The sequence below is a fragment of the Gluconobacter cerinus genome (genome assembly GCF_025961355.1).
GTDB lineage: Bacteria > Pseudomonadota > Alphaproteobacteria > Acetobacterales > Acetobacteraceae > Gluconobacter > Gluconobacter cerinus.
Window position 1 is genome coordinate 690,719 of the sequence record NZ_JAOQNM010000001.1, and the last position, 57,671, is coordinate 748,389.

Sequence of the window (57,671 nt, forward strand, 5' to 3'; positions counted from 1 at the left end):
TCCCAATGCGCCCCACCATCTGCGAACCGGCCTTGATGTCACGGTATCAGACGGGAAAAGCCATCTCCGTATTCTGGTTGTGCATCTGAAAACCGGCTGCTGGGATCAGCCTCTCACTCAGCGTAAACATTCTTGCCCGACCCTGTATCAACAGTTCCAGATCCTGGAAGACTGGATTGCAGAGCGTCAGGACGAAGGAGAACCCTATGCTGTTCTCGGTGACTTCAACCGCCTCCTGACCATGCACGACCCACTCATGCAGCAGATCGAGCATGATGCGCCCGTTCTTCTCACCACAGCAGGCAAAGCCAGTCCCTGCTGGAATGGAGAGTACTTCATCGACCACATCCTCCTTGGTAACGAAGCCCGCAGTTGGCTCGTCCCGGAGAGTCTACGGGTTATGACCTATCAAAACGATAGTGCGCCGGAAGGATTGTCTGACCACTGCCCCGTTTCGGTGCGCCTGCATCTGCCTTGACCGAAGCGACATCGGGGAAAGTGTTTTCCAGAACGGAATTATGCCTCATGAAGGCATGCGCTTCCCGCCTATTGTTCAAGGTTCCAACATGCCGCAGTCTCTATCCTGGCCCATCACGCCACTTCAGCCAGATGTTCAGGTGTTGGCTGACCGCCCCCTCCCTGCCCTGACGACTGAGCAGGAAGAGACCGTCTCGCGCATCTGGGCCAAGGCACTTGCGGCCTATCCCAGCCTCTACAATGGCCGTGTCTTCTGTGCCGATGAAATCACCCCAGCTCGAATTCACGGCCACTGGTCCGAATACCGTCGCGTTCTTGCACAGATGAAAGAGCCAGACGTTTATGGAGCGCACATCCTGCGACCACTAGCCGTTGTGGGGTTGATGTTTACGCCAGACGGCATCGTCATTGGCAGACGCGCTGAGACTTCGATCTATCTTCCTGGATACTGGCAGGGCGCTCCAGCGGGGAATGTTGAAAGCCGCGCGCAGGAGAGCACCATAGATCTCGCCGCGCAGCTTCTGGCGGAATGTGAAGAAGAACTTGGGCTCGTCACAGCGGAATGCAGGGTTGGACCGTCCCTTTTGGCCTGCGAGCATCCTTCATCCCATATCGTGGATATCGGGATGCGCATTGACGTCTCCCTGACTTTTGAGGACCTTCAGACGCGATGCTGCGAACAGGGCAACGCCGAATATGGCGCACTGCACCTGATCCGACCAGACCACACACCTGAAGGCCCAATGGTCCCGACCTTGGCCGCTCTGCTGGAACTGTCCTGATGCCGTATTTCACTCTCGATACTTCCAGCCTTCGACACTGGCTGACAGAGCATGCCGATCTTGCATCCCGCCTTGGTGGAAACCCAGCAGACTGGACGATCCGCGAAGTCAGCGACGGTAATCTGAACACGGTTTTTATTGTGGCCGGTCCGGATGGGCAGCTTTGCTGCAAGCAGGCTCTGCCTCATGTTCGCGTGGCACCAGAATGGCCTATGCCTCTGCAACGTGCGCTGTATGAAGCCCGTTATATGCGCGCAACGGCAGACGCTGTTCGCCCAGCCGCGCCAGAGCTGTATTTCTACGATGATGAGATGTTCCTGCTCGTCATGGAATGCCTGACGCCACATGAGGTCCTGCGCTCTGCCCTGATTCGCGATGATGCGCAGCCGGGCTTTTCGGCCAGTATCGGCAAGTATGTCGCTCGTAGCGTACACGCGACGAGCTGGATCAGCCGCCCCTTTGAAGTCGGCTCGAAACTTCTTGAGGAGTTCTCGGGCAACACGGCCCTCACCCGTATTACCGTCGACCTGATACTCACCGATCCATTCCGTCCCTGCTCCCGCAACCCGGAACCGGAGGCGGCTCTTCTGTCGGATGTGACGGCCCTGCAGGACAACAAGCCTCTTCACCGCGCAGTCGGGGTACTTCAGGATCGTTTCCTGACGGCGCGACAGGCCCTTCTACATGGAGACCTTCACACAGGCTCCATCATGCTGCATCGCAATGATGTTCGTGTAATTGACGGCGAGTTTGCCACAATGGGGCCAATCGGCTTCGATTGTGGACTTTATTTGGGCAATCTGGCCCTTCACGCCTGCGCAGCGCCCCACAAGCAGGGTTTCATTAAAACCGAGATCATTGCCTTCTGGCGCAGCTTTACAAACGAACTCCGCACCCTGCTGAAAACGGGCGGAGGAGACGTGTGGGCGCTGTCAGACGAAACACAGCGTGAAGAGCTGCTCGAAAATTTCTTGACGAGCATCCTTCAAGACACGGCAGGTTTCTGTGGTCTCGAAATGATCCGTCGAACTATCGGTTTTGCCCAGGTTGCAGATTATACACTCTGCCCAACCCCAGAAAATCGCACGCAGGCACGCCGCAAAGCTCTTCAGACAGGCCAGCGACTCATCCTTGACGCGTCCACCGTCCAGAGCCTGAGCGACGTCTTCGCCTTACTGACACTCGCTTGAGATCATGACTAACAGTCGATCTAGATAGTCCGATTTTTTTGTCTCTGCCTCGTAGTCTGTTCGCATCCATTTCTGATGCTTAAATTACAGGACAGAGTGAAAGAACCGATGCCAAGCCGATCTATCTATTTCGCAAACTCCCACCAGAGGCGCCCGTACTCAAGGTCTTTTCAAATTGCTTTGATGAACTTTAAGAAATGCAGACTTACTTAAGATGGCAGGCCAGAATATGGGATTTTACTCAGGGCCCCTCCAAGGCAGAAGAAATATTGACCATGAAAAATTAAAGACGATCGGACTAAATACATCCAAGTACAGAGTTGTAGAATCTAATAATTTAGACAAATTACCTCTTACTAGTAGCCAAAAATATCCATATTTTCAATGCAAGAAAATTTATTACCTTGGGACGCGTAGCGTTTTTTTGCCTATCATAGGTCAAAGATGACAACTGAACTGGTTATATCATCCACGTAAAACTCGTAGCGATTGCTATTTATCAAACGAAGTCAACGCAACAGCCTCAGGACAAAACCGTCCATACAATTTTCAGGAAACACCCGTTAAAATCGCTGCTACACCACTATTACCACCGACTTCAAGATAGCCAATTGGCGACACTATCCAGGCCTTGAGTCAGCAGATTTTCGGCTCGCTCCTGAGTATCTGCCTCCACATACATGCGCAACTCCGGGGCATTGCCCGACGGACGTAGGTGGATGATGTCACCATGCTTGAAGATCATACGTATGCCATCCGTTTCATTTACATGTGCTACAGGACCGCAGGCAGCTACAAACCCAAGCGCTTCGGCTACACCGGGAACATCGTCACGAAGTATCTGAAGCTGTGCTCTACTGCGTTCCGTAGATATCTCTTTCAAACGGTCACTGACAGTAAAGCGAGACGGAAGAATAAGGAGAAGTTCTTCAAGCCCTCCTCGATATTTCTGCGCCATAATCAACGCACAAATCATCGGAAGAACAGCATCCCGCGTTGGAAGTGACCGAAGTATTTTCCCATCTCGCATAACATCGCTGGCTAACAGGAAACCACCATTAGCCTCATACCCCATGGACGGAATAACGCCTTCTGCCACAGCATCCATCATAGCTGAGACAACAAATGGCGAACCAATACGCGTCCTTCGAACAGAGGGTACAAATCCTGACGCTTCAAGCGCCGTATTGCTACTAACTGGTGTCGAGACTGCAGCAGCTCCTAACTTCTGTGCGGCCAAGATGCCCAAGACGTCGCCACGGATCCAGCGCCCCCTCTGATCGGCCAGAAGAGGGCGATCAGAGTCGCCATCCGTGGTAAGGATGGCATCGTATAGGCCTTCTTGACCCCAACCACGTGCCAGATTGACGTCTTCTGGCCGCACGGCCTCCGTATCCACCGACACGAACACATCAGAACGTGCCAAAGGCACTGCTTTTCCGCCCAAAGCTTCAACAACACTTACAAGAACGTCGCGACCTACAGCGGAATGTTGGTAAATTCCTAACGTTAGACCATTCAGCGAGTCAGCACCAAAAAAGTGGCGATATCGCTCTATGTAGTCCGTTACAACGTCTGTGACGGCAGGCAATGCAACATCTGTTTTAAGCGCACCTTGAGCATCAAACCATCCCGCTGGCAGGACAACATCCTGCGTCCGCATGATAGCTTCGTCGCTTTTCAAAAACTCGCCAGAAATACGATTGAATTTGATCCCATTACGATTATCAGGAATGTGACTTCCAGTGACCATAAGCGAGGGAATACCGCGGGAAAATGCATAAAAACTCAGAGCAGGTGTTGGTACGAAACCACAAAATACTGGCTGCCCCTTCATCCATGTAATGGCCGCAGCACAAGCACGTAGAATACGTGGCGTGCTGGGGCGAAGATCTCCCGCAATAGCAACAGATGCCTTAGGGGAGAATTCGCCCAACGCTTCCAAGTGCTTTAGATACCCGACAGTATACGCGAAACACACAGCATCCGTCATAGCGGAAACGAGACCACGGGCCCCGCTGGTTCCGAATTCAACACCGGAATTTACCATCCACTCTGAAATTTTCATGTCTATCACTGCCTCCACTTTAATAAATTAATACAATATTTCGTGATATTAAGAATATTTATTATATCCTACGAAATAATACTCTACTTATGTTATCTAATTTACTCAAAGATGATTTTTTTATTTCTGGAATCCATTCTGAAAATTAAAAACCTCGCTCCCTGAGACAGGAGCGAGGTTTAAAAATCAGACCGAAGCCAGACCGATCTGCTTGATATCGTGGAACGCCAGGTCAGGGTTCATTTCGATAGTCCGGCGCATCATGAAGGACGAACTGGCAAGGAAAACCGGATCTCCATCAAGATCGTCGGCCATGGATGAGCGGTTCACCATCATGAACGCTTCGATCTTCTCCCGGCTTCCCGTAATCCAGCGAGCCAGGGTGAAGGGTGTGTTTTCGAACCCGATAGACACGCTGTATTCACCTTTCAGGCGAGACTGAAGCACGTCAAGCTGGAGCGTTCCCACCACGCCGACAATCGGCGGCAAACCATCCTGCGGACGGAAAAGCTGCACAACGCCCTCCTCGGCCAACTCTACCAGAGCCTGACGCAGCTTCTTGGCTTTCATGGCATCATCGAGACGAACACGACGCAGAATTTCAGGCGCGAAGTGCGGCACACCTGTGAAACGAAGTTCTTCACTTTCACTCAGTGTATCGCCAATACGGAGCGTCCCGTGATTGGGAATACCAACCACGTCCCCACCAAAAGCTTCCTCAGCCAACTGGCGATCACGCGCAAAGAAAAACTGCGGCGTGTGAAGGGCAAACTGCTTGCCCGTCCGCACATGCTTCAAGCGCATACCGCGCGTCAAACGCCCCGAACACACACGGGCAAAGGCCATGCGGTCGCGGTGGTTCGGGTCCATGTTGGCCTGAATTTTGAAAATCAGCGCCGTTACCTGTTGTTCGCTGGCCTGAACTTCACGAGTTTCCGTCGGTTGGGCACGCGGAGCCGGGCCGTAAGCAACAAGCGCATCCAGAAGATCGGTCACACCGATTTCTTTCATGGCCGAACCAAAGAACACCGGAGACAAATGCCCGGCATCAAAGGACTCACGGTCGAATTCTGGTAGAGCAGCTTCTACCAACTCCAGATCTTCCCGAAGCTGCACCATCCGCGGATCAGTCTCATCAACCGCATCCTTGGTGTGAACTTCACGCGTGCGGATATCAAACGTGCCGATAAACGTCGCGGCCCGGCCAATCGGCCACGTAGCAGGCGAGACGTCCAAAGCAAGAGAGTTGGAAATTTCGTCCAGAAGCGCAAAGCAATCCTGTGCTTCACGGTCCATCTTGTTGATAAACGTGATGATCGGAATGTCGCGAAGGCGGCAGATTTCGAAGAGCTTGCGTGTCCGGTCTTCGATACCCTTTGCGGCGTCAATCACCATCACCGCACAGTCCACAGCCGTCAGGGTACGATAGGTGTCTTCGGAGAAGTCTTCATGGCCCGGTGTATCAAGCAGGTTGAAGACACATCCACCGTATTCAAACGTCATAACGGACGTCACAACCGAAATGCCACGATCGCGCTCAATACCCATCCAGTCAGACTTGGTACGGCGGCGCTCACCTTTGGCGCGCACGTTTCCGGCAAGCTGAATGGCACCACCAGCCCGAAGAATACGCTCGGTCAGGGTCGTCTTACCGGCATCCGGATGGGAGATGATGGCGAAAGTCCGCCGACGGGCGATCTCGCGGTTAATTTCGGCGCTGAGAGCTTCGGACATGGAGACTCCGGGAGAGACTGGAAGCCGGGGGCTTTAAAATGAGAAACGCCGGACGGGATGACCCGCCCGGCGTTTTCCGGTCGCTTGCTGATCCAGGCCCGAAGACCCGGGATCGGAATTAGCGGGAGTAGAACTCGACGACCAGGTTCGGTTCCATCTGCACCGGATACGGCACGTCAGAGAGAACCGGCGTACGCAGGAACGTACCCTTCATCTGACGATGATCGACTTCAACGTATTCCGGCGTGTCGCGCTCGCCCGTCTGCACGGAGTCAAGAACGATGGCGAGGTGCTTGGACTTCTCGCGCACTTCGATGACGTCGCCTTCCTTCACGAGGTAGGACGGGATGTTCACCTTCTTGCCGTTGACCGTAACGTGGCCATGGCTGATGAACTGACGTGCTGCGAACGGCGTGATCGCGAACTTCAGACGGTATACAACGGCGTCCAGACGACGCTCCAGCAGACCGATCAGGTTCTCGGAGGTATCACCCTTACGACGGACGGCTTCGTCGTAGTACTTGCGGAACTGCTTTTCGCTGATGTTGCCGTAGTAGCCCTTGAGCTTCTGCTTGGCCATCAGCTGGATGGAGAAGTCAGAAGGCTTCTGCTTACGACGCTGACCATGCTGACCCGGACCGTATTCACGACGGTTCACAGGGGACTTTGCACGGCCCCAAAGGTTTACGCCGAGACGGCGATTGATCTTGTACTTGCTCTCAAGACGCTTTGACATGGGTTAACCCCTGTTCATACATCAGGCCCGCCCCATGCTGCTTGGCGAGCCGTTTTGTTGCACCGGTAGGCCTCTCCCCGAATTGGGAAAGACGGGCGCGCACCCAAAAACCGGAGCCTGCGGGGTACAGAAACCCGCTTTATTGGTCCGGCCGGTACGTCCACGTTTCCGGCAGTGGACCCGCGCCTAACAGGTCTCGCTCTGTCATGTCAATGAAAGGACGAGTCTGACCCTTGTTATTTTCTCACATCGGAGGCCTATAAAGCGCGCAACCCTTCCCTGGGGATTTGCGCTAACGGTCTGGTACTCCCCATGAATCCGGGAGCCATGTCTTTTTGAGTTTGCCCATGAAAATCTATCGCTTCAATCCCAAGGCTGGCCGCATCGCTGAGGGTTCCCTCGAAGGGCTGATCCAGTCTCTGGATTCACCGCCCCCGCCCAAGCCAGGCGAGAGCGCCATCAAGCGCGCCTTCAAGAGATTCGGTCTCGCGCAGATGCATATGTCGCATCTCGTGATTGATGACCGCACGATCTATCTGCGCGGCAAGGCCGATTCCGCCAAAGCGCGTGACCAGATGATCCTCACGGCGGGTAACGTCGCTGGCGTGGCTGCTGTGGAAGCGGAAATCCAGGTTCCCCCCGGCACGCCTGATCCGAAGTTCCTTGAAATCAAGACAAGCCATAACCTCGATGAGGTCGCCGAGAAGCTGCCGGAAGATATTTCTGGCGATGAGCTTCTTGATGCAAATCAACCGCTTGTCACAAGCAAGGATGACATTTATCCGGGTCAGACAATTCGCCTGCCAACGGAGAATTGAACTGACCTGCCCGGACACTTCCACGTGAGCGTGTTCGGGTAGCTTTTCAGGGTCCGGATGGTAGGCGGGTTTTCCCCTTATTCCGGACCTTTTCCATATGGAATTAATCGAACCAGTCGATGTCGAGCGGGTGCGTCCACCCCACGGTGTCGAGCCAGCCATGTTTGCTCTCATGCTGGCGACATTTACGATTGGGACTGGCGAATTCGCCATGATGGGCCTTCTGCCCGAATTCTCCCATTCCCTTGGTATTTCCATTTCCCGCGCCAGTTCCGTCATTTCAGCTTATGCGCTGGGTGTCGTGGTCGGAGCACCCCTCATTGCGGTTGCTGGTGCAAAACTTCCCCGTCGCACACTTCTGCTGGCTATGCTTGTGCTGTTCCTTGTCGGGAATATCGGCACAATCCTGATGCCGAACCTGCTCGACATTGAAGTCATGCGCTTCATCACCGGGCTCCCTCACGGCGCTTTCTTCGGTGTTTCCGCGCTCGTTGGCGCCTCTATAGTTGAGCGCGCAAGACGTGGGCGCGCAGTCGGGCGCGTTCTGTCCGGCATCATGATCTCCACGGTTGTGGGGTCGCCCCTGTCCACCTACGCCGCCAACCATCTCGGCTGGCGCGTCGCTTATGGTGCAATCTCTGCGCTTGGACTGCTCTGCTTCCTGGCGCTCTGGTACTTCGCCCCACGCGACAAGCCCCATCCAGACGCAAATGCACTCGCTGAACTTGGAGCTTTCAAGCGGCCTCAAGTGCTCCTGACGCTTCTGACAAGTGCCATTGGCTTTGGTGGCCTCTTTGCAGTGTACACGTTCCTTACTACTGCCCTGTCAGACGTAACGCATCTCCCGGACTGGGCCGTTGCGCTTTATCAGATCGTCTGGGGGCTCGGCATGGTTGCTGGCAATTCGTTTGGCGGAGCCATGGCGGACCGAAATATCAACCGGACGATCCTTTTCTCTCTGGCTGCCAGTTGCGTGTTCATGATCGGGTTCTGGCTACTCCTGCCATCCCCTGTCGCCATGCTGCTGATCACGTTCCTGATCCCGGCAACGCTGATCGGCATTTCCCCAGCCATTCAAACGCATCTGATGGAAGTTGCGGGCGATGCCCAAACCCTTGCCGCATCCCTGAACAATTCGGCCTTCAACATTGCCAACGCTGCGGGCACATGGCTCGGGGCCTATCTGGTGAGTTCAGGGCATGGTTTGGGATCGATCGGGTGGGGTGCCGCGCTGCTCTCCGCCGGTGGGTTTGTAGCTTATCTGATTACGATGGCACAGGCTCGGCTTTCCGCATCACGCTGAACAGCCGAACTCCCAAGGCGACAGAGCTCACCGTGAGCGCTGCCGCCATGCCGACCCAAAGGCCTTCCGCACCCCAGTGCTGCTGGAAGGCCAACCACCCCCCAAAGACAAGGCCAATCAGGCCATAATTCGTGACAGCAATCACCATTGGCCAGACCGCATCACCGCACCCACGCAGGGCGCCGCTGAACACAACCTGAAGTCCGTCCACAATCTGGTAGATCCCGGCAATCTTCATAAGCGTGATCACCAATGCAGCCGTAGAGGGATCTGGTGCATGCCCCGTGAAGTACAGGCTGACGATCTTTTCTGGCCAGATCAGCAACAAGGCTGAAGACAGAACAGACCAGATGAGCACCACCCAGATACCGGTCCACGCAGCCCGGCGGCTTTGATCCATTCGCCCTGAACCCCGCCAGTATGCCACCCGCACATTGGTGGCCTGACCAATGGCCAGACACACCATGAACAGCAGTGCACTCACGTTGACCGCAACCTGATGGGCTGCCAGGCTTTGTGTTCCAAGCTGCCCGGCCCGCAGGCTCGTGATCTGAAACATGAGAATTTCAGCAGCAGCTCCCATCATCATGGGCAAACCGAGCTTCAATAGTTCCTTCATGATAGGCCAGCGCACAGGGGCTGGCTTCATAACGGCCCGCACTCGCGGATGCATCAGACACAATCCGGTCAGGGCAAAACTGATCGCCCAGCCTGTCAGGGTTGTGGCTGTGGCGGAGCCATACATCCCCATTGCAGGCAGCCCGAACCATCCATGAATGAGCGCCGCATTGGTGATGCCATTGCAGAGCGCCATGGCGGGCATGATCCACAGAAGAAGCGTTTCCGCCCCAAGCGATGGGAGCGCCACACGCAGCACACCAATCACGGCCAGATCCGGCAGCAGGGATAACAGAAGGATATGAATGAAGTGGCTGCCCTGGGTCACCACGTCCCCGGGTTCCGCCAGCCACGCAAACAACGGCTGCACGAACCATAACAGCAACGCACAGGGAATAAAGATCAGCAGTGCCAGAACGAACGCAGCGCTCATGACACTGCGACCGTCATGAGAATCCCGTCCGTGATCTTCCGCTCCTCGACTATGAGACAGAAGAACGCCAGCTCCACCCAGAATGGTCTGGCAGGTCACCATGGTGGTGAAGAAAAAAGTATTGGCCAGACCGCCGACCGCCACTTCAGCTACCCCCAGACCGCCCAGAAGGATGGTGTCCGTGACGCCCATCGACATTTCGGAAAGCTGGGAAAGTGCAAGCGGAAGAGCCACGCGAAGCAGGGCAAGAGCATGCCCGCGTGAAGAGGTCGGATCTTTGAAGGTTCTACACATAAGCCTCACTATCGCAGTGCAGATCATACAGACAAGAGTAACAAAGCCTGTTGCACCAAAACGGTGGCTGGCGCATTGATCCCATCTATGGCCGATCCCGTTCCTCACGTGCTCCGTCTGCACGACACCCACGCGCGCGAAAAGCGACTGTTCACACCACTCGATCCGCAGAATGTGCGGGTCTATTTCTGTGGACCCACAGTCTATGACCGGGCGCACCTGGGCAATCTGCGCGCCATGATGGGCGCTGATATCCTGATCCGACTGCTCCGCGTGCTGTATCCACGTGTCACCTATGTCCGCAACGTCACGGACGTGGACGACAAGATCACAGCCCGCGCGAAAGAAAACGGTGAGGACATCTCCGCCCTGACCGCCCGTACGACTGAAGCCTTTCATGAAGATTTGGCGTCACTCGGGATTCTGCCGCCGGATATCGAACCCCGCGCAACCCACCACATTGGTGAGATGCTGGACATGATCGGCCGCCTGATCGAAAACGGGCATGCGTATGAAGCCGAAGGGCACGTTCTGTTCGCGGTCCGGAACTTCTCCTCTTATGGCGAACTCTCCGGCCGCTCGCTGGATGACATGATCGCGGGCGCCCGCGTCGAAGTGGCGCCCTATAAGCGCGATCCGGGCGATTTCGTGCTCTGGAAGCCCTCCACACCCGATCAGCCCGGTTGGGACAGTCCTTATGGTCGCGGCCGGCCTGGCTGGCATATCGAATGCTCGGCCATGTCACACCGGTATCTGGGTGAGAGCTTCGATATTCATGGCGGTGGCGACGACCTGCTCTTCCCGCATCATGAAAACGAGCGTGCACAGTCTCTGTGCTGCTATCCGGGCAGCAAGTTCGCCACGCATTGGCTCCATAACGGCATGCTGCTCTCCAACGGGGAAAAGATGTCCAAGTCTCTGGGCAATTTCTTCACCATCCGGGAAGTTCTGGAAAAGTCCCCTGCAGAACCGCTGCGTCTCCTGTATCTGGGCGCGCATTACCGTTCGACGCTGGATTTCACGTGGGAGAAGCTGGAAGAAGCCCGCCGCGTTCTGGATCGCCTTTACCGTGCTCTTGAGCGCGGTGACGCGCAACAGGGGGCGAACGTTCCTGCGACCGTGCTCGATGCCCTGTGCGATGACCTGAATACACCGCTCGCCATCGCAGCCCTTCACCCGCTGGCAGACGCCGCCATGCAGGGCGATCAGGAAGCCGCATCCGGTCTTCTGGCTGCTGGAAAGCAGCTTGGTCTGTTTCAGGTCTCCCCGGCTGAATGGTTCCGCTCAGGCGTTGATGCGTCCGCTATCGAAGCCCTGATCGAGGAACGTCTGGCAGCCCGCAAAGCCCGCAACTTCGCCCGCGCGGATGAAATCCGGAACCAGCTTGCTGCAGACGGCATCACGCTGGAAGACGGCCCCGGCGGCACCACATGGCGGAAGGCATAATCTCATGACCGGACGTGATGGTGGTGCCGATCTGGAACCGATCGGCGAATTTGATCCCGTTGTTATTCTCGTGCGCCCGCAGCTAGCCGAAAACGTCGGCACGACTGCGCGCGCCATGGCGAATGGCGGCCTGTTTCACCTGCGCCTCGTCGCCCCACGGGATGGCTGGCCGCAGGAACGCGCCTGGCCTGCGTCTTCCGGCGCCCATCGTATCCTCGACAACGCACAGGTTTTCGAAACGGTCGATGAGGCCGTGGCTGACCTGCACCGCGTTTTCGCCACCTGCCCCCGCCCCCGCCATGTCGTGAAGCCTGTCATGACGGCTCGCGGGGCAGCGGCGGAACTCCGGGTCGCTTCTACGCGCGGTCTGCGTACCGGCATCCTGTTCGGGCCGGAACGCGCTGGCCTTGACGTCGAAGACATGGCCCGCGCCGATACGCTGGTGCGTTACCCGCTCAATCCGAAGTTCATGTCTCTCAACCTCGCACAGGCCGTGCTCGTCATGGCCTATGAGTGGTACCTGACCGAAGACATGACGCCCCCGCGCGAGCTCATGACCAATGAGACGCATGTGGCTACCAAGGGCGAGCTGGAAAACTTCATGTCCCATCTGCTGCGAGAACTTGATGACTGTGGCTTCCTGCGGAACGAACAAAAGAAACCGGGCATGATCCGCAATCTGCGGCATTTCTTCACACGAGGCGAAGTCACCGAACAGGAACTTCGCACGCTCCATGGCGTGGTCAGCGAACTGGTCAGCGCCAGAAAGGCAAGACGGTAAGACCATGATCCACTGGCGACACAGGCACCGGATGACTCCACGGCCTGAGGCGCTGGTGGTCGAAACGGCCAACCGCATCCGGGCCCATGTTCTGGAAGAAAACGGCCGGGGCGACATTATCCGCACCGGTCTGAAAGACGGCTCCCTCGGAGACCTCTATCACCATCTGATGACCATGACATGGGGGGCGTTCTTCTGGGCGTCCCTCGCTCTGTATCTGGGTATCAATATCGGATTTGCCTGCCTTTACTACATGATCCCCGGCAGCGTCAGCGGCGTCCCACACGGGGATTTCCTTGATGACGTGTTCTTCAGCGTCCAGACAATCTCAACCGTCGGATACGGCACGATGGCTCCGGTTGGACGCCTGACCAACACCATCGTCTCCTTTGAAGTGCTTGCCGGCATGATGCTCAATGCGCTCGCAACAGGACTGGTCTTTGCTCGCTTCTCGCGCCCAAGAGCCCGTATCCTGTTCAGCCATGTCGCCGTCGTGGCCTATGATGACCTGATCCCGACACTCACCATTCGCATCGCGAACCGTCGTCGCACGCTGATCCTGTCTGCCAACGTTGAAATGACCCTGACGCGCCTGATGCCGGACGATCATGGGCGACTGGTCCGCCGTTTCGATAGGCTGGCGCTGATACAGTCGCATGTTCCGATCTTCCGGATCAGCCTGAACGCCACACACATGATTGATGAGACCAGCCCGCTTTATGGCCTGTCAGCAGACACGCTGATTGACCAGAATGCGGAAATCATCATCACGATGGATGGGACAGACGAAATCTCCTCCCAGACACTCTTCGCACGACATGCCTACGAGATCGGCCATGTGAAACACGGATACCGTTTCTCGGACATGATCCATCACCGCCCGGACGGCAGGGTCGAGGTCGACTTCACCCGGTTCCACACAACCGAACACGGGGACCACGAGCCGATTGATCCGTCCACAGCGCATGAAAGGCACCATCACCATGTCTGACACCCAGCACAGCTTCGGAAAAAATGGCCTGACGGCAACGGTTTCCGCCCATGGCGCAGAGCTGACCTCCCTGCGGACCACTTCAGGGCAGGACCTGCTCTGGAACGCTGGCCCCGCCTGGAAACGCCATTCGCCCGTTCTGTTCCCTATCGTTGGAAAGCCACCGGAAAATACAACGCTGAATGGCCAGCCCGTTACGCTGAGCCAGCATGGCTTCGCCCGTGACATGATATTCCGCTGGCTCGAACGAACAGAGACCGGCTGTGTTCTAGAACTGGAAGATACACCCGAAACATGGCAGCTCTTCCCGGCGGCATTTCGCCTGCATCTTATTTATCGGATGGAAGAAACCGGCCTGCACGTCGGCTATGTTCTGACCAACCCGTCCGAAGATGCCACGCTACACGCGTCCCTTGGTGTGCATCCGGCATTCATGTGGCCCCTGAATCCAGAAACGGGCCGCGAAAATCATCGCCTGACCTTTGACACGAATGAAGCCGATCATATCCGGCGCATCAGCCCGGATGGTCTGCTTCCGGAGGCAGTCCCGTCCCCAATCCATGACCGGCTTCTTCCGTTGCAGGACAGCCTGTTCGAGGCTGATGCCATCATCATGCTGGATGCCCGCAGCAAGGCTGTCGATTTCACAGGCCCGGACGGAAGCGGCCTGTGCATGCGCTGGGACGGGTTCAAAGATCTTGGACTCTGGACCAAACCCGGTGCCGGCTTCCTGTGCATCGAACCTTGGTATGGCTACGCCACACCCGTTGGATTCAGTGGCGATTTTTCGGAAAAGCCGGGGCTGCTGCATCTACAACCCGGCGAAAGCTGGGAAGCTTTCTGGAGCGTCGAACCCGTCTGACGCCCGGAAGTGGGAATGCCCGGACAAACGGGCATTCCCATCGTAACTCAGGCGCCAATAGCGTCCTGAAGACGTGACACCGTCCGGGCGTGTCCCATCAGGCTCAGAAGAACATGCAGTTCCGGCCCATTGTCCTCACCCGTCAGGGCAAGGCGCAACGGCATAAACAGCGTCTTGCCCTTACGACCTGACTTTTCCTTCAGAGCCGTGGTCCAGTCCTGCCATGTGGTTTCGCCCCATGGGTCGGCTGGAAGGGTTTCAAGCGCCTGCGTCAGGAATTCACGGTCTTCCGGCTGGGAAGGCGGAATGATCGTGCCCTGCGTCACATCCCACCAATGCGGGATTTCAGCCGTCAGATCGACATTACCGCGCACTGCATTCCAGAATTCTTCCGTCGCCTCGGCCGGGAGATGTTCCTTCGCCACCGAGAACGGCAGATTGTGCAGAGCCTTGCGGTTCAGAGCCAGAAGCTGGCGCATATCGAACCGCGCCGCAGACTTGGAAACATGGGAAATCTCGTATGCCGCAATCGCCTCTTCCATCGTCATGACTTCCGGATCATCGGACGTCCCAACGCGTGCCAGATAAGACACGATGGACATCGGCTCGATCCCATCCTGACGAAGCGACTTCAGGCCCAGCGCATCGAAACGCTTGGACAGCTTCCCGCCGTCAGAATCCAGCAGCAGCGGCAGATGCGCGAACGTAAAGCGATCCGGCTTTGCACCCAGCGCTTCTGCAATATCGATCTGAACACCCGTGTTCGTCACATGGTCTTCACCGCGGACGATATGCGTGATGCCCATTTCCAGATCATCAACAACCGACGCCAGCGTGTAGAGGATAGTGCCATCAGCGCGGATCAGAACCGGATCGGAGATTGCCGTCAGCTTGACGGAACAATCGTCCATGACGAGATCCTGCCACTTGCGGCTGCCATCCGTCAGCTTAAAGCGCCAGTGCGGCGTCTTGCCATTGGCTTCGGCACGTGCCCGCTGGTCAGGCGTCAGTTTCAGCATAGCGCGATCATAGATCGGGGCCTTGCCAGCCCGGATGCGCATCTCGCGCTTGGCGTTCAGTTCGTATTCGGTCTCAAAGCACGGATATAGCCGACCAGAGGCTTTCAGCTTGTCGATCGCCGCAGCATACCGCTCCATCCGCGAAGACTGACGGGCCTCTTCGTCCCAGTCCAGACCGAGCCACGCCAGATCCTTACGGATCGCGTCCTCATATTCAGGCTTGCTGCGCGCGACGTCCGTATCGTCGATACGCAGGAGGAACTTGCCGCCATGACGGCGGGCGAACAGGAAGTTGGCGACGGCCTGACGGGCGTTACCAACGTGGAGATAGCCGGTTGGCGATGGGGCAAAGCGCAGTTTCATGCCGCCTTAATGCCGCATGATTGCGCGTCATGCCAGATGCATGGAGCATCGTGCTCAGAACACCCGACACTCTCCAGTTTCTCGACACTCCGCCGGCCAAATAAAACATGGCCATTCTACCGATATAACATAACGGGAAACCGGAATACTTGACCCACAAACATGGACTAAAAAGAAACGTTTTTTCCTTCAGTCCATCCTGTTGTATAAAGGCGAAGAACAGACACTCACGACTGACGATTTTTTCTGCGATCGGAGTGATGATCCGTTTTTTGATTTAAGAGGACCCCTGATGAGAAAACTTCTCATTCCTGCCATTCTGGTAATCGGCATTATTGCCCTGCTGGGATCAAGCTATAACCGTTTCATGGGAGCGGACCAGAACGTCAAGGAACAGATGGGTCAGCTTCAGAACGAAGTTCAGCGCCAGACCGACCTGATTCCCAATCTGGTCAACACAGTCAAAGGCTATGCCACCCACGAGCATGACACTCTGACGGATTACGCTGCGGCACGTTCGGGTGAAACGCCCCTGAACCGCATTGATCCCCGCTCGGTCAGCGATGAAGACCTTCAGAAAAAAATCCTGGACGCACAGACCCGTAACGCACAGGAAATCAAGGCCATCAACGTTGTGGCTGAACAGTCCCCGCAGCTACAGGCCAATCAGAACTTCACAAGCCTGATGGTTCAGCTTGAAGGCACACAGAACCGCATCACTGTGGCACGCCAGCGTCTGCAGCAGGCCATTTTGGCTTATAACCAGACGGTCATGCACTTCCCGGGCAACCTCGCCGCCGGGATCATGGGCTACCATCAGCGCGTCTACTACGAGGCTTCCCCAGCCGCACAGACGCCGCCAGTCGTAGACTTCTCCAAGCATTGATCTGACTGAAGGACCGGATGAACGTGCCGACCGTTTCCCGCCCGCTTCTAACGCGCACCCTGCATCTGGTCCTTGCCGTGACTGCCCTGCTGTGCCTGTCCCTGACTGGTCCGGCAGTCGCGGCCACACCTTTAACCGAGCTCGTGACAGACCCGCATCAGAGCCTGTCCGAACAGGAACAGGATCAGCTCGTCCAGAAACTGACGGACCTTCGGCAAACACTCCCAAGTCACCCGCACATTCTGATCGTTCTTCCCGGCCATGTGGACGATATCGATCAGTATGCGAATGAGACGTTCCATGCCTCCGGCATTGGTCAAAAAGGGCAGGACAACGGTCTTCTGATTGTTCTGGATATTCCGGATAATCAGGCCCGCATCGAAGTCGGGTATGGGTTTGAAGGCGACCTGACCGACCTTCAGACATTCAATATCCTGCATGCTGCCCAACCGGACCTGAAAGCCGGTCACTATGCCGCCGCGCTAAACGGGATGCTGGATTCCATCACCGACATTTTGCGTAAAAGCGAGACGCAGGTTCACGAGAAGCAGGCCACATCCGATACGGACTTCAACATCAACGGATTTGATCTTGCACTCGGTGTCGGAGGGATGGTGCTGTTTGCTCTTGGCTCGGGCTTTACCGTCCGCGCTCAACGCCGCGAAGCTCAGGGCCTCCCTCTTTCAATTTTTGACAGGTTTCTGATCAGCATTCCCTGGGACGTGATCCTGAGCCTGCTGATCAATATTCTATCAGCCGCGTCACGTAATAACGCCAACTCGTCCGGCGGCGACAAGAAGAAAAACTCCTACAAATCCGGCGGTGGAGATTCTGGCGGAGGCGGCGCGAAGGACTCCTGGTGACGGGCACCTTCGTAAGTTTATCCTTCGGTCAGCGGCCTGCAGCATCAAGACGCAGTAACTGAGCCAACGCCGCATCAAGCTTGTCGGGCGTATGATTCTGCAATATCAGATCCCGCCCGTGACGAACGACCATCTGCCATCGAGATGCCTGTGTGTAGAGCGCCACAATGGCATCCACCACATCCTGCGGAAGATCAGCAACAACCAGCTCTTTGAGCTGCGGCGTGAAGTCGAAACCTTCAGCGGCAACGGATGTCATGACACAGGGCACGCCATGAGACAGGCTGCTTAAAACCTTTCCTTTTGTCCCCGCTCCATACCGAAGCGGCGCGACAGTTATCCTTAAACTGTTCAACACAGCCGCCAAATCTGGAACGTGCCCTAGCACAACCAGACGCGCGTCTTTCTCCGCCCATTCTGTCAGCCAGTCCGGCGCACCCGCTCCCACGATCAGAAATCTGCAATCCGGCATGCGGACAGCCAGATCCGGCCAGACATGCTCTAGAAAATAACGCACCGCATCTTCATTCGGCCGATGCCCGAAATTGCCGATGAAACCAATATCGCGGCGCGCGTCCCAGCCATCTCCCTCGGCAGAGGGCCGGGGAAAAGCCAGATGAACAACCAGCGCTTCCGGCAATTCCTGACGTAAAAGATTTTTCTCATAGCTGGACACCACCAGTGTCGCATCCGCACGACGCATAATGGCGAATTCATTATCCCGCGTGACCTCAACTGCTTTAAGCGCGGTATAATCTCCGGCCAGACGCGCAGCCCGTTCTTCTCGCAGAAAATGCAGATCACACGCGTAGAAAATCATGCGGGCGGATGGAAAAGCCGCACGAATCCGATCGTAAGCTGCGCCCCCACAGCTCACGCGGCATGGGATGCAGGTATCAAGCTTCGGCCCGATCTGTTGAAGAGCCTCTTCGATCCCCTTCCATCCGGGTGAAGCCACATCATCACCGGGCGTCAGACAGGTCACTCCACAGGCGCGATATTCTTCCCTCGCGTTCCTATCCCGCTGCTCTCTGGGAAGGAAATACTCCCCCAGCGCAAGAAAGCTGACCTTACATCCCTGACGCAGCAGCGAGTGGATCAGCGCGTCCAGATCCATCGAACCGGAATCATGGAGGGGCCGCGGAAAATTACAGTCCACAATCAGAACTGACTTTCCAGGCGAACGCTCCGGGTTACGACGAAACACTCTGAACACCGCTGTGGCCCAATGAAATTTCTCTAACAATTTTCAGGCCTTTTTCCGTTCCTGCCCACGCAGGTCAGTACTTAAAAACGCAACTTTTTGACACGACAGGCTTTTACCCCTGAACAAACACACAGAACATAAGGACATGCCCGCATGACCAAGACCCGTAAATCCACGTTCGCTCGCCTGATGCTGGTCTCTGCCCTGCTTACAGGTACGGCAGTGTCTCTGTCCGCCTGCAACACGACGCGTGGCGCAGGCCAGGATGTCAGTGCTGTTGGCCATGCAACGTCTCACGCTGCAACCAGTGCACAGCAGGGCATTGCCAACGCAACGGGTGCCTCCACCCACTGATCAGCCTTTTTCAGGCCTGATAAAAAAGACCCGCCCTCTCACAGGGGCGGGTCTTTTTTCGTTTCAGACCAGTTCCATCGTTCTGACGTCAATCATTCCAAGATCCGTAATCTTGAGATGCGGGATAACAGGAAGAGGCAGGAAAGCCAGTTGTAAAAACGGCTCTTCCAGAGAAACGCCCATCTCTTTCGCAGCTTTCCGCAATACGATCAGTTCGTCGCGGACCTGTTCGAACGGCGCATCACTCATGAGGCCCGCCACCGGCAGCTTCAGTTCTGCCAGCACCTTGCCATCCTGAACGGCAACAAATCCGCCGCCCGTCGCTTCCAACCGGTTCACAGCAGTCGCCATATCCGCATCATTGGTGCCTACAACACAGATATTATGGCTGTCATGCCCGACAGACGATGCCAGTGCTCCGTGCTTCAGGCCGAACCCTTTCACAAACCCCCTGCCGATATTGTCATTATGTCCATGTCGCGCCACCACACAGACCTTGGCCACATCGTTCGGCACATTCGACAGAACCTGCCCGTTCTCTTCCGGCAATGTCAGCCGCAGATATTCCGTAATGATCTGCCCAGGAATAAGCCCCATCACAGGGCGGTCTGTTCCACTGCCCTGAATTTCCATATCCGACGCAGAAACCACACCTGGCAACTTCACGCTGCCCAGCCCCACGGGCGGAATAATCTCCCGTGCAGCAAACAGGGCATCCGTGACCAGACGCCCGGCAGAAATGACGTCTGACACCAGACAGGCCTCAAGATCATCCAGAAGCACAACATCTGCCCGCTTGCCGGGAGCAATCTGCCCGCGGTCCCTCAGACCAAAGGCATTGGCAGCCGAAAGTGACGCTGCACGATACGCAGCCAGCGGCTCAACCCCCAGTTCGATTGCCCGGCGGATCAGAAAGTCCAGATGCCCTTCATGTGCGATTTCAAGCGGATTACGGTCGTCTGTGCAAAAGGCAAAGAAGGGCGATGTTGCAACATTCAACAGCGGAACCAGCGCTTCCAGATCCTTGCAGACGGAGCCTTCCCGGATCAGCACGGTCATACCCTTGCGGACTTTTTCCAGCGCTTCTTCCGCGGCGGTTGCTTCATGGTCCGTCGAAATGCCCGCGGCCAGATAGCCATTCAGTGCCTTGCCGCGCATCAGCGGTGCATGACCATCAATATGACCGCCAGCAAATGCGGCCAGCTTGTCCAGGCACCCTGGATCACCGTTTAGAACACCCGGGATATTCATGAATTCTGCCAACCCGATCACCTTGGGATGATCCCGGTAGGCCACCAGATCAGCTGCATCCAATGTGGCCCCGGATGTTTCCATAGGGGTTGCGGGAACGCAGCTCGACAGATTGACCCGCAGATCCATGACGGTCCGCTCAGCCGCTGCCAGAAAATAATCGAAGGCTGACCGCCCAAGGACATTGGCCATCTCATGGGGGTCACAGATGGCGGTCGTTACGCCGTGCGGCAAAACGCACCGGTCAAACTCGAAAGGCGTGACCAGAGAGGACTCAACATGAAGGTGGGTATCAATGAAACCGGGAACAGCGACCCGCCCGCGTCCATCGATCTCCTGCCTGCCTTCATATGTCCCGTACGTTCCCACGATCCGGTCACCGCAGATCGCAATATCCGTCGGGACCAGTTCACCTGTCACGAGATCCAGAAGACGGACGTTGCGGATCACCAGATCTACCGGTTCCCGTCCCTGCCCCTGAGCCACCCGGCGCTGGATTGCGTTCTGCATGCCTGAAACCTCCGAATGTCAGCAATGACCACTTATAGCGCGCAGACGCCCCGGCACTCAAAGCAAGCTTTCGGGCAACTTTTTGTTGCGAAAATATCACGATTATTTATGTCATAATGTTTCATATGCCAAACTGTTGATGATTGTGACAAAGCGTGGTTTTCCCCTTCTCGCTTATTTCACTATCCGAGAAAGACCATCTTCCTGATGCGCCTTGCACGCCTGCTTTCAACGTCTGCACTCATTGCCTTAGGGGTTGCGCCTGCACTGGCAGCCCCCGCCGCGTCGTCCCCTGATCATAAGTCAAACCGCCATCAGGCAGCCGCAGCGGCACCGTCAATGATGGGTAATACCGCGCCAACAGATGAGGTGCATGAAGAGCACGTGTCCGTTAGCGGTCGTCGCAAGTATTTTGACGGCGTTACACGCCGTGACGTTGGCGGTGGCCTGATGCAGAAGCAGGATGCGGCAAAGTCCGTCTCCAGCGTGTCTCGCGATTTCATTGAAAAGCAGGCTCCGGGTCAGGACCCGATGCAGCTCATCTCCCTGCTTCCAGGCGCCAACGTGTCGTCTTCCGACCCGGCAGGCCTGACAGGAAGCCACATGAGCTCCCGTGGCCTCGATCAGACGCAGATGGGCTTTACCCTTGAAGGTTTCCCGATCAACGACGTCGGCTCCTTCCAGACGTATTCCCAGGAAATCGTGGATTCAGAGAACCTTCAGAAGGTTAATCTCGCACAGGGTTCCGCGGATCTGGACAGCCCACATCTGAGCGCCACGGGCGGCGTGGTCGACATGTACATGATCGATCCGAAGATGAAGGCTGGCGGCGCATTCGACGTGTCCTACGGGTCTTATGATTACACCCGCGGCTTCCTGCGCCTCGACACCGGCAAGATCGGCCATACGAACCTGCGCGCCTATTTTTCCGGTTCCTATGCAACGGAAGATGCCGTTCATAGTGAGGCAACAAACCGGAAGCTGCACGCCGAAGGCAAGATCGTGAATGACTGGGGCGACGGCAACCGCGTCTCTCTCGCGATCGTTGGCAATCGCCTCTACAACTACCTGAACCGCTCCGTGAACATGGCGTCGTGGGACGAATATGGTCTGGGCGTGAAGGACAAATACGTGACGTCCTGCTCGGCTGGTGCAACCTGCACGCGCCCGAATGGTAGCACATTCAAGAACACCACCACGTCCACGATCTCCAACACCGTCTACAATGGCGTGTACAAAGATCCGACCGGCCAGACCACAAAGAGCGATGCGGACTATTACAAGTTCCATCAGAACCCGTTCACCAACATTTATGTCAGTGCACCATCCACTTTTAAGCTGACCGATCACCTGACACTGACGGAAACACCTTACTTCTGGTACGGCAGCGGCAGTGGCGGCGGGGCATACACGGTTCCCACCAGCTATGGTGCGACAACAATGGGCGGAACGCTTGAAGGGCAGTCAGTTGCCAAAGGCAGCCTGCTCTATGAACCGTCCATCACCACAACCTATCGCCCCGGTGCCGTCACGAAGCTGACGCTGACCACAGGGGTCAACCGCCTCATGGTTGGTTACTGGTTCGAATATTCCAAGCAGATCCAGAGCGGCCCCGCCACGGGCATTGGCGCGGACGGAACGCCTTGGAGCGTTTGGGGACAGGCTGCAAACTACGTCTTTGATAATGGGCAGACCTATCAGTACCGCTCCAACCTCACGCAGACCCGTGTGCATACGATGTTCATCGGTGACAGCCTGTCCCTGCTGAACAACAAGCTCACGATCGAGGGCGGCCTGAAATACGCCATCGTCACCCGTAATGCGCAGAATATGCTGCCAAACACATCCACCGGCCCGTACATCAACAAGACGTACTATGAGCCGCTGCCGACTGCGTCGATCCGTTATCAGATCAACCCGGAAAACCAGATCTTCATCTCCGGTGCGACCAACTTCCGGATGCCGACGAACTACGCGCTTTTCGATGCCGGCACGTATTACAATGTGAAGGCTCCCAACCAGGCCAGCAGCGGTTACGCCACGCGCGGCACCTCAAACCTCAACCCGGAAATCTCCATCTCGGAAGAAGCGGGCTGGCGTTACACCGGGTCGACCGTCATGGGATCGATCACGTACTTCCATTATAATTTCACAAACAGGTTCTTCTCGCAGAGCCAGTGCACCGATGACGCCTGCTCAAACTACTACAGCAACAACATCAATGCGGGCGGTCAGAGCACAAACGGTGTGGACGCAGAGATCGGCACGCGTCCGATTTTCTATCATCTGCGCCCGTATGTATCCTTTGAGTATGTTGATGCCCGCACGACCAGCAACCTGCGCGGCGGCAGCGGAAGCTCCGTGGATTACCTGCACACCAAGGGCAAATTCGCGCCTGAAACACCAAAATATCAGGTTGGCTTCAATCTGGATTACGATGACGGAAATCTCTTCGGCGCCTACAGCCTGAAATACGTCGCCAAGCAGTATTCAACGTTCATGAACGACGAGGCACTCCCGTCTTACGTGCGCATGAACCTGACCGTCGGTTATCGCTTCCACAATGTTGGCTTCCTGCAGAGCCCCAACGTCAAGCTCAACATCTCCAACATTGCCGACAAGCACTATCTGGGCTTCCCGCTCAGCGTGCAGACGAATGCAACAACCATGAAGGGCATTTTCGGCAATACGGTAAAGGGCACGGCCCCGACGTACGCCATTGCAGCACCTTTCGCTGCAACGGGCTCCATCAGCGCCGGTTTCTGATGCCCTCCTAAGGCTGACCCTCGTCGGCCTCAGAAGCACGTAGAACCTGACAAACCATCCGGCTCATGGCAATCAGACAGCCATGAGCCCTTTCTCCACGCCTCCCGTTGTTGCCATCGTTGGCGCAGGTCCCGCCGGACTGTTTGCCGCTGAATATCTTTCTGGTCATGGATGTCACGTCGAAATCTTTGAGCAGATGCCCAGCGTGGGGCGGAAACTGCTCATGGCAGGCCGAAGTGGCCTCAACCTGACCCACTCTGAGCCATTCGACCTTTTCATAACACGCTATGGACCAGCTCAAGCCTGGCTGACCCCAGCCTTGCTGAACTTCCCGCCAGACGCTCTGCGTCGCTGGGCTGAAAGCCTTGGGCAAGAGTGCTTTAGTGGAAGCTCGGGGCGAGTTTTCCCCAAAAGCATGAAAGCCTCTCCCCTCCTTCGCGCATGGCTCAATCGACTTGCAGAACAAGGTGTTCAGATCCGGACACGCCATCGCTTCACAGAATGGGAGGGTTCACGACCGACCTTTGAAAGCCCTTCAGGTCCTGTCACCTTTGCTGCGGACGCCACGCTCATGGCCACAGGCGGAGCAAGCTGGTCTCGCCTGGGGTCAGACGGGCGCTGGGCCAGTCTGTTCCCTGCGGAAACATCCCCTTTCAAACCGTCAAACTGCGGCTTCATGCCTAACTGGCCAGATGACGTCCTGCAACGCCATGACGGTGAAGTGCTCCATTCCGTCGGACTGTCGTTTCAGGGAACGGAAACCCGTGGGGACCTCACCATTACGCCACGCGGACTGGAAGGCTCTGCCCTTTATGCCCTCTCGGCCTCTCTCCGTGATGCCATCACCTCTACGGGCACCGCCACCCTATCACTGGATCTGCGCCCTACCCTTTCTGAAGACGCCATTCTCAAACGCCTTCAGGCCCAGCGTCCCAGAGAGAGCCAATCCAACCGGCTTCGCAAAGCTCTATCACTCGACAGTGCCTCCCGAGAACTGCTGCGACAGGCAACACCAAAACAAGCGACACCCCTCCAGCTGGCCCGGGCCATTAAAGCCCTCCCCATCGTCCTGACCGGGACAGACACCCTCGACCGCGCTATTTCGACCGCAGGGGGATTACGTCAGGACGCATTGGACGAAAAGTTCATGGTAAAGGCTCATCCCGGGGTGTTTGCAGCTGGCGAGATGCTGGATTGGGAAGCCCCAACCGGGGGTTATCTTCTGCAGGGATGTTTTTCCACCGGTCTCGCCGCAGCAAAAGGCGTCCTTGGGTGGCTAGAATCGTCAGTTTCGGGTATCCGCTGACGCCATGACATCCATCGTTCTCGGACAGGGCCGCGACGGCTCAGACACCTGCATTGATTTGCCGGAACTGCTGGCCACGCGCCTATTGGTGCAGGGTAACTCCGGCTCGGGCAAATCCCACCTTCTGCGCCGCCTGCTGGAACAGACAGCAACCCTCGTTCAACAGGTCATGATCGACCCGGAAGGCGACTTCGTCACCCTGGCAGACCGCTATGGCCATCTGGTCATTGACGTTGAAGACCAGTCTGAAGCCAGTTTGCGTGCAGCCGGTGAACGTGTCAGGGCGCATCGTGCATCTGTTGTGCTGAACCTTGAACAGGTGGAAGCCGAAATGCAGCTGCGTGCTGCTGGTGCATTCCTGAACGGCATGTTCGAAGCACCCCGCGCCAACTGGTATCCGGCTCTGGTTGTGGTGGACGAAGCCCAGCTCTTCGCACCGGTTGCGGGCGGGGACACATCCGATGAAGCCCGTCGCCTCTCACTCGGGGCCATGACGAACCTCATGTGTCGTGGGCGTAAACGTGGTCTGGCCGGTGTCATCGCAACACAGCGTCTGGCCAAACTGGCTAAGAACGTCGCGGCAGAAGCCTCAAACTTCCTGATGGGCCGGACCTTCCTCGACATCGACATGGCCCGTGCGGCAGATCTTCTGGGCATGGAGCGTCGGGCCGCGGAATCGTTTCGTGATCTTGCCCGCGGGCAGTTCATGGCGCTTGGCCCCGCTCTGTCCCGTCGTCCGAAGCTGCTGACAATCGGCCCCGTAGAAACAGCCAGCCACAACACGGGGCCAGTGCTTGTTCCCTTGCAGCCCATGGATGCCGAGGACCTGCGAGACATCATTCTCGAGCCCGTTCACGAATTTTCGCCGCGCCCCCGCCGCGAAACACGACCGCCTCCGCCGGATCTTCTCGCACAGCTTGATGCCTATGGCGCGACCCGCGAAGCGGCTGAAGAACCAACCACAGCAGCCGAAACGACCGAGATTGATCCAGCCCATATCTGGGACATGGTTGCTGGCGTGGCATCCGAGGAGGACGCGGATTACAAGCCACTTGCCACCCTCTATCAGGACTTCCAGCTCCGGGCCCGCATTCAGGGGCTATCACGAAACATCCTCGATCTCGGTCGTTTCCAGCGCATTCTTGCAACCATCCGCGCGGGTCTGGACCGGGAACGTGCAGAAAGTGAAGAGTGGCAGAAAGCCGAAGCCATAGCCGCGTCTCTACCAGAAGACGTTCAGGGCGTCTTTTTGTTGCTGGCACGCACCGCGCTCGATTCGGAAACCTGCCCGGATGACAGTGCTCTTGCCCGCGCCTACGGCACGCACTCCCTCGGGCGGGCCCGCCGCCAGCTGACATATCTTGAGGAAAGAGAAGTCATAGTATTGCAGGAGACCCCGTTCGGACGGCGCGTCGCGATCGTGGGCCTAGGCTGGCAAACGGCGTCATAAAACTGTCACGCCGCCTTCACACTAGGTTCACACAACCATCACGATATTGAGACTAGTTTCCGCCCGTTCCGACTCCGCTTCGTTACGGGAAAGCTATCCATGTCATCCAAATCCCAGCGCAACCGCGCGCTGCTCTTTCTTTTCTGTTCTCCGCTGGCAGTGAGCATGGCACTGCCTTCAGCCAAAGCTGCCACCGCGTCGACAAACAGCAAGAAGCATACCGCAACACACAAGGCCGCAGCCGTTTCCGGCGGATCGGAACAGCTGGTTATTACCGCAAAGCGCACCCGCTCCGAGCAGACACTTGGCCGCGTTCAGATCCAGCGCATCATGCCGGGCATCAACCCCATCAAGGCGCTGCAGATCCTGCCGGGTGTTGTGTTCAACAATGCTGATCCCTGGGGCAACAACGAGCAGAACTCATCACTGTATGTGCATGGTTTTGCCAAAGAGCAGCTCGGTTATACGCTTGACGGAATTCCCCTCGGCGATCAGGCCTACGGTAACTACAACGGCCTCTCCCCGCAGCGTGCATCCATCAGCGAAAACATCGGGTCTGCGTCCATTGCCACCGGTGCAGGCGGTTTGGGCACGGCATCCACGTCCAATCTCGGAGGTACACTCGAATTTACGACGCAGGATCCACTGCGCAAGCGCGGTGCTCAGATCGAACAGGTCTTTGGCAGCTGGTCCACATTCCGCACCTTCGCGCGTCTCGACACGGGTGAGTTCGGAAATGGCAACTCAGCCTATGTCTCATTCGCTCGTCAGGATGCGCGCGCATGGGATTTCGCTGGCCATCAGGGCGGCTATCAGGTCAATGCCAAGTTCGTTCACCACAGCGCCCATGACCGCTTCTCGGTCTTCTTTGACTGGTCCCAGAAAGTGGAGCCGAACGAAGACAGTGTAACTCTGCCACAGGGCTACGGCACTTATGTCCGCCCCTTCACGTACCCGAACTATAATTACGCAAAATCTTATATTAATTCAGCTGCTTATACGAATGCAGGCCTGAACTACCGCAACTATTATTCCGCTGCCCAGCGTGAAGACTTCCTGGCCTATGCAAAGTGGACGCATGATTTCAATGCGAACCTGCACTGGGATAACTCGATCTATTACCATCATGATCTAGGTGAAGGCGTCGTCGCAGGCCCAATTACGGCTGCGGGTCTGCCTACCCTCTTCGCAGCTTATTTCCCCGGTCAGGATCTCAGCACGGTCTTCGGTGGATCCGGTTACGCCACGCGTACAACCGAATACTGGGATAACCGCGGTGGCCTGATCTCCACACTGCGCTACCACCTCGGCAAGCATTCCATTGAAGTTGGTGGATGGTATGAGCGCAACAACAATACGCAGGCTCGTCGCTGGTACCCGCTGGATGCCAACAACCCGACCACACCATACGAGCGCCAGCAGAATGCCCTGATCGACCAGTATACGAACAACTTCTACACTAACACGTTCGTCACCCATCTGCAGGACAACTGGCAGATTTCCAAAAACTTCTCCCTGACGGCTGGTTTCAAGTCTGAGCTGGTTTACACGAACGGCACACTGCCTGTTGCTGCCAAGGCGGGCTCGCTCTCTCCGTCCTACGCTGTCACGGCTCCGGGTGGTACGATCGCTGCGGAACGTCCGTTCCTGCCATCCTTTGGTGCGGTCTGGAATATAACGCCGAATGAACAGTGGTTCGCCACCATTCAGGAAAACATGCGCTCCTTCCAGGACGCGGGCTACGGCAACGCCACACCTTGGGGCGCAACCAGTCAGGCTGCGTTCGAAGACTTCAAGAAGAACGGCAAGCCGGAAACATCATGGACTTACGAGACCGGCCTGCGTGAGCATCGCCAGATCCATCTTGGCCCGCTGACGTCTATCGAAGGGCAGCTGTCGTACTATCACGTGCACTTCTCGAACCGCCTTCTGGCTGTTGCCACCACGCAGACGCTGTCTTCCATCATCGGGTCTGCCACAACGCTTGCAAACGTCGGTTCCGTCACAACCGATGGTATGGACTTCTCCTTCACGTCCCATTTCGGCGAGCATTTCTCGCTCTACAACGGGCTGTCCTATAACAAGTCCACCTACAACGATAACTACAGCACCGGCACGACAGTCGTGCATACGGCTGGCAAGAATGTTGTGGGTATGCCTGCCTGGTCTGAGAAATTCGTCTTCAGCACTAACTGGGGCAATGCTTATGGCCAGTTCATCGGTGTCGTCACCGGCAAGCGTTATGCAACCTACACCAACGACATGTACGCCGCCCCATTTGCTCAGTTTGACATGAACGCCGGCTACACGTTCCATGGCATCCCACACATCGCAGCCCTGCGTGTTCAGGGTAACATCACCAACCTGACCAACACACACGCCTGGTCCACCATCAACGCGACCCAGACTTCTGGTCAGTTCAGTGCCTTCCCGGTTGCCCCGCGCAGCTTCTTCCTGACACTGAACGCCACGCTGTAAGGACTGATCCATGCTGACGCGCCGCCGCACTCTGGGGCTGCTTTCCGCCGCCCTCCCTGCCCTTCACCTGAGCCGCTCCGCAAAGGCGGCTCCCTCCCTGGCTCCAAAGCCACTGGTGTTTGCCCACCGTGGCGCGTCGGCTCTCCGTCCTGAACACACACTCGGCGCTTATGCCAAGGCAATGCTGGACGGCGCTGATTTCATCGAACCCGATCTGGTCATGACGAAGGATGGCCATCTGGTCGTCCGTCATGAAAGCAACATCGCGGACACGACGGATGTTTCAGACCATCCGGAATTTGCCGACCGCAAAAAGACCGTCACCATCGACGGCCAAAAGCAGACCGGCTGGTTCACCACGGATTTCACGCTTGCGGAACTGAAAACACTCCGCGCCCGTGAGCGTCTGGCCACCCTTCGTGTCCATAACACCCGCTACAACGACCGCTTTGAAATCCCGACGTTTGAGGAGGTCATCGAAGTTGTGGCTGCCCAGGCGGCTGCCACCGGCAAGACCTTCGGTCTGATCCCGGAACTCAAGCACTCGACGCATTTCCACAGCCTCGGCCATGATCCGGAAGCAATCTTCCTCAAAACTATCGCGGCGCACGAATATACGCGTCAGGCCCCGCTCGAAATCCAGTCTTTCGAAACGTCCAACCTTGCCCGTATCCGGAAGCAGGCACTGGCCATCAACCCACAGACACGGCTGATGCTTCTGATGGGTGAACGCAGACAGGTTCCCCCTGATCTTGCCGCAGCAGGAAAAACAACAACCTTCGGCGACCTGATGACACCGAGCGGCCTCAAAGAGGTCCGTCATTATGCCGACGTCATCGGCCCATCGAACACAGATCTGATCCCCCGGGATTCCAAAGGCGCATGGCTTGAACCCAGCACACTGGTGGATGACGCGCACCGTGCAGGTCTGCTCGTTCATTCCTACACAGCACGCCCGGAAAACTACTTTCTTCCTGCTCAGCTTCGAAATGACGCAGGCCCAGCAGCTCGCAACCCCCAAGGTATGATCGCAGAGGTCCGCCGCTACCTGGATATGGGGATCGACGGGTTCTTCACAGATGACCCAGCCCTAGGACGCCATCTCGTGGACACAACATTTTAATAAAAATGGGAGGATATTTTAATTACCTCGAAATACCCTCCCATATACTAGTAGAAAACTCTGTAAAAACCGAGTTTTTAGAATAAAATATTACTTTAAAAATATTCGGATTTTTAACTATTGTCTTATTTTACGATCAGACTGACATTTTTAAAAAAGAAATATGAAAAAAACACTATCCCGAAAATTTATTTTCATTTTTCTAAAAAGGCTCTACCATTTTAACAAATTGGTGTGCCGAAATTATAAAGCAACGCCATTGATAAGAATAACACCGGTGGCGCAAACGCCAAGGCTTGCAAGGAAACAGTCATGCGTGTGGGAATAGCGATCTTATCCTATAAGCGGTGTGATATTACACGCCACACCATTGAACAGGTCCGACGCCACACCAAGGCCGATCATGAGCTTATCGTCGTTGACGATGGATCACCTGATAACACTCAGAATATGCTTGAAGAGCTCGGGGTAGCTTACATACGAGGACCAAACTGTGGGGTCGTATGGAACAAAAACCGAGCGATTTTTTATCTTCATGAAATGTGCCACTGCGATGTCGTCATTCTTCTTGAAGAAGACACTTTCCCAATAGAGGACGGCTGGGAACAAGCGTGGATCGATGGAGCAAAACGATGGGGTCACGTTAATCTCGCCCCGTCTCACTGGCCCTTAAATGATCGAATTGGCGGAACTGGCACTGTCTCCAATCCGATTATTTCGCGGTATGTAACTGGCCAGTGCTGCTCCTTTTCGCGAGAGGCGCTCTCGGTCGTCGGATATCTCGACACCCGCTTTCGGGGGTACGGCCATGCCCATGTCGAACATACTATACGCTTTCTAAGAGCAGGGTGGGGAGGCTACATAAAATCAGGCCGAGATCATAATTTTTATCTCATTCGTTCCCCACTCAAGGTTACCTGCCTTGATAAACCCCCACCGGTAGCTGATTATTCTAAAAATGGTGATGTATTTAATAGCATAAGACATGATCATATACATCGTTGGTGCTGGAGAGATGAAGAAGAGATGGCTATTTTCCATACTTCTTTTGCAACTCTATCAAGAAGTGGAATTCCAGTTCCAACAATTTCAAAACGAGAATGGTTTTTATCTGATAACACAGATCAGAATTTAGTCTGGGATCAGAAATCTCAAGTTGTTATTTCCACTCCAGACAAAAAAGATGAAAGACCTAGAATCATTGCTACCGTCTCAGGTGAAACGGTGCAGTTCAAAGTTTTGAAAGATCAAACATTTTGGATAACATGGGGCCAACCAGGAGAAGCCGCGTTAAAGGAAAAACGTTCTGAAGCTGCCACTTTCAAACTCATTTATGGAAAAAACGGTGGAGTAGGATTTTCCTGTAACGGCCTCTTCCTTTGTACAGATCATAGTTTTGGTGACCATGTTATGCTTTCGAGGTCAGAAATGAAGAAATGGGAAATTTTCCATTTCTCAGGCTTCTCTGAACTAGAACAGCCCATCACCAGCCCCATGCGCTCCGACCGCATTCAGGACTGGACTCTTTAGAGAAACATTATTGCCCCTTAAATATTTCAAGAGACAATAATATTTTGCTTAGTCTTGGTTTGTAGAAATCAAGAAAAATTGCTCCCAAGCTCGTGCATATTCTCTATTGCACTCCACAACTCCATCAGGAGTTGTGGATACAAACCTGCTTGTGACCGGATTCTTAAGTGAAAATGTTTTTTCATTTTGACTAGTCTGCATTTCAAAATTTAAAGTATTTGAAATGCTATCAAGCTGATCCATAGATAAAACATCCCCACCTGCTGTAGAAAGCTCTATCCATTTTGAATCATAAATATATGCAAAAATTTTATGTATCCGCGGGCCGACTCCACTTCCAGCATGAATTTTTCCAAGCTGCCGGTCTATTTGAAGAAAAGAGTCGAATTTTGTTTTTATTAAATAAGGACCTTCCTTTTTACTGTAGTTATTTTTGTTATTTTCTTCATTTAAAACAATTTTATCTTCGTAATAATCTATGACTAAGTTTGCAACGTCCATAGGATTATCTATTGTGAACTCTGCGGGAACGCCAGCTCCTGGAGAGTTTTTAAGGATTAGTGTCGGTGTCGAAAAATATTGAATGTTTGCGTCGTTGACCTGGTCCATCAGCCAGAAATTTGTGGAATAACTATTGCCATAGCAAAGCGCTAAACCGCGAGGAGAGGAACAAAATATACTATTGTGAAATGCGGAGCCAACAAACCCGCTGGTCAATCTATCAGAAGAAAAAAGACCCATTTGCTCTCTTACGGAAAGAGTTTCCGGGTAAACAATTCTAAACCCTCTATTCCTTAAAATAGAGGTTATTTCCTCCTCACCGTCTATTGTTCTCATCGCACTTTTGAATTTTTCTCTCGAAAGAAAAATTGGATCAGAAATACCTAAATCAATAGCATATTTTCTACCTAATCTATTGCAAAATTCTGCAAATTGTCGATGAGAAAAATGATTTTCTTCAAATGATACGCCAGAAATAAGGAGGCTGGTGACTGTCGTCGGACGATCAAAAATAATAAATTGCTCTTTTACAAGACCGATCATCTCGAAAATTTCTTTAATCCAAGAAACGGAAAATAATTTTTCTATAGTATCTCCACTGTGACAGATGATTTTTTTATTAAGATACCAATGTGGTGCGCACCAAAATCTCGGTAATGTCTCTGTCAAAAAATGCCCAAAATGCGTTCCAATATGCCCCCCATAAAAATATGAGTTCTCCGTCGCGCGCGGATATGATGATGAGGGAGAAATACTGGAACTTGGAGACTGTCCTAATGAAAAATTTGGCCAACCTCGACGAGGGCCAGCTGTTTGTACAAGACGCCCATAACTATCATAAATACCGTAATTGAAATCATGTGGGCCAGGAATTCTCGGGATATAAAGGACATCATCATAGATATTTATTTCTGGCGGGTTTTGAAAAATTTTTAGCCCTGCACTAACAGGATTAGCCGAAATTATTTTATTCATAATTATTTCCATTGTATCTTAAAGACGATTTAATCGAAGAAACACTCACGATTTAGCTGAAAAATATTATGCTATTTTTCAGCTCTTCAAAACATCTTTTGAAAAGAGGCCTAAATTGTTCAGCCATACGTTAACCCTCTGAATACTCAGGAGGTTAACGTGTATCTTCGTTCAGTGTGTCTTCTCGTTATTCTTTTTAGCGTTCCCGTCAGCGCGTCAGCCGAGTGCAAGCAGAGCCCGTTTTCTCTGGAACTTCCCAGTCAGCGTATGGATGAGCGACTGCAAAATCTTGCTCACCAGACAGGGTGTTTCGTAGAGGTGGATCCGGCGCTTCTAGGCACTATGAGAGCGCCAGCCGTCTCAGGTGTCCTGACACCCCGACAGGCATTCAGCCGATCCCTAAAAGGGAGCGGCCTACGCTATCGATTTGTGAAAGATCATTGGAAAATTACATCTCAAAGCCAGACGACTGACCATCCAATTCATGACTCGTTCGTCCAGCCTTGGTGATGCGATGTATCACCCCACCTTGAAATGCTTGATAATCGCCTTGTTGAAAGCAGGCAGATCGTCGGGGCATCGTGAGAAAACATAAGGGCCGTCTGTCACAACCTCCGTGTCCACCCAGCTTGCTCCCGCATTTTCAAGATCGGTCTTGATTGCAGGCCATGATGTAACGGTACGGCCTCGTAGCTCGTTTACTTCGATTAAAACCTGCGCTCCGTGACAGATTGCAGCGATCGGCTTGTTGGCCTTCACAAACTCCTTCACGAACGCCACGACATCCCGGTTCATGCGGAGGCTATCAGGTGAGGCAAGCCCTCCCGGCAGCAAAAGAGCATCAAAATCGGAAGCTTTCGCATCCGCAATGCCTAGCTCTGCTTTAATTTTGCGAGACGGATAAATGTCCTTGTTGACCGCCTGAAACTCGCCTGCTTTCAACGAGATTACACTCACAGTCGCGCCCGCTTTTTCCAGCGCCTCTTGTGGGGATGTCAGCTCGATTTCTTCCAGGCCATCAGTGGCCAGTGCAGCAACTTTAACCATGTTTCCGGTCCTTTCATAAAAAAAGGGCAGTCCGGTTTCGGGCTGCCCTTCTCACCATCAAGCGTTGAGATAAATCGTCTTGGTCTGCACATAGGCTTCCAGCCCGTGCTGTCCGTCTTCCCCTCCAAGGCCACTTTCTTTGTAGCCATGGTGGAAACCTTGCGGCGCTTCACCGCCAGGACGGTTCACGTAGACCTCCCCGAACTCCAGTTCACGCGTCATACGCAGGATACGACCCAGATCCTTTGTGAAGAGGTAGGCTGACAGCCCATACCGGCAGTCATTGGCCCAGGCGAGCGCCTGATCAAAATCCGCCACCTTGATAACCGACATGACAGGGCCAAACACCTCGTTATGAACAATGTCCATATCCTGTGAGACGTCCGTCAGCAGTGTGGGCGCGTAAAAATAGCCCTTATCGTAGACACCGCCCGTTAAGCGTTCCCCGCCAGTTTCCAGCGTGGCACCTTGGCGAACAGCCTTTTCGACAATCTCGTGAACCTTGTTGAGTTCGTCTTCGCTCACCTTGGGGCCCATGTCCGTTGAAGGGTCAGTCGGCAAACCAACTTTCAGAGCGCCGATCTTCTGGCGAACCTTCTGCACAAAGTCGTCGTAAACCGCTTCATGAATGTAGGTACGTTCATTGCAGGTACAGACCTGCCCCGTGTTCATAAAGCGAGATTGCACAGCCGCTTCAGCCGCCTTTTCCAGATCAGCATCTTCCATCACCAGGAAAGGAGCCTTGCCGCCAAGTTCCAGCCGAACTTCCTTCAGCGTCTCTGCTGCGGCGGCCATGATCTTTTTTCCGGCAGGCGTTGAGCCGGTCATGGTGATGAGCTTCACATCCGGATGCGCGACCAGCGGAACCCCGACTTCCGGGCCATCACCCGTAACGATATTAACGACACCTTTGGGAATGCCCGCTTCCTCAACCAGCTTTGCCAGATGAAGCGACGCAAGCGGCGTCAGTTCGTGCGGCTTTACAACGATCGTATTCCCCGCAGCGATGGCCGGCCCAACCTTGCGAGCACAAAGAGCCAGCGGAAAATTCCAGGCCGTAATGGCTCCAATCACGCCAAGAGGCACACGATCAATCAGAATTTTCTCGTCCGGGGTACTCCCGGGAATGATTTCCCCCTGAAGACGCAGCGTGTTTTCAGCCGAAAACCGCAGAAGCCCGATTGCGAAATCAACTTCGACTTCAGCTTCCTTTAGGGGCTTACCCATTTCGGACGTAATGATCTGGGCCAGAACCTTCTTGTCCCGTTTCACCAGATCTTTCAGCGCATGGACATAATCAGCGCGCTCCGTCGCTGTCTTTCGGCTCCAGGCCGGAAATGCCGCCTTGGCTGCTGCTACCGCCTTATCCAGATCGGCTTCACCACCCCGAGCCGCCTGGCCGACCGTTTCTTTCGTGGCAGGATTTTCGACAGCAATCCATTCTCCCGTCTGCGGGGAAACCCATTCACCGTTAATGAAGAGATCGTATTTCTGAGCCATGAGTGCTCCTGTTTTGCAGGAAGCGCATCCTGCGCCGCTTTATTCCAGACGCATGAGACCGCTGCCGGTTCAATCGATGGCCCGACACTGGCAAGAGATATGTTTTATTAAAAGTGATGATAAATCAGTGTTTCGTTCACTATTTATGAGTCTTTAGAGATTGAACCCAAACTATCCATGAACAGCCGGGCCAACACGCTCACTCGCGGCTCCCGCCAGACCGAATAGATATCACTGCCCTGAAGATCTGTGGGGTACTGCACAGCAATGCCTGTCTTACGAACAGCCCCCAGAGTTGAAAGAACACTCTGCGGAATACACGAAATACCCAACCCCGCCTCTACGCAGGCCAAAATGACGTCATAAGACTCAACGGTATGGATAAGGCCGCCGCCAAAGCCCTTCTGCTCCAGCCAAGCCTCGAAATACCGGCGATACAAACAGTCTGTATTGAACAGAAAGACTGTCTGGCCTGATTGAAGTGTCTTCTGCCCTTCGGGCAAAATAAGTGCCAGACGCTCACGAAAAGCAAATGCACTGCCCATCATGGGATGCTCGATTGGCCCATCCGTCAGAGCAAGATCAATCTCGCCATCAACCAGCATGCGCTCCAGCGTATCTGTCGGCCGGATCAGAATCCTGATTTCCACACCTGGTGCCGCCGCCAGAAACTGCGGCACTCGACTGGGTAAATATTCCTTCAGTGCGACGTCCAAGGCGCCAACAGTCAGTATTCCGCGAGGCACACCTTCAGAAAAGAGATCTGTCAGGTGTCGTGCCTCTTCCACGACGCGTTTGGCCTGTTGGTGAAACAATCGTCCTTCCGGAGTCAGAAAGAGACGGTTCTTTTCCCGCGTAAACAGCTCCCGCCCCAGAAGCTGCTCCAGTTCCCGCAAGCGCGCCGTCACGTTGGACGCCACACAGTTCAGTTTCCGTGACGCTGCCACCACAGTTCCTGTCTCGACGACAGCACAGAACATTTCCAGCTGTGCAAGACGCAACGGATTCATGGGCGATTTTTCCTCAACAGCGGACTCTTATCCCCAGATTCATGGAACATCTCCGGGGACGTCCCTGTGGATGTTTTATGAAGAACTGGGGATCACTCTGGAAAGGGCAGCTTTCCTGCGGAGTCGCACGATGAGCGTATCGAGAGCGGAAAGAAACCGGCTCCGATCCGCTTTTCCAAAGGATGGATTGTACGTATTCACCACTCCGGTTTCGCGCAGGTCATGCATCAGATCCCGCATGGCCGAGACCATTCCTACGGACCGATCATCGATTTCTTCACCGTTGGGACGCAGAACGGCCGCCCCCTTTTCCAGACACCGCACGGCCAGTGGCACGTCGTTCGTAACCACGATGTCTGCTGTGACAGCCTGCTCTGCAATCCAGTCATCCGCAACGTCTGGCCCTTCCGGCACGACCACACGCTCAATCAGTGGCGACTGGGGGATATTGATCCAGCGATTGGCAACAACCAGCGTCTGGAGGCCATAACGGCCTGCCACACGGTAAATCTCGTCCTTTACAGGGCAGGCATCTGCATCAACCAACAGCCGCATGGAGTTCCTTCTGGTTTTCTTCATCACGAAACTGCTGGATCAGCTTCTCCAGCACAACATCGGGGTGATCTTCACCACAGACGTGAATGACCGGCTCGTCGTCACCCGGCTCTTCAAATGTGGAAAGCTGGCTTGGCAGCAGACTTGGCGGCATGAAATGACCTTTTCGATGGGTCATACGATCAGCCAGAGTGTCACGAGCAACACGAATATGAATAAATTCAACGGGAAGATCGCGGCGTAGCTGTTCGCGATAAATGCGCTTCAAGGCGGAGCAGGTCAGGACAGCACCGTGACCCGCTTTTACTTCCCTGCTCAGCCAGTCATGGCAGAGTTCCAGCCAGGGCTCGCGGTCTTCGTCCGTCAGCGGCTGACCTGAGCTCATCTTGTCAACGTTACTTTGGGGATGGAGCGCATCCCCTTCCTGAAAATGCCACCCCAAGCGGGTGGCAAGGCCGGTGGCGATTGTTGTCTTGCCTGTCCCGGAAACACCCATCACGACCAGAAAACGCGGCCGGACACCTATGGCCTTACTGACGTGCGCAGTCTCTATGGTTCCCATCGCTCCACTCCCTGTTCTGTCGCAACCAGAACTTCAGACGCCATGTTCAGGAACATGCCGTGTTCCACCACACCCACGATCGCGTCTATTTGGCGCGCCAGATCTTCCGGGTCCTCGATCGGGCCGAACGTGCAGTCCAGGATCATGTTGCCGTTGTCACTGACGAACAGGTTCCCATCACGGTCGGTCCGGGGCTTAACGCCCTTGGCACCGCAGGCTGACAACCGTTCTGCCGTGCATTCCCAACCAAAAGGAATCACTTCCACGGGAACAGGAGCACGCTCCCCAAGGTGATCAACTGGCTTGCTGCCATCCACAATCACCACAAATATCTTCGACGCCTGAGCCACGATCTTTTCACGCAGAAGCGCCCCGCCAAGGCCCTTGATGAGGTGCAACGGCCCCCGCTGAACCTCATCCGCGCCATCAATGGCAATATCAAGCTGACGATGCGCGGAAAAATCCGTCAGCGGAATACCCGCTTTTTTGGCCTTGCGGGCACTGTCTTCGGATGTCGGAATCCCGACAATGTGAAGGCCTTCTGCCACGCGTTCACCGAGCCGCTCGATCATGTAAGTAGCGGTGCTTCCCGTGCCGAGTCCAACCACCATGCCACTCTTGACCATATCGGCAGCACGACGAGCGGCAGTGCGCTTGTGCGCCTCCATATCCGAGCTCATGCGGCGTCTCCCGTTGCGGCACGATCTGCCAGAATGACGATCCGACCTACACTGGTCACATTTGCAGACGGCAGAGTTTTGTCGCCTTCACGAAGACGCTGAAGCATTTCAACCTTGGATGCCCCGGTCACCAGAAAGACGACCAGCGCGCTGGAATGGATGGCAGGATACGTCAGCGTAATACGCTCGTAGGGTGCGGTCTTCGGCGCTGCCGTTCCAACCCATGCCGTCTTTTCCTGAAGCACAGGCTCGCCCGGAAACAGGGAGGCCGTATGTCCATCAGTTCCCAGGCCAAGCATCACGAGATCAAACAGCGGACGAGCCGGGTCTAGCTCCGTCGCGCCGTATGCAGTCTCAAGAGTTTTCTGATAGGCGCGCGCATCCGCCTCGACCGTTCCACCCGTCGGGATCGGATGAACGTTCTCGGCAGGAACCGGAACACGGCTGATCAGAACAGACTGACCAACCGTATGGTTGCTGTCTGCATGCCCTTCGGGAACATGGCGCTCATCCCCGTAGAAAATCTCAATGCGATCCCACGGAATGCGCTTTGCCAGCTCTGGCTCGGCCAGCAGTTCGAACAGTCGCTTGGGTGTCGAACCGCCAGACAGAGCCACACGGAACTTGCCGTCCGTCTTGGCAAAAACACCTTCCACCAGAAGATCCGCCATTCGAAGGGCTACTGCTTCTGAGCTCGGCAGTGTTTCCAGTGTGGCAGTACGGATATCGGTCGTCATGTGTTTTTGACCCTTGGCAGAATGTAGCGCTCAATGGCTTTGGCCCAGCCATCACGCTCATTGGTGTCAGTAAGAACCTGGGCAGCGGCTCTCACATCGTCTTCAGCCTGTCCCATGGCAATGCCCAGCCCCGCGACAGCAAACATCGGCAGGTCGTTGTGGGCATCACCCAGACAGGCCACTTCATGCGGCTTTACGCCGTGGGCGAGAGCCAGCTCACGGACGGCTTCGCCCTTGTTGGCGAGCGCAGGCGTAATATCGAGCAGCATTTCGGAGGAACGGCGCACGCTGGCTTCACCACGAAGCATAACTGCCAGTTCCGTCTCGACACGCTGCAGCAGATCATAGTTGTTACTCACACCCATGACCTTACCGATCCCGTCAAACTCATGACGCAGATCCGGAACAGCATGAGGCGTCAGCCCGGTAATACGGCGCTCATGCTCTACAAACGGCGTCGCGGCGTCACTAACCATCCAGTAAGACTGACGCAACAGCCACGTTTCGATCCCATGGACATGCAGCATGTCATGCACCACGGAGAGCACATCACGCGAAAGGACACGGCTCACTGTCGGTGTTCCGTCCGGCGAGAAAATAATGCCGCCGTTGAAACCCGCGTTCTGACCGCTCAAGCCGAGTTGTGAAATGTATTTTGTCATCGCAGCCGGGGGCCGCGCGCTTGCCAGACAGAGCGGAATACCGCGCTTCTGGAGCTCCTTTGCCATCGCCATCGTAGAGGGAGCGATTGTCTTTTCCGGTGTCAGGAGCGTTCCATCCATGTCGGACACAACCATCCGGATCGTATCCGGAAGAGCTGGAAGTTCCGCGTGAATGGTATCTAGGTCAATGGACATACAAGCCCCTGTCGGTCGGCCATATTGAATGGGGGAGTGAGCATACTGTGCCCACTCCCCCTTGCCCATCCGTCAGAGGGGCTTATTTCTGCTCGACGTGACCGCCAAAGCCGAAACGCTGCGCCGAAAGAATCTTCTCGGCGAAGTTATTGCCCGAACGCGAACGGAAACGGGTAAACAGCGCCGCCGTCATCACTGGCGCCGGCACATTTTCTTCAATCGCGGCTTCGATCGTCCAGCGACCTTCACCAGAGTCAGCAACTTCACCCGAGAACTCGGACAGTTCTCCCGACTTCGCGAGCGCTTCCGCCGTCAGATCCAGCAGCCAGGACGACACGACACTGCCGCGACGCCAGACTTCGGCAATATCCGCCATATTCAGGTCGAAGCGTTCACCTTCGGCCAGAACGGGCGAGTTCTTGCTCTTCATGATGTCAAAACCTTCAGCGAAGGCCTGCATCATGCCGTACTCGATGCCGTTATGGATCATCTTCACAAAGTGGCCCGAACCGGACGGACCACAGTGCAGATAACCCTGCTCGGCACGCGGATCGAGATTGGTCGCATCCCGGTTCGGCGTGACGGGAACATCGCCCTTTCCAGGTGCCAGAGCCGCCAGAATTGGATCGATATAATCCGCAGCCTCTTTCGGCCCGCCATACATCATGCAGTAGCCACGTTCGAGGCCCCACACACCGCCGGACGTGCCAACGTCAACGTAGGAAATCCCCTTCGCTGCCAGCTCTTCGGCACGACGGACGTCATCCTTGTAGTAGCTGTTGCCACCATCAATAATGACATCTCCCTTGCCGAGAAGCGTGCCGAGCTGCTTCACGCAGGCTTCGGTAATCGCACCAGCCGGAAGCATGACCCAGACGACACGATGCGTGTCACCTTCAAGACCCTTCACAAGCGCCTCGACGCTGTCCACGCCTGTGGCGCGACCCTTTTCGGATCGCTCCACAGTTGCTGCCGTCACGGCAGCCGTGCGGTCATGCACAACAACATCATGTCCATGCCGGGTCAGACGGACGGCAATATTGCCGCCCATACGACCCAGACCAATGATACCGATCCGCATGTTTATGCTCCTGCCACCGCTTTATGGATTGCCGTGGCAAGGGTCTTCAGGCCCTCTTCCAACGGTCCATCGATATGCACCCGGAGGGCACGACGCCCACGGGCCGAGAGAACTTCGAAGTCACCACGTGCCTGTGCCGCCTTGACGACACCGAAGCTGAAACCATGCCCCGGAACCGGGACATCAGCAGCATCAGCCGCAGTTACCTGAAGGAAAACACCACTGTCGGGGCCACCTTTGTATGCCTGGCCTGTCGAGTGAAGGAACCGCGGACCGAACTCGGCTGCCGTGGCAACCTTCAGCACGTCGCGCAATTCCATCCGAACGTCCTGCGCCCAGTCCCGTGTTTCGCGGTTGCGCTCGATATAGGCCAGAAGACCGACATAATCGCCCGCACCAACACGGCTGAAATGCTTCTTGAGAACGGAAACAGCGTCTCCTCCCCCAAGAACACCCGCATTCTTTTCATCTGCGTAGAAAGACAGCTTTCCGTCGATCGCGAACGGCTCTTCTGCTGGCAAGGAGCCAGTTTCAGCATAGGCGTTCGTCAGCTTGCGGGTTTCAACCTTGCTGAACTCGACATCCGGCTGATCAAACGGGTCAATGCCCAGAACAGCACCTGCAACAGCAGTTGCAAATTCAAAGACAAAGAAGGCCTGCCCGATCTCGTTTTTGTCTGCCAGACGCACCGTAATCACCGGCGCTCCAGCTTCACGCAGTGCCCCAAGACGACTGTCCGGAACGTCGTCGCCCAGCAGGATGTCCACAAAAACGCGGTCCTTGCCGTAGACGTCGGGCGTGCCGAGCACTTCCTCGTCAATCGGGATCAGACCTGTGCCCTTCTTACCGGTGCTTTCCGCAATAAGCTGCTCAAGCCAGGCCCCGAAGGACGCAATGCCCTTGGACGCAAGGATCGTCACCTTGTCACGGCCGAAGCACTTGGCGGAATGACCAAGGATCAGACCCAGCGTCACACCCGGGTTAACGTGTGCAGGTGCGCTCGGACCACAGCTCTCGACCATCAGATTGGTAATGGTCAGGAACTTGCGAACATCAAGACCGCTGACTGCGGCTGGCACCAGTCCAAAGTTTGACAAGACAGAGAACCGTCCACCAATTTTTGGATCACCGTAAAAAATGCGCCAGAAGCCGTTCTCTTCGGCGACCTTCTGCATGTGGGAGTCAGGGTCCGTGATGGCGATGAAGTTATCGCCCGGAGCCTTGCCCAGAGCCTGACCGGCAACCGTCCAGAAATGCGCGAACAAAATGTTCGGCTCCAGCGTGCCGCCAGACTTGCTGGCCACGATGAACAGGGTCTTCTTGAGATCAACAGCCTTCTCGTAAGCCCGAACCTGCTGCGGGTCGGTGCTGTCGAGAACATGCAGCTTCGGCCAACCCTCCTGCTGACCGAAGGTTTCGGCCAGAACCTCTGGGCCAAGGCTCGAACCGCCCATACCCAGAAGCAGGATGTCAGAGAAACCACGACTGCGGACATCACGAGCCAGAAGTTCCAGCTCTTCAATGTGCCACAGACGATCCTGAACGATGGTCAGCCAGTTCAGCCAACCGGCTTCAGCACCATTCGTCCAGACAGAGGCGTCCTTCGCCCAAATGCGACGGACCAGACCTTCCTTGCTCCACGCCGTCTCGGATTCAGCAACATCGTCGCGGATATCCGAGGGAAGGTCAGCTGTGACGTGGAGCAACCGTTTTCCCAGCACAGACTCCCGCTTTTCAGCGACCGCACCGAGGAGAGTGTCGAAGGACTCGGAGAAGGAGGCACAGCCATCCTTCACCAGCTTCGCCGTGACACCGGCCAGATCCAGACCAAGGCGCTCGGCCTCAGCAAGAACGTGACGGGCTTCTTCAATGTTTTCCGTCAGGCTCTCACGGAGCTTGCCGTGATCGCGGAACGCATCGAACGTTGCTGGCGGAATGGTGTTGACCGTCTCAGGACCAATCAGCTCTTCGACGTACAGGACGTCAGAGTAAGCCTTGTCCTTCGTGCCGGTGCTGGCCCAGAGCAGACGCTGCGGATTTGCACCCTTGGCAGCAAGTGCCTGCCAGCGCGGGCTCTTTTTGACGTCAAGGTAATACTGATAGGCGGCCTTAGCGTTTGCGATGGCGACCTTGCCACGCAGACCCTTGAGCGCTTCTGCGTCCTTGTCACCAGCAGAGACGCGGCGATCAATTTCGCCATCAATCTTTGCGTCAATACGGCTGACGAAGAAGGAAGCAACGCTGGAGATGTGGGAAATGTCTTCCCCACGGGCTGCGCGGGCTTCAAGACCGGAAATGTAAGCTTCCAGAACGGCCTTGTACGCCTCCAGGGAGAACAGCAGCGTCACGTTGATGTTGATGCCGTCTGCAATCGCTTCGCGGATGGCACCCGTGCCTTCTTCCGTACCCGGAATCTTGACCATCAGGTTCTTGCGACCGACAGCCTTCCACAGGCGACGGGCTTCCGTGATGGTGCCGTGCGCGTCAAAGGCCAGATACGGAGAGACTTCGAGGCTGACGTACCCGTCCAGACCCTTTGTCTTTTCAAACACCGGATAAAGGACACCGCAGGCAGCGCGGATGTCATCAATCGCGAGGTGCTCGTAAAGGTCTCCAGCAGAGAGACCTTCCCCTTCGAGAAGCTTGCGGATCTGGGGATCGTATTCCGTCCCCTTACCGATGGCCTTCTCGAAAATGGCCGGGTTGGAGGTGACCCCGCGAAGCCCGTCTTCCTCGACAAGCTTCTTGAGGCTGCCATCTTCCGTAAAACTGCGCTGAATAAAGTCTAGCCAGGGGGACTGGCCGTGCTTTTCCAGATCCCGCAGGACACTGCCCACTTTGTCTAGGCCGGTGTTAGAGATTGTGTCCGCCACAGGTTCTCTCCTTACTTGCTACGGGCAGCCTGACGCTTCGCGGCGCCATAAACTGCTTCCGGCGTAAAACCGAACTTGGTCAGAAGTGCAGAGGCAGGAGCCGATGCACCAAACGAATTCATGGCAATGATCGAGCCGCCAAGACCGACATAACGGTCCCAACCGAAGGCCGCAGCCTGCTCGACAGCCACGCGGCCGATCACGTCAGGCGGCAGAACGGAATCGCGGTATTCCTGGCTCTGCTCTTCAAACAGATCGAAACTCGGGATCGACACCACGCGGGCCTTCACACCTTCTGCCGTAAGCTTTTCATAAGCTTCGACAACCAGCGATACTTCAGAACCCGAAGCCATCAGAATCACATCCGGCTTACCTTCACAGGAGGCCAGAACGTACGCGCCCTTGGCCAGACCGGAAGCCGCTGCATACTTCGTACGGTCAATGGTTGGCAGATTCTGGCGGCTTAGAGCCAGAACAGCAGGCTTATGCGTCATCGGGATCAGCGTGCGCCATGCCTCTGCCACTTCGTTGGCGTCGGATGGGCGGATCGTCATGATGCCCGGGGTCGCGCGAAGTTGAGCAAGTTGCTCGATCGGCTGATGGGTCGGGCCATCTTCACCGACGCCAATGGAGTCATGCGTGAAGATATACGTGACCGGCAGTTCCATGATGGCCGACAGACGGATCGGAGCCTTCATGTAATCAGAGAAGATCAGGAAGCCAGAGCCATAGGCGCGGATGCCGGACAGCGCGATACCATTACAGATCGAACCCATCGCGTGTTCACGCACACCGAAGTGCAGGTTGCGGCCACCATAGGTGCCCCCCCACTGCGGCGGCTGGAACGATCCGCCACCCTTGATGTCTGTCTTCGTGGAGGGCGTCAGGTCAGCAGACCCACCGATCATCCAGGGCAGGTTCTTGGCAACGGCATTCAGCACCTGGCCCGAGCTTGCACGGGATGCAATGCCCTTGGCATCAGCCTCGTAAACCGGGATGTCCTTGTCCCAGCCTTCTGGCAGACGGTGCTCGAAGATTGCTTCAAGCTCGGCGGCTTCCTTCGGATGCGCTTCCTTGTAAGCCGAGAACAGTTCGCGCCACTGAGCACTGGCCGCTGCACCGCGCTTGCCGAGACCTTCGGCGAAATGCTCCTGGACACCATCCGGAACATAGAAATCACCGGCATTTTCCGGCCAGCCATAAGCTGCCTTCGCGCCCTTGATTTCATCTTTGCCCAGCGGTTCACCATGAGCAGATGCCGTGCCGGCCTTCTTCGGCGCACCGTAACCAATGACCGTCTTCAGAACGATCATGCTCGGGCGGTCCGTGACCTTCTTGGCTTCCTGAAGGGCCTTCAGGATTGCCTGAACGTCGTTACCGTCCGTCAGTGTCTGAACGTGCCACTTATAGGCCTCGAAACGCTTGCCAACATCTTCGGTCAGGGCAAGGTCGGTCGAGCCTTCAATAGAGATCTGATTGGAATCGTAAACCCAGGTCAGGTTGCCGAGGCCCAGATGACCGGCCGTTGAAGCCGCTTCCGAAGCCACACCTTCCATCATGTCGCCATCACCACAGAAAACCGTGACGTGATAGTCGAACAGCTTGAAACCAGGGCGGTTGTACGTTTCAGCCAGCCACTTTTCAGCAATGGCCATCCCCACGGAGTTGCCACAGCCCTGACCCAGCGGGCCGGTCGTTGTTTCAACACCTGAGGTGAAACGATATTCCGGGTGGCCCGGCGTCCGAGAGCTCAGCTGGCGGAACTGCTTCAGGTCCTCGACAGTGAGAGCTGGCTGGTCCACGACCTTTCCATCCTGGATATCCCGAACGCCTGTCAAGAACAGCGTCGAGTACAGGAGCATGGAGGCGTGTCCGACGGACAGGACGAACCGGTCACGGGCTGGCCATAGCGGATCGGCAGGATCGTAGTTCAGATCATGCTGCCACAGCGCATACATGGCCGGGGCGAGAGCCATTGCGGTTCCGGGATGCCCAGAATTCGCACGCTCGACGGCGTCCATGGAAAGGGTGCGGATGGTATTGATACCGAGTTCAGGAAGCGTACTCATCGGTATGGGGTCTCCGGCTTGTGACGAGCGGGGGAAAGGTCAATGATGCCCCCGCACCTTCTGCAGCCACGGCATGACGCGATATCACGTCTGACGCAATGCTTGATGGGTAAACCATATTGTGAAACACGGTCTTGTGCTTGACGACAACCCGCCTCACTTCGATGGAACACGTTATTTCAACCCACCTTCGTGGCGCCCGGATAACGCTGTTTCAGGACGAACCCCTGCCCAGCGCTTCCGCAATATCCTGAAGTGGCAGCTCAGCCTGCGTCCCCGCTGGCCTGATGCCCTGCCTCCCCAGAAACCCCACACCCTGACTGCTCCCGCGCCCGGTGAATGTCTCGCAACGTTCATCGGCCATGCCACCGTTCTGCTCCAGTTCGGCCGGCAGGGACGTGAACCATTACGCATCATCACGGACCCGGTGTTTTCAGAACGCTGCTCCCCATTCCGGAGTTTCGGCCCCAGACGCGTCCGGCCACCCGGCATCTGTTTTGAAGACCTGCCGCCAATCGATCTCATTCTGGTTTCACATTGCCATTACGACCACATGGACCTCCCGACCCTGCGCATTCTGGCGCGCAAAGGTGATCCGCTGTGCATTACGTTGCCGGGGAACCGCAGCCATCTGGAAAGAGCTGGACTGCCCCGCATTGTCGAACTCGACTGGTGGAACAGCACGCAGGCGGAAGGCGCGCGCATTTCTGCAACGCCCGCCCTGCATGGAAGTGCCCGTACTCCATTCGATCAGAACAAGGCCCTCTGGGGCGGCTTCATGATCGAAACGCAGGACAAAACCGTGTTCTTCGCCGGGGACACAGCCTGGGGCCGTCACTTTGACGCGATCCATAATCGCTGGAACACGATTGACCTCGCAATCCTGCCAATCGGTGCCTATGAGCCACGCAATTTCATGCGTCGTGTTCACATGAATCCGGAAGAGGCGGTCATGGCCTTTGACACCCTCAAGCCCACCCAGGCGATGGCCATTCACTTCGGGACATTCCAGTTGACTGATGAAGCTATTCTGGAACCTGCGGCACGCCTCAATCTGGCCTTTCAGGACCGTGCCCGTCCCTTTAAAGCTCTGGAAAACGGGGAAACCCTGGCTCTTTCGCCCCCTCCCGCAAGCCGCTAACCTAACGGCACTATGTCCCCCTTGTGGAAACCGTCATGAACGCACAGACCGTCAATTTCACGCCTGAACAGATCACTGCCCTGTTCATTGACGCCGCCCGTGAGGGTGACACGGACCTCCTGACCCAGTTTCTGGACGCAGGAATGGTCATCGATACACCTGACAGTCGCGGCTACACGGCCCTCATTGTCTCGACCTACAACGGACATCTGGACGCCGCGCGGCTACTCCTCGCACGCGGAGCCAATACGGAATCCGTTGATCTGAAGGGGGCCACAGCCCTGTCCGGCGTCGCCTTCAAAGGCATGACGGACATTGCACAGGTCCTGATCGACAATGGGGCTCAGGTGGATCACGCAAATTTCTCGGGCCGGACACCTCTGATGTTCGCCATCATGTTTGGCCGTACGGACATGGCACGGCTTCTTCTGTCTGCGGGCGCCAATCCGGATCATCGGGACGGCGACGGCGTTTCTGCCCGTGACCTCGCAGAGCGACAGGGTGTGACCGGCTTTTTCGATCAGGAAACAGGCGCATGAGCCGCTTCTGGAACAAACGCGTCCACACTCTGGACCCTTACGTCCCCGGCGAACAACCTAAACTAACCAACCTGCTGAAGCTCAATACGAACGAGTCTCCGTATGGTCCGAGCCCGCGGGTGCTGGAGGCTATTCGAGAGACTGCAACGGACGACCTTCGCCTTTACCCGGACCCAACTGCGACGGTCCTGTGTGAAACCATCGCAAAGCGCTTCGGTGTCACAACAGACCGGGTTTTCGTTGGAAACGGCTCCGATGAAGTCTTGGCTCACGCCTTCCGTGCCCTCTTTCACGATGACGCACCGCTCTACTTCTCGGACGTCACTTACGGCTTTTATCCGGTCTATTGCAGCCTGTTTGAACAGCCCTTCAAGCAGTTCCCGCTCAACGACGACTACGAGATCGACATCAATGCTTATGATGGCCCCTGCGGTGGCGTTGTCGTCGCGAACCCCAACGCCAATACGGGTCTGGCCCTCTCGCTTGAACAGATCGAGACGCTTGCTCTTCGTCACCCGGACCGGACGGTCATCATCGACGAAGCATACGTAGATTTCGGTGCCGACTCGGCCATCGAGCTGACGAAGCGTCATGACAACCTTCTGGTCGTTCAGACACTGTCAAAATCCTATGCTCTGGCGGGGCTGCGCGTCGGTTTCGCCATTGGCTCACCGGAACTGATTGAAGGACTGATCCGCGTCAAGGACAGCTTCAACTCCTATCCGCTTTCACGCCCGGCGCAGGCAGGGGCCATCGCTGCTATCAAGGATACGGACTGGCTGGAAGAGATTACAGCCCGAGTGATCGCCAGCCGGAAAACACTTGTCCCTGAACTGGAAAATCTCGGCTTCCAAGTCCTTCCATCCTGTGCCAACTTCATTCTCATGCGCCACCCGGCGCATCCGGCCGGATCGGTTGCGAGCGCCCTGCGCGAGCGTTCGATCCTGGTGCGGCATCTTTCAACCCCGCGTATCCAGAACTGGCTACGCGTCACGATCGGAACTGACGAGGCCTGCACACGCCTGATTGACGCCCTGCGAGCCATCATTCTCACAAACCGATCCTGAACCACAGTTGGGCGGACTGATCCGCCCTCACGATCATGACCTTTCAGAGGCTGCCCGGTGTGCATTCGCGCACCGTTCCGCATTCAGTGATGATGCGGAGGCCTCTGGCGTTTCGTGCTGAAAGACCAAGACCATGCGCGCATTCCACGGACAGATGTCCGACAATCAGCCTATCCGCCGTAACCAGGCAGAGAAGGAAAAGCAGCTTCGGGACCTCAAGGAAACACTTGCTTCCATGAAGTCTCACACATCCCCTGCTCTGAAAGAGAGCGTCCAGCGCCGTATCAAGGAACTGGAAACCGAACTCCGTGCCGCAGCCCGTGACAAGGCTACCCGCGCCGCCAACCCAAGCGCCCAACCGCAGGACCAGCAGCGTCAGCGCCGCGCGCCGCGCCGGAACACCATTCGCTCCATGTGAAATTGCGAACCGGGCAGCCTTACAGGCCTGCCCGGTTCCACGCCTCTCCCATGCACTGCAGACGAACGGGATGCATGCCGTCCGTTTCCGTCAGAACATAAAATGCTGAGTACTTTCCGGTAGGTTTGCCGGGCCGGCTTTTCAGCCAGTTGAAAACACTTCGATCTGCCGTCATCCCGCCCTGATCCTGCGGAAGAGGCTGATTCCAGAGATCCAGAACCTCCGGAACTCTCGTCCGATCAATCATTAGACAATTCGGGTCTACAAACCCTCCAAAGGACTCGCGGAAGAGCCCCCCGCCCGGGCCTACAGATTCCCACTGATCTTCACAAACCGGCCTTAACGTTTTGGGATGTACAAACCATCGACCTGACCAGGCCCAGTCCTTTCCATCGATCGCTTCAAGAAGCGATGACAGATGATCTGGTGCCCACCAGTTGTCATCATCCAGATAAGCCACCCGAGGCGCATTGGAGAGCTGGCTCAGGACACTCCGCAGCACGCCTCCATCACGCGCGCGACCAAACCCTCCATGCCGCACAGACGTGGAATATCCCGGCCACAGCACGTCCACTGACCAGCCCTCCGGACGCGCCTGACAGGCACTCTCCAGCATCTCCCGCGCACCATCTGGTGGCGTAGTATCCGCACCGATCATAATCTGCACGCGCAGGTCAGCACTCTGGGCGAAGATTGACCGCAAAGCGTGAAATAATGAGGGCCTCAGCAGGCTGGGAATGACAACAGCGACATCAAACAGCTGCTGGTCCGGCTGACCATCGTCAGCGAAAATATGAAGTCCAGGACGCATCCTGCAAGACTACGGCGTGCCGCACTCTCCGTCCATGCTGCTCAACCCGGCACTTAATCTCGTCTCTACACAAAGAGCCACACCAACCTCATTAGAGCGAGGATCCATCGACTTCAGGCGCCACCAGGCATGCTCTTGCACTTCGGTCGTGCAGCCCCCACGATGAAAAACAGAATTTCACTGCGAAAGAGCAAGATGTGTCCGCTACTTCCCAATTTTCGCACGAGCAGCTTCTTGACCGCCTTGGCGAAGTCGCAGTTCGCGTCGGACTGAACATCAAGCCGGGGCAGCAGCTCCTCATTACAGCCCCGCTGGATGCCGTTCCGCTGGTCCGGCGCGTTACCGAACACGCCTACAAGGCTGGAGCATCACTCGTCACAACGCTGTACGCCGATGACGAGACGACACTCGCCCGTTATGTCCATGCCTCTGATGCCGCCTTCGATACAGCCCCGACCTGGCTGGCTGACGGTATTGCCCGCGCCTTCCGTGAAGGGGCAGCGCGCATGGCTATTACTGGTGCCAACCCAACCCTTCTTGCAGGCCAGGATCCAGAGCGGATTTCACGCGCGAACCGCGCCAACTCAGCAGCCAACCGCCCGGCGATGGAAATCATTACCCAGTTCGCAGTGAACTGGAACATTATCGCCTGCGCCACCCCGGCATGGGCGGCACAGGTCTTCCCCGATCTGGCTCCAGAAGATGCACTGACAGCGCTGTGGAACGGCATTTTCAAAGCTTCGCGCGTGGATGTCCCAGACCCGGTAGCAGACTGGAAGGCCCACAACGCCCGCCTGCATGCCCGTGCCAAATTCATGAACGACACACGCTTTGACGCCCTGCACTTCACCGGCCCCGGTACTGATCTTACGGTTGGCCTTGCAGATGGCCATGCCTGGGCTGGCGGATCGGAAGAGGCACTGAACGGCATTGTCTGCAATCCGAACATCCCAACCGAAGAAATCTTTACAACACCGCACCGCTCCCGTGTAAACGGCACCGTCTGCAGTACCAAGCCGCTATTCCATCAGGGCACACTGATTGACGATATTTCCGTCCGTTTTGAAGATGGCCGCATTGTCGAAGCACACGCGAGCAAGGGTGAAAACGTTCTCCATCGTATTCTGGACACCGATGAAGGCGCACGCCGGATTGGCGAGGTGGCCCTTGTGCCCCACTCGTCGCCAATTTCCGCAAGCGAAATCCTCTATCGGAACACCTTGTTCGATGAGAACGCATCCAGCCACATTGCGCTGGGCCAAGCCTACACCAAGTGCATGGTCGACATTGAAGGTCTGACGCCGGAACAGCTTCTGGAGCGTGGCGTTAACGACTCCCTGATCCATATCGACTGGATGATTGGCTCGGATAAAATCGATCTCGATGGGATCAAAAACGGCAGCCGCACGCCTCTGATGCGTTCCGGCGAATGGGTAAACGCATGACTTTGAACATCAAAACGCTCACAGCGCTCGCTCTCTTCGCCAGCGCGGCTCTTCCTTTTTCTGCGCACGCACAGGGCTACCCAAGCCAAACACAGGTTGATGGGCAGCAAGCCCAGCAGCCTGCGCAGGTTCCCCCGCAGTTCAAGGCCGACACAGAGCGTGCCATGCGTTACGCCCTGCCCGCAGACTTCATGCCACGTGCAACGAGCGCGATTGGGGAGCTTCAGGCCCGCAATATCCAGCCACCCAACTCTCAGGGGCTCGGCTTGCAGGCGATGATTAGCCAGGCAGGTCAGGTTCCCGGTTTTGCCGCTGTGCTCTCATCCCATGGCTTTACGCCGGAAAGCTTCATCACGGGCATGACGACCTTTGGCATGACACTTGCCGTAAGCAACGGACAGGTTCCAGCAGGCATGCCGTCTCCCAACCCGAACAACGTTGCGCTGTTCAAAGCCCATCCGGATCAGGTCAACGCCCTGATGCAGGCCATGGGCAACCCTCCCCACTAATTTTTACGGGCGTGCCCTGACTTTATGCAGGGCGCGCCTTCTTTTCCCAATCCCTCGCTGATAAAAAGCCGACATGTCTGTCGTGCTTGATCCTTCCTCACTCCCTGCCGTCAACATTCTGGGGCTTGCCCAGTCTGGAGCTATTCTCCGTGCTGAACGGGAAACACCGCCCGATGGTGTTCCTGCGTTCATCACAAGAGAAGGATGGGACGAGCTTGTTGCCGCCCACGCCGCAGAACATGATACGCCGCACACCATCGTGCTTCCGGCTCTCGAAAAAGCCGTAACGCGACTCTTGGCCCATGCCGCTCAGGCGGCGTCTGAAGAAGGCGGGACTGCGCCCGTCGTCAGCCTTGAAAGCGATCTTTTCCCAAGCGACAGGACTTTGATTCTCGCCTTCGTCCGTGATGAAACGCACCCTGTTGCCTGCACACTTATCGGAACGGCACACCAACTCGCAGGCGTTCTACGCTCGGCAACGTCAGTATAAGGCCCTCTGACGCAGCGACAGTTCATCCAGAGCGGCTTGCTCCTTACGGAGAGCGAGATAATTCATCTCAAGCCGCTGCTTATCCTGCAGTTTCTCAACAGCTTTTAGAGCTGCCTGAGCCATTAGTAGAGCCGAACGAAGACAATCCCGATCAAGGGCTGCCTCCCGGCAAAGCTCCTGTGCGTCAGCGATCGCACGCTGGCCAACGGGCAACCAGCGGCTGAATGCTTCTACTGCATCGTCATCAGCCTGTGGATCTGACGCCAGCCCCTGCTCCTGAATCAGGAGCTGATGGGCCTTGCTCAACACTGCTTCAGCAGCAGTCTCGCGCGCTACTGCTTCGCCAAACGCCTTCTCAACGACCTCGAGTTCATGGCGCCGCAGGCGCTTGAGCGTATCCAAGGGCATCTGCTTCATTTTACCTGCTCCCATCGTGTTCAGGCCTCGGCATTCACAATGCTGGAGAGCTGTTCAAACGCTTCCGCACAGTTAGACCGATCGCTCTTGCCTTGAGAAAGAAACTCTTCAAGCTTGGGCATAAGCCGCACAGCCTCATCGACGTCCGGCTCCGTTCCAGCCTTGTACGCCCCCAGACGAATCATATCGGCCATCCGTTCATAGGTTGCCATGGTTGCCCGCGCCTGCTTCGTAAGCCTGTTTTCCTCAGCTGAGTTACATCCCGGTACGGCACGTGACAGAGACCGAAGAACGTCAATCGCGGGGTAACGCCCCTGCTCACCGATCCGCCGATCCAACACAATATGTCCGTCGAGAATTCCACGAACGGCGTCTGCAACCGGCTCGTTATGATCGTCACCCTCCACAAGCACAGTGAACAGGGCGGTAATCATGCCTTCTCCCGGATAACCAGGCCCCGCGCGTTCCAGCAATCGCGGCAGTTCAGCAAAAACAGATGGGGGATAGCCACGCGTAGCAGGAGGTTCGCCAGCTGACAGACCGATCTCACGCAGGGCCATGCAATAACGGGTCACACTATCCATTAGCAAAAGTACGGATTTACCCTGATCACGAAAGTGCTCTGCAATCGCCATACCCGCAACGGCAGCATCCCGACGCATCAACGGCGGGGCATCTGATGTGGCAATGACCACCACACTCCGCGCCAGCCCCTCAGCCCCCAGATCGTCTTCAATGAATTCACGAACTTCACGGCCGCGCTCACCGACCAGTGCAATGACCGCCACATCGCAGTTGGCACCGCGCGCCAGCATGGACAGCAGAGTGGATTTTCCGACACCAGACCCGGCAAACAATCCCAGCCTCTGACCACGCCGACAGGTTGTAAACGCATCGAGCGCCCGCACTCCCAAATCTATGCGCTCTCCAAGCCGTGCCCGCGTTGCAGCGTTTGGAGGTGCGGCACTGACAGGCTGTTGCTGGAACGCTGGCGCTAACGGCCCCTTCCCGTCCATCGGCACCCCAAGGGGGTCCACGACTCTTCCAAGCCAGCTCTCATTCACACCCAGACTAGCTGACTGACGACCACTCAAAGAAATACGTGCCTCACATCCGGGCCCAATCCCTTCAAGGCTCCCAAAAGCCATGACCCGGGCGTGTGCATTATGAAACCCTACAACCTCAGACTGTATCGACACGCCAGAACGTGCCTTCACGTTAATTCTGTCACCGATAGAAACGAGTCCCTCAAGGCCGTGAATGGTCATGCACAACCCCGTTACATCCCGAACAACTCCGGTTGCACCGTCAACGTGCAGGGATGAGAGCTTTTCGAGAAGGCTCTTCAACCCGCCTTTTCCCTGGATTTTCTGAGGGTTTCCGAGGTGTGATGTCATCAAACAACCATACGGAGCACAAACTTAACAAACCCTGAACACGCACCCTTTAATGAAGCAATGATGAAAATTTTACGCTTTTTGATTTGTATCTATCGACAAACACAACTATGGGTAGTAACCATTGCTTCACCAATCCGGGAGTTGAGAAACATGCGTATCCTTCTTGTCGATAGCGATCTTCAGGCCGCAGCCCATCTGTCTCAGACCCTTCGTACGGCTGCCTTTACCGTCGATCATACGTCCTCTGGCGAGGAAGCAATCGAGATGCTCCGGCATTACGATTATGATCTGATGGTGCTGGAACTGATGCTGAACGATATCGAAGGTTACGATGTGATCCGCCGTGTCCGCGCAGCCCGGATTACGACGCCCGTTCTCGTTCTCTCTGCGCTTCTCCGTCCCCAGGCCAAAATCCGTGCCTTCTCGATGGGTGCCGATGACTACATGACAAAGCCTTATGACTCAGGCGAGCTTATTGCCCGCCTTCAGGCCGTCATGCGCCGCTCTCGCGGCTTTTCCGAGCCTTGCCTGCGCATTGGCAATCTGGAACTGGATCTGAACGGGAAAAACGTCACGGTTGAGGGCAGTCCCTTACACCTGACGGGCAAGGAATACGCCATTCTGGAGCTTCTGGTTATTCGGAAAGGCTCTGTCCTGACCAAGGATGCTTTCCTGAATCATCTTTATGGCGGCATTGATGAGCCTGAGATGAAGATCATCGATGTCTTCATCTGCAAACTCCGCCGGAAGCTTCAGAAAGCAGGGGCCGGTAACCTCATCTCTACCGTCTGGGGACGTGGTTACATTCTGCGTGAAGAAACAGCAGCCGAGCCCCTGCCTACCTCTGTCAGCCCAATAACCAGAGCTGCCTCTGAACTGACAGTAGCCTAAAGCGTACTCTTCAGGATTGGTACCAGTCCGGCCGGATCGTCACGCCATGATTGACCGGCCCGTGACCAGCGCCATATCCCGGAGCATCCGCGAGCGCGAGCCGTAGATAGGCATGAGCCCGACGCACCGCCGCTTCAAGATCCATGGCCTGTGCAATGCCCGTCGCAATGGCACTGGCAAGCGTACAACCCGTTCCATGAGTATGACGCGTATGAATCCGCGTTGCACGGTGTACGTACTCATCACCATTTGGGAAGACCAGAAGATCCTCGAGATCCTCTCCCGTCATATGCCCCCCCTTAAGCAGAACGGCCGCGGCTCCCCGCTCTTGCAGGATATGAGCTGCCCGACGCATTCCTGCCAGATCATGAATGATCTCTCCCGTCATGACTTCTGCCTCGGGAATATTGGGGGTCACGATCAAGGCCCGGGGCAAAAGACGGGTCATCACAGCGTCTACAGCATCGTCGGCTAGAAGAGCTGACCCGCTGGTGGACACCATGACCGGGTCAAGCACCAACGGGAGATGCGGATGGCATTCCAGTTCGTCAGCAACTGCATGAACAATGTCTGCAGTCGCCAGCATTCCGGTTTTGCAGCAATCTGCACCCAGATCATCAAAAACGACCTGCATCTGCTGCCGAACAAATGATGGGGAAACAGCCTCCACCCCAAAGACGCCGAGTGTATTTTGTGCCGTCAGAGCTGTAAGGGCGCTCATTCCAAAGCCGCCCAGAGCAGTAATAGTCTTCAGGTCGGCCTGAATCCCGGCCCCACCACCGGAGTCACTTCCCGCTACTGTCAGAACCCGGCCACGCATACGTCAGGCCTCCGTAATTGCTCTGATCGCCTCACAGACATGATCCACGACCTGAAGAACCAGAGCGTCGTCTTCTGCTTCCGCCATCACGCGAATCAGAGGTTCGGTGCCACTGGCCCTCAGAACCAGACGACCGCGCCCGGCAAGACGTTCTTCCGCCCAGGCTTTGGCAGCAGCCAGCTCGGGACTGCTCAACGGATTAGCCCCTGAGTAGCGAACATTTTTGAGAAGCTGAGGGAACGGCTGGAAGACCTGACAGATCTCGCTGGCAGGCTTCTTGGTCTCTACCGAAACTGCCAGAACCTGCAAGGCGGCAATCAGCCCATCTCCGGTCGTAGCGTAATCGGACAGGACCATGTGCCCGGACTGCTCCCCGCCTAGGTTGCCACCATTCTCACGCATGCGCTCGACGACGTAGCGATCCCCGACGGCCGTCCGCTGAAGCTCCAGACCATCTTCCGCAAGAGCCTTCTCCAGCCCCATATTGGACATGACCGTGGCCACAACTGTGTTGGTCCGCAGACGTCCATGCTGCTTCCAGAATCGGGCGATCAACCCAAGAATTTGGTCGCCATCAACCAGATTGCCATTCTCATCGGCAATCAGAACACGATCAGCATCTCCGTCCAGCGCAATGCCGAAGTCCGCGCCATGCTCCTTCACGGCAGCACAAAGCGTCTCTGGGTGGGTAGAGCCAACACCGTCATTGATGTTCAGGCCATCGGGTGAACAACCAATCTTGATAACTTCCGCACCCAGCTCCCAAAGAGCGGTTGGTGCCACGCGATATGCAGACCCATTTGCGCAATCGAGAACAATCTTCAAACCATCCAGACGCAGCCCGCGCGGGAAGGAAGCTTTGGCATTCTCAATGTAGCGGCCAGCGGCATCGTTCAAACGAGAGGCACGACCGATTTCTGCCGGTGAAGCCAAACGCTGAGACAGGTCCTGTCCCATCATGGCTTCAATCTCCCCTTCCACTTCGTCGGAGAGCTTGAAACCGTCTGGGCCAAACAGCTTGATGCCATTGTCGGTGAAGGGATTGTGAGAGGCCGAGATCATGACACCGAGGTCTGCCCGCAAAGACCGCGTCAGCATGGCAATTGCCGGTGTCGGAAGCGGCCCAACAAGAATCACATCCATACCGGCGGACAGAAAGCCAGCCACAAGCGCACATTCAATCATATACCCGGACAGGCGTGTGTCCTTGCCCAGCACAACAGTGTGTCGACGGCTCTGACTGCGCATGAAATACAGGCCCGCGGCCTGTCCAAGCTTCTGGGAAACTTCCACCGTCATCGGAGCAGTGTTTGCGGTTCCCCTGATGCCGTCCGTCCCGAACAGAGCCCTCTTGCTGGCCATGGTTATGAAATCCTGCCTGTCTCGATAGATAAGAAAAAGGCGCGGCACCGGAGAGGAAATTCCCCTCCAATGACGCGCCTTGCGGTGCGGTTAACGGTTTGATTAGCCTGCCTGAGGAGCCGGATCAAACGCGCCCGGACGTGTCGTTGGCACAGAGGCGCGGCGATTATCCGGCAATTGCTCGTCATCGGACGGACGCTCGATTGCCTCGCCACGCATGATCCGACCAACATCGTCTCCGGTCAGGGTCTCATACTCGAGCAGAGCCGCTGTCA

The 57,671-nt window shown here is 56.0% G+C and carries 51 protein-coding genes (2 of these 51 running past the window's edge); 26 read left to right on the forward strand and 25 right to left on the reverse strand.

The features are described 5' to 3' along the window. The 3 genes in view from M2305_RS03200 to mtnK are tightly spaced (at most 40 nt apart) and all read left to right on the forward strand, a layout consistent with a single transcriptional unit that may run on beyond the window. Positions 1 to 478, forward strand: partial view of an endonuclease/exonuclease/phosphatase family protein gene (locus M2305_RS03200; RefSeq protein ID WP_264649925.1) — the 3' portion only. Its footprint begins 368 nt before the window's first position; 478 of the gene's 846 nt are visible here — the last part of the coding sequence; the start codon falls outside the window, past its left edge; its stop codon occupies positions 476 to 478. 40 nt (positions 479 to 518) lie between these two features. Continuing rightward, positions 519 to 1,259, forward strand: coding sequence for an NUDIX hydrolase (locus M2305_RS03205; protein ID WP_264648552.1), 741 nt, complete (start codon positions 519 to 521; stop codon positions 1,257 to 1,259). After that, positions 1,259 to 2,449 (forward strand): S-methyl-5-thioribose kinase, encoded by a 1,191-nt coding sequence (gene mtnK, locus M2305_RS03210; RefSeq protein WP_264648553.1) that lies wholly within the window; start codon positions 1,259 to 1,261, stop codon positions 2,447 to 2,449. The genes M2305_RS03205 and mtnK overlap by 1 nt, the downstream gene beginning before the upstream one ends. A gap of 598 nt (positions 2,450 to 3,047) precedes the next feature. On the opposite strand, the gene M2305_RS03215 is transcribed toward mtnK, so the two are convergent. The 3 genes from M2305_RS03215 to rpsD form a co-directional block, all read right to left on the reverse strand. After that, a complete protein-coding gene (locus tag M2305_RS03215) occupies positions 3,048 to 4,499 on the reverse strand; it encodes a phosphomannomutase (protein ID WP_264649926.1) in 1,452 nt (483 codons plus the stop codon). Positions 4,500 to 4,703: 204 nt separating this feature from the next. After that, positions 4,704 to 6,251, reverse strand: coding sequence for a peptide chain release factor 3 (locus tag M2305_RS03220; RefSeq protein ID WP_099210608.1), 1,548 nt, complete (start codon positions 6,249 to 6,251; stop codon positions 4,704 to 4,706). 118 nt (positions 6,252 to 6,369) lie between these two features. Further along, positions 6,370 to 6,987 carry a 30S ribosomal protein S4 gene (gene rpsD, locus M2305_RS03225; protein ID WP_007282513.1) on the reverse strand — a complete coding sequence of 206 codons (618 nt, stop codon included), beginning with the start codon at positions 6,985 to 6,987 and terminating at the stop codon, positions 6,370 to 6,372. A 347-nt stretch (positions 6,988 to 7,334) separates the two neighbouring features. Here rpsD and M2305_RS03230 point away from each other — a divergent pair, with 347 nt between their 5' ends. Both M2305_RS03230 and M2305_RS03235 read left to right on the forward strand, forming a co-directional pair. Then, entirely contained in the window at positions 7,335 to 7,805 is a 471-nt protein-coding gene (locus M2305_RS03230) for a BON domain-containing protein (protein WP_046899893.1), read from the forward strand. A 97-nt stretch (positions 7,806 to 7,902) separates the two neighbouring features. Then, entirely contained in the window at positions 7,903 to 9,108 is a 1,206-nt protein-coding gene (locus tag M2305_RS03235) for an MFS transporter (RefSeq protein WP_264648554.1), read from the forward strand. Here the strand turns inward: M2305_RS03235 and M2305_RS03240 are convergent. Next, the gene (locus tag M2305_RS03240) at positions 9,071 to 10,453 is read right to left on the reverse strand and encodes an MATE family efflux transporter (protein WP_211509305.1); all 1,383 of its coding nucleotides are present in this window, start codon (positions 10,451 to 10,453) and stop codon (positions 9,071 to 9,073) included. The genes M2305_RS03235 and M2305_RS03240 overlap by 38 nt on opposite strands. Positions 10,454 to 10,540: 87 nt before the next feature. Here M2305_RS03240 and cysS point away from each other — a divergent pair, with 87 nt between their 5' ends. The 4 genes from cysS to M2305_RS03260 are packed head-to-tail and all read left to right on the forward strand — an operon-like array spanning position 10,541 to position 14,533. Continuing rightward, positions 10,541 to 11,899: a cysteine--tRNA ligase gene (gene cysS / locus M2305_RS03245; protein ID WP_264648555.1), complete on the forward strand. Its 1,359-nt coding sequence runs from the start codon at positions 10,541 to 10,543 to the stop codon at positions 11,897 to 11,899. A 4-nt stretch (positions 11,900 to 11,903) separates the two neighbouring features. Then, on the forward strand, positions 11,904 to 12,680 hold the full coding sequence (locus M2305_RS03250) for an RNA methyltransferase (protein ID WP_099210616.1): 777 nt from the start codon (positions 11,904 to 11,906) through the stop codon (positions 12,678 to 12,680). A 31-nt stretch (positions 12,681 to 12,711) separates the two neighbouring features. Beyond that, entirely contained in the window at positions 12,712 to 13,671 is a 960-nt protein-coding gene (locus tag M2305_RS03255) for an ion channel (RefSeq protein WP_086634430.1), read from the forward strand. After that, entirely contained in the window at positions 13,664 to 14,533 is an 870-nt protein-coding gene (locus tag M2305_RS03260) for an aldose 1-epimerase family protein (RefSeq protein WP_264648556.1), read from the forward strand. The genes M2305_RS03255 and M2305_RS03260 overlap by 8 nt, the downstream gene beginning before the upstream one ends. A 47-nt stretch (positions 14,534 to 14,580) precedes the next feature. Here M2305_RS03260 and gltX read toward each other — a convergent pair whose 3' ends face one another. Beyond that, positions 14,581 to 15,915, reverse strand: a complete 1,335-nt coding sequence (gltX, locus tag M2305_RS03265) for a glutamate--tRNA ligase (RefSeq protein WP_264648557.1) — start codon at positions 15,913 to 15,915, stop codon at positions 14,581 to 14,583. Positions 15,916 to 16,207: 292 nt separating this feature from the next. On the opposite strand from gltX, the gene M2305_RS03270 reads away from it, so the two are divergent. Next, entirely contained in the window at positions 16,208 to 16,801 is a 594-nt protein-coding gene (locus tag M2305_RS03270; RefSeq protein WP_046900877.1) for a LemA family protein, read from the forward strand. Positions 16,802 to 16,824: 23 nt separating this feature from the next. Continuing rightward, the gene (locus M2305_RS03275; RefSeq protein ID WP_264648558.1) at positions 16,825 to 17,664 is read left to right on the forward strand and encodes a TPM domain-containing protein; all 840 of its coding nucleotides are present in this window, start codon (positions 16,825 to 16,827) and stop codon (positions 17,662 to 17,664) included. A gap of 28 nt (positions 17,665 to 17,692) precedes the next feature. Here the strand turns inward: M2305_RS03275 and M2305_RS16275 are convergent, their stop codons facing one another. Beyond that, positions 17,693 to 18,871 carry a glycosyltransferase gene (locus M2305_RS16275; protein ID WP_264648559.1) on the reverse strand — a complete coding sequence of 393 codons (1,179 nt, stop codon included), beginning with the start codon at positions 18,869 to 18,871 and terminating at the stop codon, positions 17,693 to 17,695. Between the two features lie 153 nt (positions 18,872 to 19,024). Here M2305_RS16275 and M2305_RS03285 point away from each other — a divergent pair, with 153 nt between their 5' ends. Next, positions 19,025 to 19,225: an entericidin A/B family lipoprotein gene (locus tag M2305_RS03285; RefSeq protein ID WP_046899903.1), complete on the forward strand. Its 201-nt coding sequence runs from the start codon at positions 19,025 to 19,027 to the stop codon at positions 19,223 to 19,225. Between the two features lie 63 nt (positions 19,226 to 19,288). Here the strand turns inward: M2305_RS03285 and ade are convergent, their stop codons facing one another. Beyond that, positions 19,289 to 20,986, reverse strand: coding sequence for an adenine deaminase (gene ade, locus M2305_RS03290; RefSeq protein ID WP_264648560.1), 1,698 nt, complete (start codon positions 20,984 to 20,986; stop codon positions 19,289 to 19,291). 207 nt (positions 20,987 to 21,193) lie between these two features. Between ade and M2305_RS03295 the strand changes: the two genes are divergently transcribed. The 6 genes from M2305_RS03295 (at position 21,194) to M2305_RS03320 (ending at position 31,639) form a co-directional block, all read left to right on the forward strand. Further along, the gene (locus tag M2305_RS03295) at positions 21,194 to 23,752 is read left to right on the forward strand and encodes a TonB-dependent receptor (protein ID WP_264648561.1); all 2,559 of its coding nucleotides are present in this window, start codon (positions 21,194 to 21,196) and stop codon (positions 23,750 to 23,752) included. An 82-nt stretch (positions 23,753 to 23,834) separates the two neighbouring features. Beyond that, complete coding sequence (locus tag M2305_RS03300; RefSeq protein ID WP_264648562.1) at positions 23,835 to 25,058, forward strand: TIGR03862 family flavoprotein; 1,224 nt, start codon at positions 23,835 to 23,837, stop codon at positions 25,056 to 25,058. A gap of 4 nt (positions 25,059 to 25,062) precedes the next feature. Continuing rightward, on the forward strand, positions 25,063 to 26,508 hold the full coding sequence (locus M2305_RS03305) for an ATP-binding protein (RefSeq protein WP_264648563.1): 1,446 nt from the start codon (positions 25,063 to 25,065) through the stop codon (positions 26,506 to 26,508). Positions 26,509 to 26,607: 99 nt separating this feature from the next. Next, positions 26,608 to 28,986 carry a TonB-dependent receptor gene (locus M2305_RS03310; protein ID WP_211507345.1) on the forward strand — a complete coding sequence of 793 codons (2,379 nt, stop codon included), beginning with the start codon at positions 26,608 to 26,610 and terminating at the stop codon, positions 28,984 to 28,986. A gap of 10 nt (positions 28,987 to 28,996) precedes the next feature. Next, on the forward strand, positions 28,997 to 30,109 hold the full coding sequence (locus M2305_RS03315) for a glycerophosphodiester phosphodiesterase (protein WP_264648564.1): 1,113 nt from the start codon (positions 28,997 to 28,999) through the stop codon (positions 30,107 to 30,109). A gap of 312 nt (positions 30,110 to 30,421) precedes the next feature. Next, on the forward strand, positions 30,422 to 31,639 hold the full coding sequence (locus M2305_RS03320) for a glycosyltransferase (RefSeq protein ID WP_264648565.1): 1,218 nt from the start codon (positions 30,422 to 30,424) through the stop codon (positions 31,637 to 31,639). 48 nt (positions 31,640 to 31,687) lie between these two features. Here the strand turns inward: M2305_RS03320 and M2305_RS03325 are convergent, their stop codons facing one another. The 12 genes from M2305_RS03325 to tkt form a co-directional block, all read right to left on the reverse strand. Next, complete coding sequence (locus M2305_RS03325; RefSeq protein WP_264648566.1) at positions 31,688 to 33,115, reverse strand: glycosyltransferase family 61 protein; 1,428 nt, start codon at positions 33,113 to 33,115, stop codon at positions 31,688 to 31,690. A gap of 519 nt (positions 33,116 to 33,634) precedes the next feature. Then, entirely contained in the window at positions 33,635 to 34,162 is a 528-nt protein-coding gene (locus M2305_RS03330; RefSeq protein ID WP_264648567.1) for a type 1 glutamine amidotransferase domain-containing protein, read from the reverse strand. A 57-nt stretch (positions 34,163 to 34,219) separates the two neighbouring features. Beyond that, entirely contained in the window at positions 34,220 to 35,662 is a 1,443-nt protein-coding gene (gene aldA / locus M2305_RS03335; protein ID WP_264648568.1) for an aldehyde dehydrogenase, read from the reverse strand. Positions 35,663 to 35,805: 143 nt separating this feature from the next. Further along, positions 35,806 to 36,672: a LysR family transcriptional regulator gene (locus M2305_RS03340; protein ID WP_264648569.1), complete on the reverse strand. Its 867-nt coding sequence runs from the start codon at positions 36,670 to 36,672 to the stop codon at positions 35,806 to 35,808. Between the two features lie 75 nt (positions 36,673 to 36,747). Further along, positions 36,748 to 37,227, reverse strand: coding sequence for a YaiI/YqxD family protein (locus M2305_RS03345; protein WP_046899914.1), 480 nt, complete (start codon positions 37,225 to 37,227; stop codon positions 36,748 to 36,750). Next, on the reverse strand, positions 37,211 to 37,789 hold the full coding sequence (locus tag M2305_RS03350) for a gluconokinase (protein ID WP_211507337.1): 579 nt from the start codon (positions 37,787 to 37,789) through the stop codon (positions 37,211 to 37,213). The genes M2305_RS03345 and M2305_RS03350 overlap by 17 nt, the downstream gene beginning before the upstream one ends. After that, entirely contained in the window at positions 37,777 to 38,469 is a 693-nt protein-coding gene (gene rpiA / locus M2305_RS03355; protein ID WP_046899916.1) for a ribose-5-phosphate isomerase RpiA, read from the reverse strand. Before rpiA ends, M2305_RS03350 begins: the two co-directional genes overlap by 13 nt. Beyond that, the gene (gene pgl / locus M2305_RS03360) at positions 38,466 to 39,206 is read right to left on the reverse strand and encodes a 6-phosphogluconolactonase (RefSeq protein ID WP_264648570.1); all 741 of its coding nucleotides are present in this window, start codon (positions 39,204 to 39,206) and stop codon (positions 38,466 to 38,468) included. The genes rpiA and pgl overlap by 4 nt, the downstream gene beginning before the upstream one ends. After that, positions 39,203 to 40,063: a Cof-type HAD-IIB family hydrolase gene (locus M2305_RS03365; RefSeq protein ID WP_099210652.1), complete on the reverse strand. Its 861-nt coding sequence runs from the start codon at positions 40,061 to 40,063 to the stop codon at positions 39,203 to 39,205. Before M2305_RS03365 ends, pgl begins: the two co-directional genes overlap by 4 nt. An 82-nt stretch (positions 40,064 to 40,145) precedes the next feature. Continuing rightward, on the reverse strand, positions 40,146 to 41,144 hold the full coding sequence (gnd, locus tag M2305_RS03370) for a phosphogluconate dehydrogenase (NAD(+)-dependent, decarboxylating) (RefSeq protein ID WP_046899919.1): 999 nt from the start codon (positions 41,142 to 41,144) through the stop codon (positions 40,146 to 40,148). 2 nt (positions 41,145 to 41,146) lie between these two features. Next, positions 41,147 to 44,017 (reverse strand): bifunctional transaldolase/phosoglucose isomerase, encoded by a 2,871-nt coding sequence (locus tag M2305_RS03375; RefSeq protein WP_264648571.1) that lies wholly within the window; start codon positions 44,015 to 44,017, stop codon positions 41,147 to 41,149. Positions 44,018 to 44,028: 11 nt separating this feature from the next. Beyond that, positions 44,029 to 46,086, reverse strand: a complete 2,058-nt coding sequence (gene tkt / locus M2305_RS03380) for a transketolase (protein WP_264648572.1) — start codon at positions 46,084 to 46,086, stop codon at positions 44,029 to 44,031. A 121-nt stretch (positions 46,087 to 46,207) separates the two neighbouring features. Between tkt and M2305_RS03385 the strand changes: the two genes are divergently transcribed. From M2305_RS03385 to M2305_RS03400, 4 genes are all read left to right on the forward strand, one after another. Further along, positions 46,208 to 47,227, forward strand: coding sequence for an MBL fold metallo-hydrolase (locus M2305_RS03385; RefSeq protein ID WP_264648573.1), 1,020 nt, complete (start codon positions 46,208 to 46,210; stop codon positions 47,225 to 47,227). A 35-nt stretch (positions 47,228 to 47,262) separates the two neighbouring features. Beyond that, positions 47,263 to 47,766 carry an ankyrin repeat domain-containing protein gene (locus M2305_RS03390; RefSeq protein ID WP_046899923.1) on the forward strand — a complete coding sequence of 168 codons (504 nt, stop codon included), beginning with the start codon at positions 47,263 to 47,265 and terminating at the stop codon, positions 47,764 to 47,766. Then, complete coding sequence (gene hisC / locus M2305_RS03395; RefSeq protein ID WP_264648574.1) at positions 47,763 to 48,833, forward strand: histidinol-phosphate transaminase; 1,071 nt, start codon at positions 47,763 to 47,765, stop codon at positions 48,831 to 48,833. Before M2305_RS03390 ends, hisC begins: the two co-directional genes overlap by 4 nt. A gap of 133 nt (positions 48,834 to 48,966) precedes the next feature. Next, positions 48,967 to 49,251: a hypothetical protein gene (locus tag M2305_RS03400; protein ID WP_046899925.1), complete on the forward strand. Its 285-nt coding sequence runs from the start codon at positions 48,967 to 48,969 to the stop codon at positions 49,249 to 49,251. A gap of 19 nt (positions 49,252 to 49,270) precedes the next feature. Here the strand turns inward: M2305_RS03400 and M2305_RS03405 are convergent, their stop codons facing one another. Next, a complete protein-coding gene (locus M2305_RS03405; protein WP_264648575.1) occupies positions 49,271 to 50,062 on the reverse strand; it encodes a glycosyltransferase family 2 protein in 792 nt (263 codons plus the stop codon). A gap of 197 nt (positions 50,063 to 50,259) precedes the next feature. On the opposite strand from M2305_RS03405, the gene M2305_RS03410 reads away from it, so the two are divergent. The 3 genes from M2305_RS03410 (at position 50,260) to M2305_RS03420 (ending at position 52,506) form a co-directional block, all read left to right on the forward strand. Next, positions 50,260 to 51,507 (forward strand): aminopeptidase, encoded by a 1,248-nt coding sequence (locus M2305_RS03410; RefSeq protein WP_099210664.1) that lies wholly within the window; start codon positions 50,260 to 50,262, stop codon positions 51,505 to 51,507. Further along, positions 51,504 to 52,016 carry a hypothetical protein gene (locus tag M2305_RS03415; RefSeq protein WP_052750021.1) on the forward strand — a complete coding sequence of 171 codons (513 nt, stop codon included), beginning with the start codon at positions 51,504 to 51,506 and terminating at the stop codon, positions 52,014 to 52,016. The genes M2305_RS03410 and M2305_RS03415 overlap by 4 nt, the downstream gene beginning before the upstream one ends. Positions 52,017 to 52,089: 73 nt before the next feature. After that, the gene (locus M2305_RS03420) at positions 52,090 to 52,506 is read left to right on the forward strand and encodes a hypothetical protein (protein ID WP_264648576.1); all 417 of its coding nucleotides are present in this window, start codon (positions 52,090 to 52,092) and stop codon (positions 52,504 to 52,506) included. Here the strand turns inward: M2305_RS03420 and M2305_RS03425 are convergent. Both M2305_RS03425 and fliI read right to left on the reverse strand, forming a co-directional pair. Beyond that, positions 52,498 to 52,923 (reverse strand): flagellar FliJ family protein, encoded by a 426-nt coding sequence (locus tag M2305_RS03425; protein WP_264648577.1) that lies wholly within the window; start codon positions 52,921 to 52,923, stop codon positions 52,498 to 52,500. The genes M2305_RS03420 and M2305_RS03425 overlap by 9 nt on opposite strands. A 20-nt stretch (positions 52,924 to 52,943) precedes the next feature. Beyond that, positions 52,944 to 54,320, reverse strand: coding sequence for a flagellar protein export ATPase FliI (fliI, locus tag M2305_RS03430; protein ID WP_264648578.1), 1,377 nt, complete (start codon positions 54,318 to 54,320; stop codon positions 52,944 to 52,946). A gap of 153 nt (positions 54,321 to 54,473) precedes the next feature. Between fliI and M2305_RS03435 the strand changes: the two genes are divergently transcribed. Next, positions 54,474 to 55,214: a response regulator transcription factor gene (locus M2305_RS03435; RefSeq protein WP_264648579.1), complete on the forward strand. Its 741-nt coding sequence runs from the start codon at positions 54,474 to 54,476 to the stop codon at positions 55,212 to 55,214. 10 nt (positions 55,215 to 55,224) lie between these two features. Here M2305_RS03435 and thiD read toward each other — a convergent pair whose 3' ends face one another. The 3 genes from thiD to ftsH form a co-directional block, all read right to left on the reverse strand. After that, positions 55,225 to 56,034: a bifunctional hydroxymethylpyrimidine kinase/phosphomethylpyrimidine kinase gene (gene thiD / locus M2305_RS03440; protein WP_264648580.1), complete on the reverse strand. Its 810-nt coding sequence runs from the start codon at positions 56,032 to 56,034 to the stop codon at positions 55,225 to 55,227. A gap of 3 nt (positions 56,035 to 56,037) precedes the next feature. Beyond that, positions 56,038 to 57,396: a phosphoglucosamine mutase gene (gene glmM, locus M2305_RS03445; protein ID WP_086634403.1), complete on the reverse strand. Its 1,359-nt coding sequence runs from the start codon at positions 57,394 to 57,396 to the stop codon at positions 56,038 to 56,040. 102 nt (positions 57,397 to 57,498) lie between these two features. After that, a protein-coding gene (gene ftsH / locus M2305_RS03450) for an ATP-dependent zinc metalloprotease FtsH (RefSeq protein ID WP_064273855.1) crosses the window boundary here: on the reverse strand, positions 57,499 to 57,671 show its end. 1,732 nt of this gene lie beyond the right edge of the window; only the last 173 of its 1,905 coding nucleotides appear in the window; the start codon falls outside the window, past its right edge; the stop codon is at positions 57,499 to 57,501.

Bases quoted from the DNA above. Each gene is read 5' to 3' on its own strand.
- M2305_RS03220 (WP_099210608.1), bottom strand. From the start codon at position 6,251: ATGTCCGAAGCTCTCAGCGCCGAAATTAACCGCGAGATCGCCCGTCGG.
- M2305_RS03250 (WP_099210616.1), top strand. From the start codon at position 11,904: ATGACCGGACGTGATGGTGGTGCCGATCTGGAACCGATCGGCGAATTT.
- M2305_RS03365 (WP_099210652.1), bottom strand. From the start codon at position 40,063: ATGTCCATTGACCTAGATACCATTCACGCGGAACTTCCAGCTCTTCCG.
- M2305_RS03420 (WP_264648576.1), top strand. From the start codon at position 52,090: ATGTCTGTCGTGCTTGATCCTTCCTCACTCCCTGCCGTCAACATTCTG.
- M2305_RS03340 (WP_264648569.1), bottom strand. From the start codon at position 36,672: ATGAATCCGTTGCGTCTTGCACAGCTGGAAATGTTCTGTGCTGTCGTC.
- M2305_RS03205 (WP_264648552.1), top strand. From the start codon at position 519: ATGCCTCATGAAGGCATGCGCTTCCCGCCTATTGTTCAAGGTTCCAAC.
- M2305_RS03235 (WP_264648554.1), top strand. From the start codon at position 7,903: ATGGAATTAATCGAACCAGTCGATGTCGAGCGGGTGCGTCCACCCCAC.
- M2305_RS03285 (WP_046899903.1), top strand. From the start codon at position 19,025: ATGACCAAGACCCGTAAATCCACGTTCGCTCGCCTGATGCTGGTCTCT.
- M2305_RS03415 (WP_052750021.1), top strand. From the start codon at position 51,504: ATGACTTTGAACATCAAAACGCTCACAGCGCTCGCTCTCTTCGCCAGC.
- M2305_RS03260 (WP_264648556.1), top strand. From the start codon at position 13,664: ATGTCTGACACCCAGCACAGCTTCGGAAAAAATGGCCTGACGGCAACG.
- glmM (WP_086634403.1), bottom strand. From the start codon at position 57,396: ATGGCCAGCAAGAGGGCTCTGTTCGGGACGGACGGCATCAGGGGAACC.
- M2305_RS03400 (WP_046899925.1), top strand. From the start codon at position 48,967: ATGCGCGCATTCCACGGACAGATGTCCGACAATCAGCCTATCCGCCGT.
- M2305_RS03345 (WP_046899914.1), bottom strand. From the start codon at position 37,227: ATGCGGCTGTTGGTTGATGCAGATGCCTGCCCTGTAAAGGACGAGATT.
- M2305_RS03270 (WP_046900877.1), top strand. From the start codon at position 16,208: ATGAGAAAACTTCTCATTCCTGCCATTCTGGTAATCGGCATTATTGCC.
- M2305_RS03390 (WP_046899923.1), top strand. From the start codon at position 47,263: ATGAACGCACAGACCGTCAATTTCACGCCTGAACAGATCACTGCCCTG.
- mtnK (WP_264648553.1), top strand. From the start codon at position 1,259: ATGCCGTATTTCACTCTCGATACTTCCAGCCTTCGACACTGGCTGACA.
- M2305_RS03305 (WP_264648563.1), top strand. From the start codon at position 25,063: ATGACATCCATCGTTCTCGGACAGGGCCGCGACGGCTCAGACACCTGC.
- aldA (WP_264648568.1), bottom strand. From the start codon at position 35,662: ATGGCTCAGAAATACGATCTCTTCATTAACGGTGAATGGGTTTCCCCG.
- pgl (WP_264648570.1), bottom strand. From the start codon at position 39,206: ATGACGACCGATATCCGTACTGCCACACTGGAAACACTGCCGAGCTCA.
- M2305_RS03435 (WP_264648579.1), top strand. From the start codon at position 54,474: ATGCGTATCCTTCTTGTCGATAGCGATCTTCAGGCCGCAGCCCATCTG.
- hisC (WP_264648574.1), top strand. From the start codon at position 47,763: ATGAGCCGCTTCTGGAACAAACGCGTCCACACTCTGGACCCTTACGTC.
- M2305_RS03425 (WP_264648577.1), bottom strand. From the start codon at position 52,923: ATGAAGCAGATGCCCTTGGATACGCTCAAGCGCCTGCGGCGCCATGAA.
- ade (WP_264648560.1), bottom strand. From the start codon at position 20,986: ATGCAGAACGCAATCCAGCGCCGGGTGGCTCAGGGGCAGGGACGGGAA.
- fliI (WP_264648578.1), bottom strand. From the start codon at position 54,320: ATGACATCACACCTCGGAAACCCTCAGAAAATCCAGGGAAAAGGCGGG.
- thiD (WP_264648580.1), bottom strand. From the start codon at position 56,034: ATGCGTGGCCGGGTTCTGACAGTAGCGGGAAGTGACTCCGGTGGTGGG.
- M2305_RS03295 (WP_264648561.1), top strand. From the start codon at position 21,194: ATGCGCCTTGCACGCCTGCTTTCAACGTCTGCACTCATTGCCTTAGGG.
- M2305_RS03240 (WP_211509305.1), bottom strand. From the start codon at position 10,453: ATGTGTAGAACCTTCAAAGATCCGACCTCTTCACGCGGGCATGCTCTT.
- M2305_RS03215 (WP_264649926.1), bottom strand. From the start codon at position 4,499: ATGGTAAATTCCGGTGTTGAATTCGGAACCAGCGGGGCCCGTGGTCTC.
- gnd (WP_046899919.1), bottom strand. From the start codon at position 41,144: ATGCGGATCGGTATCATTGGTCTGGGTCGTATGGGCGGCAATATTGCC.
- M2305_RS03255 (WP_086634430.1), top strand. From the start codon at position 12,712: ATGACTCCACGGCCTGAGGCGCTGGTGGTCGAAACGGCCAACCGCATC.
- M2305_RS03230 (WP_046899893.1), top strand. From the start codon at position 7,335: ATGAAAATCTATCGCTTCAATCCCAAGGCTGGCCGCATCGCTGAGGGT.
- M2305_RS03315 (WP_264648564.1), top strand. From the start codon at position 28,997: ATGCTGACGCGCCGCCGCACTCTGGGGCTGCTTTCCGCCGCCCTCCCT.
- tkt (WP_264648572.1), bottom strand. From the start codon at position 46,086: ATGAGTACGCTTCCTGAACTCGGTATCAATACCATCCGCACCCTTTCC.
- cysS (WP_264648555.1), top strand. From the start codon at position 10,541: ATGGCCGATCCCGTTCCTCACGTGCTCCGTCTGCACGACACCCACGCG.
- M2305_RS03310 (WP_211507345.1), top strand. From the start codon at position 26,608: ATGTCATCCAAATCCCAGCGCAACCGCGCGCTGCTCTTTCTTTTCTGT.
- M2305_RS03330 (WP_264648567.1), bottom strand. From the start codon at position 34,162: ATGGTTAAAGTTGCTGCACTGGCCACTGATGGCCTGGAAGAAATCGAG.
- M2305_RS03300 (WP_264648562.1), top strand. From the start codon at position 23,835: ATGAGCCCTTTCTCCACGCCTCCCGTTGTTGCCATCGTTGGCGCAGGT.
- gltX (WP_264648557.1), bottom strand. From the start codon at position 15,915: ATGAAACTGCGCTTTGCCCCATCGCCAACCGGCTATCTCCACGTTGGT.
- M2305_RS03350 (WP_211507337.1), bottom strand. From the start codon at position 37,789: ATGGGAACCATAGAGACTGCGCACGTCAGTAAGGCCATAGGTGTCCGG.
- rpsD (WP_007282513.1), bottom strand. From the start codon at position 6,987: ATGTCAAAGCGTCTTGAGAGCAAGTACAAGATCAATCGCCGTCTCGGC.
- rpiA (WP_046899916.1), bottom strand. From the start codon at position 38,469: ATGAGCTCGGATATGGAGGCGCACAAGCGCACTGCCGCTCGTCGTGCT.
- M2305_RS03325 (WP_264648566.1), bottom strand. From the start codon at position 33,115: ATGAATAAAATAATTTCGGCTAATCCTGTTAGTGCAGGGCTAAAAATT.
- M2305_RS03405 (WP_264648575.1), bottom strand. From the start codon at position 50,062: ATGCGTCCTGGACTTCATATTTTCGCTGACGATGGTCAGCCGGACCAG.
- M2305_RS03320 (WP_264648565.1), top strand. From the start codon at position 30,422: ATGCGTGTGGGAATAGCGATCTTATCCTATAAGCGGTGTGATATTACA.